This window comes from Kineococcus rhizosphaerae, assembly GCF_003002055.1.
Lineage (GTDB): Bacteria > Actinomycetota > Actinomycetes > Actinomycetales > Kineococcaceae > Kineococcus > Kineococcus rhizosphaerae.
Genome location: NZ_PVZF01000001.1, coordinates 574024 through 631406, shown reverse-complemented (window position 1 = coordinate 631406; position 57383 = coordinate 574024). Strand labels below are relative to the sequence as shown.

General features: G+C 75.1%; 55 protein-coding genes and 1 pseudogene (2 of these 56 only partly in view). 23 read left to right on the top strand and 33 right to left on the bottom strand.

Features of this window, described 5'->3' with window-relative positions; genetic code table 11:
* A protein-coding gene (locus CLV37_RS03075) for a family 1 glycosylhydrolase (protein WP_106206790.1) crosses the window boundary here: on the bottom strand, positions 1-737 show its 5' portion. 538 nt of this gene lie to the left of the window's left edge; only the first 737 of its 1275 coding nucleotides appear in the window; the start codon lies at positions 735-737; its stop codon lies beyond the left edge, outside the window.
* Between the two features lie 33 nt (positions 738-770).
* Positions 771-2090, bottom strand: coding sequence for an MFS transporter (locus tag CLV37_RS03070; protein ID WP_106206788.1), 1320 nt, complete (start codon positions 2088-2090; stop codon positions 771-773).
* A gap of 142 nt (positions 2091-2232) precedes the next feature.
* Here CLV37_RS03070 and CLV37_RS03065 point away from each other — a divergent pair, with 142 nt between their 5' ends.
* From CLV37_RS03065 to CLV37_RS03055, 3 genes are all read left to right on the top strand, one after another.
* On the top strand, positions 2233-2823 hold the full coding sequence (locus CLV37_RS03065; protein WP_170127023.1) for a TetR/AcrR family transcriptional regulator: 591 nt from the start codon (positions 2233-2235) through the stop codon (positions 2821-2823).
* 49 nt (positions 2824-2872) lie between these two features.
* On the top strand, positions 2873-5473 hold the full coding sequence (locus CLV37_RS03060; protein ID WP_170127022.1) for a glycoside hydrolase family 78 protein: 2601 nt from the start codon (positions 2873-2875) through the stop codon (positions 5471-5473).
* Between the two features lie 87 nt (positions 5474-5560).
* Positions 5561-6091, top strand: coding sequence for a CHAP domain-containing protein (locus CLV37_RS03055; protein ID WP_106206783.1), 531 nt, complete (start codon positions 5561-5563; stop codon positions 6089-6091).
* 77 nt (positions 6092-6168) lie between these two features.
* Here the strand turns inward: CLV37_RS03055 and CLV37_RS03050 are convergent, their stop codons facing one another.
* From CLV37_RS03050 to CLV37_RS03030, 5 genes are all read right to left on the bottom strand, one after another.
* The gene (locus tag CLV37_RS03050) at positions 6169-9543 is read right to left on the bottom strand and encodes an ATP-binding protein (RefSeq protein WP_106206781.1); all 3375 of its coding nucleotides are present in this window, start codon (positions 9541-9543) and stop codon (positions 6169-6171) included.
* Positions 9540-10193, bottom strand: coding sequence for a DUF4194 domain-containing protein (locus tag CLV37_RS03045; RefSeq protein WP_106206779.1), 654 nt, complete (start codon positions 10191-10193; stop codon positions 9540-9542). The genes CLV37_RS03050 and CLV37_RS03045 overlap by 4 nt, the downstream gene beginning before the upstream one ends.
* Positions 10190-11671, bottom strand: a complete 1482-nt coding sequence (locus tag CLV37_RS03040) for a DUF3375 domain-containing protein (protein ID WP_106206777.1) — start codon at positions 11669-11671, stop codon at positions 10190-10192. The genes CLV37_RS03045 and CLV37_RS03040 overlap by 4 nt, the downstream gene beginning before the upstream one ends.
* A 76-nt stretch (positions 11672-11747) precedes the next feature.
* Positions 11748-13109 carry a hypothetical protein gene (locus CLV37_RS03035; RefSeq protein ID WP_106206775.1) on the bottom strand — a complete coding sequence of 454 codons (1362 nt, stop codon included), beginning with the start codon at positions 13107-13109 and terminating at the stop codon, positions 11748-11750.
* On the bottom strand, positions 13079-14191 hold the full coding sequence (locus CLV37_RS03030) for an MFS transporter (RefSeq protein ID WP_106206773.1): 1113 nt from the start codon (positions 14189-14191) through the stop codon (positions 13079-13081). Before CLV37_RS03030 ends, CLV37_RS03035 begins: the two co-directional genes overlap by 31 nt.
* A 236-nt stretch (positions 14192-14427) precedes the next feature.
* Between CLV37_RS03030 and CLV37_RS03025 the strand changes: the two genes are divergently transcribed.
* The 4 genes from CLV37_RS03025 to CLV37_RS03010 are packed head-to-tail and all read left to right on the top strand — an operon-like array spanning position 14428 to position 18421.
* Positions 14428-16596, top strand: a complete 2169-nt coding sequence (locus CLV37_RS03025) for a putative bifunctional diguanylate cyclase/phosphodiesterase (RefSeq protein ID WP_170127021.1) — start codon at positions 14428-14430, stop codon at positions 16594-16596.
* Positions 16593-17477 (top strand): HDOD domain-containing protein, encoded by an 885-nt coding sequence (locus CLV37_RS03020; protein ID WP_146149277.1) that lies wholly within the window; start codon positions 16593-16595, stop codon positions 17475-17477. Before CLV37_RS03025 ends, CLV37_RS03020 begins: the two co-directional genes overlap by 4 nt.
* A gap of 21 nt (positions 17478-17498) precedes the next feature.
* Positions 17499-17882 (top strand): ATP-binding protein, encoded by a 384-nt coding sequence (locus tag CLV37_RS03015; protein ID WP_245885211.1) that lies wholly within the window; start codon positions 17499-17501, stop codon positions 17880-17882.
* A complete protein-coding gene (locus tag CLV37_RS03010) occupies positions 17879-18421 on the top strand; it encodes a GNAT family N-acetyltransferase (protein WP_245885210.1) in 543 nt (180 codons plus the stop codon). The genes CLV37_RS03015 and CLV37_RS03010 overlap by 4 nt, the downstream gene beginning before the upstream one ends.
* A 4-nt stretch (positions 18422-18425) precedes the next feature.
* Here the strand turns inward: CLV37_RS03010 and CLV37_RS28955 are convergent.
* A pseudogene (locus CLV37_RS28955) lies at positions 18426-19099 on the bottom strand (dihydrofolate reductase family protein).
* Positions 19096-19692, bottom strand: a complete 597-nt coding sequence (locus CLV37_RS03000) for a TetR/AcrR family transcriptional regulator (RefSeq protein WP_106207425.1) — start codon at positions 19690-19692, stop codon at positions 19096-19098. Before CLV37_RS03000 ends, CLV37_RS28955 begins: the two are co-directional and overlap by 4 nt.
* Positions 19693-19822: 130 nt before the next feature.
* On the opposite strand from CLV37_RS03000, the gene CLV37_RS02995 reads away from it, so the two are divergent.
* Positions 19823-20374 (top strand): NAD(P)H-dependent oxidoreductase, encoded by a 552-nt coding sequence (locus CLV37_RS02995; RefSeq protein ID WP_106206765.1) that lies wholly within the window; start codon positions 19823-19825, stop codon positions 20372-20374.
* 24 nt (positions 20375-20398) lie between these two features.
* Here CLV37_RS02995 and CLV37_RS02990 read toward each other — a convergent pair whose 3' ends face one another.
* Genes CLV37_RS02990 through CLV37_RS02980 form a run of 3 tightly spaced genes read right to left on the bottom strand, consistent with a single transcriptional unit; the run spans position 20399 to position 22022 of the window.
* Positions 20399-20869 (bottom strand): hypothetical protein, encoded by a 471-nt coding sequence (locus CLV37_RS02990; RefSeq protein WP_106206763.1) that lies wholly within the window; start codon positions 20867-20869, stop codon positions 20399-20401.
* Positions 20870-20879: 10 nt separating this feature from the next.
* Positions 20880-21275, bottom strand: a complete 396-nt coding sequence (locus CLV37_RS02985) for a hypothetical protein (RefSeq protein WP_106206761.1) — start codon at positions 21273-21275, stop codon at positions 20880-20882.
* A gap of 60 nt (positions 21276-21335) precedes the next feature.
* Positions 21336-22022, bottom strand: a complete 687-nt coding sequence (locus tag CLV37_RS02980) for a hypothetical protein (RefSeq protein WP_106206759.1) — start codon at positions 22020-22022, stop codon at positions 21336-21338.
* Positions 22023-22130: 108 nt separating this feature from the next.
* On the opposite strand from CLV37_RS02980, the gene CLV37_RS02975 reads away from it, so the two are divergent.
* A complete protein-coding gene (locus tag CLV37_RS02975) occupies positions 22131-22940 on the top strand; it encodes a transglutaminase-like domain-containing protein (RefSeq protein ID WP_211298322.1) in 810 nt (269 codons plus the stop codon).
* A 182-nt stretch (positions 22941-23122) separates the two neighbouring features.
* Here the strand turns inward: CLV37_RS02975 and CLV37_RS02970 are convergent, their stop codons facing one another.
* A complete protein-coding gene (locus CLV37_RS02970) occupies positions 23123-23917 on the bottom strand; it encodes a hypothetical protein (protein WP_106206755.1) in 795 nt (264 codons plus the stop codon).
* A 1394-nt stretch (positions 23918-25311) separates the two neighbouring features.
* Between CLV37_RS02970 and CLV37_RS02965 the strand changes: the two genes are divergently transcribed.
* From CLV37_RS02965 to CLV37_RS02955, 3 genes are all read left to right on the top strand, one after another.
* Positions 25312-27810 (top strand): putative bifunctional diguanylate cyclase/phosphodiesterase, encoded by a 2499-nt coding sequence (locus tag CLV37_RS02965; protein ID WP_106206752.1) that lies wholly within the window; start codon positions 25312-25314, stop codon positions 27808-27810.
* 215 nt (positions 27811-28025) lie between these two features.
* Positions 28026-28637 (top strand): helix-turn-helix domain-containing protein, encoded by a 612-nt coding sequence (locus tag CLV37_RS02960; protein ID WP_106206750.1) that lies wholly within the window; start codon positions 28026-28028, stop codon positions 28635-28637.
* On the top strand, positions 28630-29907 hold the full coding sequence (locus CLV37_RS02955) for an MFS transporter (protein ID WP_106206748.1): 1278 nt from the start codon (positions 28630-28632) through the stop codon (positions 29905-29907). Before CLV37_RS02960 ends, CLV37_RS02955 begins: the two co-directional genes overlap by 8 nt.
* Before the next feature lie 18 nt (positions 29908-29925).
* Here CLV37_RS02955 and CLV37_RS02950 read toward each other — a convergent pair whose 3' ends face one another.
* The 6 genes from CLV37_RS02950 to CLV37_RS02925 are packed head-to-tail and all read right to left on the bottom strand — an operon-like array spanning position 29926 to position 37499.
* Positions 29926-30591, bottom strand: a complete 666-nt coding sequence (locus CLV37_RS02950) for a GntR family transcriptional regulator (protein ID WP_106206746.1) — start codon at positions 30589-30591, stop codon at positions 29926-29928.
* A gap of 12 nt (positions 30592-30603) precedes the next feature.
* Positions 30604-32196 carry a dipeptide ABC transporter ATP-binding protein gene (locus tag CLV37_RS02945; RefSeq protein ID WP_106206744.1) on the bottom strand — a complete coding sequence of 531 codons (1593 nt, stop codon included), beginning with the start codon at positions 32194-32196 and terminating at the stop codon, positions 30604-30606.
* Positions 32193-33995: a gamma-glutamyltransferase family protein gene (locus CLV37_RS02940; RefSeq protein ID WP_106206742.1), complete on the bottom strand. Its 1803-nt coding sequence runs from the start codon at positions 33993-33995 to the stop codon at positions 32193-32195. Before CLV37_RS02940 ends, CLV37_RS02945 begins: the two co-directional genes overlap by 4 nt.
* Positions 33992-34879 (bottom strand): ABC transporter permease, encoded by an 888-nt coding sequence (locus CLV37_RS02935; RefSeq protein ID WP_106206740.1) that lies wholly within the window; start codon positions 34877-34879, stop codon positions 33992-33994. The genes CLV37_RS02940 and CLV37_RS02935 overlap by 4 nt, the downstream gene beginning before the upstream one ends.
* On the bottom strand, positions 34876-35832 hold the full coding sequence (locus tag CLV37_RS02930; protein WP_106207423.1) for an ABC transporter permease: 957 nt from the start codon (positions 35830-35832) through the stop codon (positions 34876-34878). Before CLV37_RS02930 ends, CLV37_RS02935 begins: the two co-directional genes overlap by 4 nt.
* The gene (locus CLV37_RS02925) at positions 35832-37499 is read right to left on the bottom strand and encodes an ABC transporter substrate-binding protein (protein ID WP_106206738.1); all 1668 of its coding nucleotides are present in this window, start codon (positions 37497-37499) and stop codon (positions 35832-35834) included. The genes CLV37_RS02930 and CLV37_RS02925 overlap by 1 nt, the downstream gene beginning before the upstream one ends.
* Before the next feature lie 145 nt (positions 37500-37644).
* Here CLV37_RS02925 and CLV37_RS02920 point away from each other — a divergent pair, with 145 nt between their 5' ends.
* Both CLV37_RS02920 and dxs read left to right on the top strand, forming a co-directional pair.
* Positions 37645-38034, top strand: a complete 390-nt coding sequence (locus CLV37_RS02920; RefSeq protein WP_245885209.1) for a hypothetical protein — start codon at positions 37645-37647, stop codon at positions 38032-38034.
* 116 nt (positions 38035-38150) lie between these two features.
* Positions 38151-40115, top strand: coding sequence for a 1-deoxy-D-xylulose-5-phosphate synthase (gene dxs, locus CLV37_RS02915; RefSeq protein WP_106206736.1), 1965 nt, complete (start codon positions 38151-38153; stop codon positions 40113-40115).
* A 22-nt stretch (positions 40116-40137) separates the two neighbouring features.
* Here the strand turns inward: dxs and CLV37_RS02910 are convergent, their stop codons facing one another.
* The 10 genes from CLV37_RS02910 to CLV37_RS02865 all read right to left on the bottom strand — a co-directional run bounded on the left by CLV37_RS02910 (position 40138) and on the right by CLV37_RS02865 (position 47625).
* The gene (locus tag CLV37_RS02910; RefSeq protein ID WP_106206734.1) at positions 40138-40536 is read right to left on the bottom strand and encodes a rhodanese-like domain-containing protein; all 399 of its coding nucleotides are present in this window, start codon (positions 40534-40536) and stop codon (positions 40138-40140) included.
* Positions 40533-41945, bottom strand: a complete 1413-nt coding sequence (locus CLV37_RS02905; RefSeq protein WP_106206732.1) for an alpha/beta fold hydrolase — start codon at positions 41943-41945, stop codon at positions 40533-40535. The genes CLV37_RS02910 and CLV37_RS02905 overlap by 4 nt, the downstream gene beginning before the upstream one ends.
* Positions 41942-42322 carry an OsmC family protein gene (locus tag CLV37_RS02900; RefSeq protein ID WP_106206730.1) on the bottom strand — a complete coding sequence of 127 codons (381 nt, stop codon included), beginning with the start codon at positions 42320-42322 and terminating at the stop codon, positions 41942-41944. Before CLV37_RS02900 ends, CLV37_RS02905 begins: the two co-directional genes overlap by 4 nt.
* Positions 42323-42341: 19 nt before the next feature.
* On the bottom strand, positions 42342-42806 hold the full coding sequence (locus CLV37_RS02895) for a hypothetical protein (RefSeq protein ID WP_146149276.1): 465 nt from the start codon (positions 42804-42806) through the stop codon (positions 42342-42344).
* Positions 42807-42913: 107 nt separating this feature from the next.
* Positions 42914-43243, bottom strand: coding sequence for a hypothetical protein (locus CLV37_RS02890; protein ID WP_106206726.1), 330 nt, complete (start codon positions 43241-43243; stop codon positions 42914-42916).
* Between the two features lie 159 nt (positions 43244-43402).
* Positions 43403-44218, bottom strand: a complete 816-nt coding sequence (locus tag CLV37_RS02885) for a hypothetical protein (RefSeq protein WP_146149275.1) — start codon at positions 44216-44218, stop codon at positions 43403-43405.
* 56 nt (positions 44219-44274) lie between these two features.
* A complete protein-coding gene (locus CLV37_RS02880; protein WP_146149274.1) occupies positions 44275-44703 on the bottom strand; it encodes an ATP-binding protein in 429 nt (142 codons plus the stop codon).
* A 100-nt stretch (positions 44704-44803) separates the two neighbouring features.
* Complete coding sequence (locus tag CLV37_RS02875; RefSeq protein WP_211298321.1) at positions 44804-46093, bottom strand: HRDC domain-containing protein; 1290 nt, start codon at positions 46091-46093, stop codon at positions 44804-44806.
* A gap of 189 nt (positions 46094-46282) precedes the next feature.
* The gene (locus tag CLV37_RS02870; RefSeq protein ID WP_106206718.1) at positions 46283-46885 is read right to left on the bottom strand and encodes a response regulator transcription factor; all 603 of its coding nucleotides are present in this window, start codon (positions 46883-46885) and stop codon (positions 46283-46285) included.
* Positions 46886-47031: 146 nt separating this feature from the next.
* Positions 47032-47625: a DUF3000 domain-containing protein gene (locus CLV37_RS02865; RefSeq protein WP_245885208.1), complete on the bottom strand. Its 594-nt coding sequence runs from the start codon at positions 47623-47625 to the stop codon at positions 47032-47034.
* 37 nt (positions 47626-47662) lie between these two features.
* Here CLV37_RS02865 and hemE point away from each other — a divergent pair, with 37 nt between their 5' ends.
* The 3 genes from hemE to hemQ are packed head-to-tail and all read left to right on the top strand — an operon-like array spanning position 47663 to position 50855.
* On the top strand, positions 47663-48733 hold the full coding sequence (hemE, locus tag CLV37_RS02860; RefSeq protein WP_170127052.1) for a uroporphyrinogen decarboxylase: 1071 nt from the start codon (positions 47663-47665) through the stop codon (positions 48731-48733).
* Positions 48730-50139 (top strand): protoporphyrinogen oxidase, encoded by a 1410-nt coding sequence (hemG, locus tag CLV37_RS02855; RefSeq protein ID WP_106207418.1) that lies wholly within the window; start codon positions 48730-48732, stop codon positions 50137-50139. The genes hemE and hemG overlap by 4 nt, the downstream gene beginning before the upstream one ends.
* Positions 50140-50153: 14 nt before the next feature.
* Positions 50154-50855 (top strand): hydrogen peroxide-dependent heme synthase, encoded by a 702-nt coding sequence (hemQ, locus tag CLV37_RS02850; protein ID WP_106206716.1) that lies wholly within the window; start codon positions 50154-50156, stop codon positions 50853-50855.
* 33 nt (positions 50856-50888) lie between these two features.
* Here hemQ and CLV37_RS02845 read toward each other — a convergent pair whose 3' ends face one another.
* From CLV37_RS02845 to CLV37_RS02835, 3 genes are read right to left on the bottom strand one after another with little or no spacing between them, the layout of a single operon-like run.
* Positions 50889-51206 carry a hypothetical protein gene (locus CLV37_RS02845; protein ID WP_106206714.1) on the bottom strand — a complete coding sequence of 106 codons (318 nt, stop codon included), beginning with the start codon at positions 51204-51206 and terminating at the stop codon, positions 50889-50891.
* A gap of 15 nt (positions 51207-51221) precedes the next feature.
* A complete protein-coding gene (msrB, locus tag CLV37_RS02840) occupies positions 51222-51659 on the bottom strand; it encodes a peptide-methionine (R)-S-oxide reductase MsrB (protein ID WP_106206712.1) in 438 nt (145 codons plus the stop codon).
* Positions 51660-51695: 36 nt separating this feature from the next.
* Positions 51696-52217: a hypothetical protein gene (locus tag CLV37_RS02835; RefSeq protein ID WP_106206710.1), complete on the bottom strand. Its 522-nt coding sequence runs from the start codon at positions 52215-52217 to the stop codon at positions 51696-51698.
* 60 nt (positions 52218-52277) lie between these two features.
* Here CLV37_RS02835 and CLV37_RS02830 point away from each other — a divergent pair, with 60 nt between their 5' ends.
* Genes CLV37_RS02830 through CLV37_RS02805 form a run of 6 tightly spaced genes read left to right on the top strand, consistent with a single transcriptional unit; the run spans position 52278 to position 56838 of the window.
* The gene (locus CLV37_RS02830; RefSeq protein WP_211298319.1) at positions 52278-52646 is read left to right on the top strand and encodes a hypothetical protein; all 369 of its coding nucleotides are present in this window, start codon (positions 52278-52280) and stop codon (positions 52644-52646) included.
* Positions 52643-53833 (top strand): alpha/beta hydrolase family protein, encoded by a 1191-nt coding sequence (locus CLV37_RS02825; RefSeq protein ID WP_106206707.1) that lies wholly within the window; start codon positions 52643-52645, stop codon positions 53831-53833. Before CLV37_RS02830 ends, CLV37_RS02825 begins: the two co-directional genes overlap by 4 nt.
* Positions 53830-54807, top strand: a complete 978-nt coding sequence (locus tag CLV37_RS02820) for a zinc-dependent alcohol dehydrogenase (RefSeq protein WP_106206705.1) — start codon at positions 53830-53832, stop codon at positions 54805-54807. The genes CLV37_RS02825 and CLV37_RS02820 overlap by 4 nt, the downstream gene beginning before the upstream one ends.
* A 36-nt stretch (positions 54808-54843) precedes the next feature.
* On the top strand, positions 54844-55221 hold the full coding sequence (locus tag CLV37_RS02815) for a 6-pyruvoyl trahydropterin synthase family protein (RefSeq protein ID WP_106206703.1): 378 nt from the start codon (positions 54844-54846) through the stop codon (positions 55219-55221).
* A gap of 13 nt (positions 55222-55234) precedes the next feature.
* Complete coding sequence (locus CLV37_RS02810) at positions 55235-56122, top strand: glycosyltransferase family 4 protein (protein ID WP_106206701.1); 888 nt, start codon at positions 55235-55237, stop codon at positions 56120-56122.
* Complete coding sequence (locus tag CLV37_RS02805) at positions 56119-56838, top strand: class I SAM-dependent methyltransferase (protein ID WP_106206699.1); 720 nt, start codon at positions 56119-56121, stop codon at positions 56836-56838. Before CLV37_RS02810 ends, CLV37_RS02805 begins: the two co-directional genes overlap by 4 nt.
* 71 nt (positions 56839-56909) lie before the next feature.
* Here the strand turns inward: CLV37_RS02805 and CLV37_RS02800 are convergent, their stop codons facing one another.
* Positions 56910-57383 carry the 3' portion of a flavin reductase family protein gene (locus tag CLV37_RS02800; protein ID WP_245885206.1) on the bottom strand. The gene runs 87 nt beyond the window's last position, so the window shows 474 of its 561 coding nt (coding positions 88-561); its start codon lies off the right edge, out of view; its stop codon occupies positions 56910-56912.

The window sequence follows — 57383 nt, the reverse complement described above, 5'->3', positions numbered from 1 at the left end:
CCGGGCAGGGCGACCTCGTGGGCCAGGGCGATGGACACCCCGACCGGCAGGTCGGCGCGGCGGGCCTTGGCCGCCGCCCGGGCGGCGCGGTGGGCGAGGGTGAACCGTTCCTGGAACTCGTCCTGGGCCGCGGCGGGGATGACGTTCCCCGTGACGTACCGGTCGGTGCCGGCGGCGCGGGCGGCGGCGGCGAGCATGTCCCGCTTGAGCAGTTCGGCCTCCGGGGGGAGTTTGCCGCCGGCCTGCAGGAGCTGCTCGAGGTTCGGCTCGTTGAGCGTGACGGCCGCTGCGATCCGGTCTCCGATCCGGGCCACGACCCGGTCCACCTGGTCGGCGAACACCTCCGGGGCGTCCGGGGCGGCCCAGGACCCGGCGGCGGAGAACCAGTGCGGGGCGGTGAAGTGGTTGAGGGTCACGACCGGGGCGAGCCCGCGGATCAGGGCCGCGTCGACCACGCGGTCGTAGTGGTCGAGGGCGGCGGGGGAGACCTCGCCGCGCGCGGGTTCCACGCGGGACCACTCCACGGAGAACCGGAAGGCGTTCAGCCCCATCCCGGCGGCCAGGTCCAGGTCCTCCTCGTACCGGGCGTAGCTGTCGCAGGCGGTCCCGGACCGCTCGCGGAACAGCGTGGGGTGGACGTTCTCCAGGAACCAGGTGTCGCTGGCGGTGTTGCCGCCCTCGACCTGGTGCCCGGCGGTGGCGACGCCCCACAGGAAACCCTCGGGGAACTCGGTCACGGTGCTTCTCCAGACTGTCGGTGGTCGGACGGGTCAGCGGGCGCCGCGGACCAGCGGGACGACGAGACCGCCGAGGACGGCCGCCCCGGCCCCGGCGACGAACAGGGCGGCGAAGTTCCCGCCGCCGCCGATCGCCAGCAGCGCCGGGGCGACGGCGGCCACGAGGGTCACCGGCAGGTTGTCGGCGATCTTCAGGATCCCGAGGTCCTTGGCCGGGTTCTCGGGGTCGGGCAGGACCTGGGTGGCCAGCACGAGTTCCACCGCGAAGTAGACGCCCTGGCCCAGGCCGACGACACCGCAGGCCAGCAGGTACCCGCCGAACGTCGAGGCCCGGGCGGCGAGCACCAGACCGGTGGCCAGGATGAGGGCGGCGGCGACGATGAAGGGCTTGCGGCGGCCGAGCCGGTCGCTGAGCCGGCCGACGGCCGGGGCGACGAGCAGGGTGACGCCGGCGTTGACGACGACGGTCAGCAGGATCGCCCGGCCCAGGCCGGCCGGTTCCAGGTGCAGGCGCTGCAGCAGGTAGATCGCCTGGTAGCCGTTGAGGGCGGCGACCCCGGAGAAGACGAGCATCCGGCTGGTGAAGACCCAGGTGAAGTTCGGGAACCGCAGCGGATTCACCCAGAAGACGGCCACGAACCCGCGCAGGTCGAAGGCCGGCGGGGCGTGCTGCGGGCGGGGGTCGCGGACGACGGCGGCCAGCAGGACGAGGAAGGCGACGGCGACGGCGGTGGGGATGCCGACGAGGGGGGCCAGGTCGTCCCCGAACGGCACGGCGACGGCCAGGCCCACGAGGGCGCCGAGGGGGGTGCCGATGCTGATCAGGGCGGCCGTCGGCCCGCGGCGTTCGGCGGGCAGCTGGTCGGTGACCAGGGCGATGCAGGTCACCGTGGCCGTCACGAAGCCGGTGGTGATGAGCAGGTGGGCCGCCACGAAGGCGGGCACGTTCGGCGCGGCCACGAGCAGGAAGCCACCGGCCACGAAGGCGGCGGCGGCCAGCAGCAGGAAGGGGCGCCGGCGGCCCAGCCGGGCCCGCGAGCGGTCGCTGAGGGCGCCGACCACGGGCAGGGCCACCAGGGTCAGGATCCCGGCGACGCCGCTGGACAGGGAGATGGTCGTGGTCGCGCTCGCGGCGTCGAGCTGGGTCGCCTTGAGGGTCAGCGTCAGCAGCGCCGCCGACATCTGCGCGGCACCGGCGCCGATGCAGGCGAGCAGGGCCAGCAGGGCGAAACCCCGCGGCGGTGCGGCGGTGGGCGGTGCGGCCAGGCCGGTCGCCGGGCCGGTCATCGGGTCGGTCGGGAGGGGGACCGGTGGGACGTCGGTGGGCAGGAGGGGCTGGGAGGGAACGGTCATGGGGGCTTCCTCGCCGTGTCGTGGCCGCGGGCAGCGGCCGTGTTCGTCGTCGAACGCACACCCCGTCGCCGGGGTGCGGCGACGCTAACACGAAAACATGAAAGGGTCTATGTTTTTGGTCGGTCCCTGCTACGGTTCGGGAGTGGCCGGACCCCGGGGCGAGTACCGCAAGAGCGCGGAACGTCGAGCGCAGATCCTCGACGCCGCGTTCACCGTGTTCTCCCGCGACGGCTACACCGCCGGCTCCGTCAACGAGATCGCCCGCGTCGTGGGCATCACCCAGACGGGGGTGCTGCACCACTTCGCCGGCGGCAAGCCGGCGCTGCTGCAGGCCGTGCTCGAACAGCGCGACGCCCGCGCCGAGCTCCTGCTGGCCGACCGCACCGGCCGCGAGTTCCTCACCGGCCTGGTCGAGATCTCCCGCAGCCAGGAGTCGCGCCGCGGGCTGGTCCAGCTCTACCGGCGGCTGGCGGCCGAGGCGGTCGACGCCACCCACCCCGCCCACGACTACTTCGCCACCCGCTTCCAGCGGATCGTCGACGCCGTGACCGACGCCTTCGCCGAGGTCGCCGGCCAGGGCGGTCTGCGACCGGGCCTGGACCCCCGCGACGCCGCGCTGCAGGCCGTCGCCATGACCGAGGGTCAGGAACTGCTCTGGCTGCACGGGTTCAAGATCGACCTCGCCGCGGCCACCGAGGCGTTCCTGGACACCCTGCTCGTCGAACCCCTCTGAACCTCCCCGAACCCCTCCGACCCCGTCCCCTCCGGGACCCAGGAGCGTCATGACCGCCACCGTGCGTCCCGTCACCGTCCGTCCCGTCACCGTCGAGCACCACCGCGACCCCCTGGGCATCGGGCAGGACCGCCCACGACTGTCCTGGGTCGTCGAGACCGGCGAACCCGGCTGGTGGCAGACCGGCTGCGAGATCGAGGTCACCTCCGCGACCGGCACGACGACCACCGGTCGCGTCGAGTCCACCGAGCAGGTGCTCGTCCCCTGGCCCGCGGGGCCCCTGGGCAGCCGCGAACGGCGCAGCGTGCGCGTCCGGGTCTGGGGACCGGACGCGGGCCCCTCGGCGTGGAGCGAGCCGACCGCGCTGGAGACCGGGCTGCTCGACCCGGCCCTGTGGCAGGCCCGCCTCGTGGCCCCGGTCCTGCCCCCGGCCGGGGAGGACGGGGAACCCGCCGCCCTGCTGCGCGGGGAGGTCGACGTCCCCGCCGGCGTCGTCCGCGCCCGGCTGCGGGCCACGGCGCACGGCGTGATGACGTTGCACCTCAACGGGTCTCCGGTCGGGGACGATGTGCTGCACCCCGGGTGGACGAGCTACGCGCACCGGCTGCGCTACCGCACGTGGGACGTCACGGCGTCGCTGCACCCCGGCCGCAACGCCCTGGGCGTCCACCTCGCCGACGGCTGGTTCCGCGGCTACCTCGGGTTCGGCGGCCGGCGGGCGCTGTACGGCGACACCACCGCGGTTCTCGTGCAGCTGGAACTGGACCACGCCGACGGCACCCGCACCGTCGTCGGCACCGACGCCGCGTGGCGCTGCACCCTCGGCCCGACCACCCGCGCGGACCTGCTCATGGGCGAGACCTTCGAGGCGGCCCGGGACGTGCCCGGCTGGGACCGGCCCGGGTTCGACGACTCCGGCTGGGACCCGGTCGTGGTGCAGGGGTTCGACCCCGCGCGGCTCGTCGCGCCCGACGGCCCGCCCGTGCGGCGCACGCAGGTCGTCGACCCCGTCGAGGTCCTCACGACCCCGTCGGGGCGCACCGTCGTGGACTTCGGGCAGAACCTCGTCGGCCGGCTGCGCGTGGACGTCCCCGACGGGCGGGGCACGATCACCTTCCGGCACGCCGAGGTCCTGGAGCACGGGGAACTGGGGACCCGGCCGCTGCGGCGGGCCCGGGCCACGGACGAGGTCGTCCTCGACGGACGGGCGTTCACCTGGGAACCGGAGTTCACCGTCCACGGGTTCCGCTACGCCGAGGTGACCGGCTGGCCGGGGGAGTTCGACCCCGCGGCCGTGCGGGCCGTCGTCCTGCACACCGACCTGCGGCGCACGGGCGGGTTCACGTGCTCCGACCCGCTGCTGGACCGCCTGCACGAGAACGTGGTCTGGAGCACGCGGGGGAACTTCCTCGACGTCCCCACCGACTGCCCGCAGCGCGACGAACGGCTCGGCTGGACCGGCGACCTCATGGCGTTCGCCCCCACCGCGGCGTCCCTGTACGACACCGGCGGCATGCTGACGGGGTGGCTGGCCGACCTGCGGGCCGACCAGTTCGCCGACGGCAACGTCCCCCTGTGGGTGCCGTACAAGGAACTGGACGACGCGTTCCCCGACGTCGGGGCCGAGGCCGGTTGGGGCGACGCCGCGACCGTCGTGCCCTGGACCCTGCACGAGCGCCACGCCGACGCCGGTCTGCTGGCCCGGCAGTGGGACTCCATGACCGGCTGGGTCGACGCTTTCACCGCCCGCGCCGGGGCCGACCTCGACTTCCCGGCCGGCGGGATCGGGCTGGGGGACTGGCTCGACGCCGCCGCGCCCGACGACCAGCCGTGGGCCGCGCGGCTGCCCTGGCAGGCGGTCGCGACGGCCTACCTGGCCCAGTCCGCTCGGATCCTGCGCGACGCCGCCGCCGTCCTGGGGCGCGAGCCGGACGGAGCGCGGTACGCCGACCTGTTCAACCGCGCCGCCGCCCGGTTCCGCTCCGAGTACGTCACCCCCACCGGCCGGTCGGCGTTCGCCTCCCAGACGGCCTGCGCGCTGGGTCTGCGCTTCGGCCTGCTCACCTCCGACCAGGTCGCGCACGCGGGTGACCTGCTCGCCGCGCAGGTCGCCGCCGACGGGTTCCGCATCGGCTCGGGGTTCCTGGGCACCCCGCACGTGTGCGACGCCCTCGCCGACTCCGGGCACGCCGGGACGGCGTGGAAGCTGCTGCTGCAGCGGGAGTGCCCGTCGTGGCTGTACGCCGTGACGATGGGTGCCACGACGGTGTGGGAGCGCTGGAACTCCATGCTGCCCGACGGGTCGATCAACCCCGGGGAGATGACGTCGTTCAACCACTACGCCCTCGGCGCCGTCGCCGACTTCCTGCACCGGCGCGTCGCGGGTCTGGCGGCCGCCGCCCCCGGGTACCGGGAACTGCGCGTCGCCCCGCTGCCGCACCCCGACCTGACCTGGGCGCGGGCCTGGCACGAGACCCCCTACGGCCGGGCGGAGGTGTCCTGGACGCTGGCGGGGGAGGAGTTCACCCTCGACGTGACGGTGCCCCCCTCGACGACCGCCGAGGTGCACCTGCCCGACGGGTCGGCCCCCACGGCCGTCGCCTCCGGCGGGCACCGGTTCACGTGCCGGTTCACGCCCCTGCCGGACTGACGGGCAGGGTTCGGCGGAGAACCGGGCGTCGTCACGGATGTGGCGATTCCCCGGTGGGGACGGCGCGTCGTGGCTACCGTCTCCGGCATGGAGCAACGATCGCTCGCACCGGGCGGGGCCGTCCAGGTCAGCCGCCGCACGATCCTCCTCGGGGCCGGCGGGCTGACCGCCGCGGCCCTCTGGACGGTGGCCGGGCCGGCGTCCCCGGCCCGCGCCGCCGCCCCCACCACCCCCGCCGACGTCATCACCCTGGCCAAGAGCTGCGAGGGCAACACGCTGGCGCAGATGAACGCCATCTGGTCCTCGACGTACGACACCTCCGCCGACTGGTGCGCCACCTTCGTCAGCTGGTGCCTGCGCGGCACCGGCACCGGGTTCAGCCGCAGTTCCAGCGCGTTCTACAAGCTGTGCACGCCGGTCTCGGCGGCCAACGTCCGCCAGGGGGACGTGGTCTGGTACTACGACGCGGGGCACATCGGCCTGGTCCGTTCCCACAGCGACGGTCACATCCGCACCGTGGAGGGCAACGCCGGGACCGGGACCGCCTCGACCAACCACGTCAAGCTCTACACCGACCCGTGGTCGTCGGCCGTGAAGTACGCCCGCCCCAAGTACTGACGGCCCGTCGCGCGGGGAGTTCCGGACGGTCCGGGACGTGGCGACCGCGTCGCCGCGTCCCCGGACGGTCCGGGACGTCAGGAGTCTTCGTCCGCGTCCACCAGGGTGATCGCCTTCGCGTACCCGGCGGGGGTCTTGGTCACCTCGATGACGCGCTGCATGAGCGGTTCGATCGCGGGCACCTTGTCCAGCGGCGCGGCGATGACCAGCTGGAAACCCAGCCCCCGCCACGCGTTGACCCCGCGGGCGGTGAACTCCCCGTCGGACTTCACGAAACCCTCGTCGAGGAACACGGGGGCGAACACCGGCAGCGCGTTGCGGCTCGTGCCGAGCTGGTAGCGCAAAGCGGCGCCCACGATGAAGGCGATGAGTTCCTGCACCTCCCCGCCGGACTTGCCGCCGAGGTGGTCGTAGATGCTCAGGGTGCGGCCGGTACCGGCCTCCATCCGCAGGGCGCGCACCGAGGTGTGCTTGCGGACGTCGAGCAGCAGTTCGCGCTCGGAGGCGTTCTGCGGCCCGCTGCGGATGCGGTCGATGAACGCGCGCAGCGCCAGGAACCGCGCCTCGACGGCGGCCGGGTCGTCGGCGCGGGTCGTCCCGGTCGCCAGCTCCCGCAGTTCCCGCGCGAACGCGGTCACCTCGGGGATGACCTGCGGCTGGACCTCGATGTGCAACCGGTCCCCGCCCGGGCCGAACGGCAGCCCGGCGAGGATCTCGTTGACGGGTGCCAGCCGGTTGACGATGTCGGTGCCGGCCTGCCGGATCTTGGCCTGCAGGGTCAGCAGGTCGTCGCCGGACCAGCTGACGACCTGCTGGCGGAACTCCTCGGCCCGTTCGGCCAGCCCCTGCTTCGTGAGGTCGTCCAGGATCCGGCGGTACCCCTCGTAGGAGGAGACGCCCTGGCCGAGGTTCGGCTGCGGCCAGCGGCTCTGGAACGCGCGGAAGGCGCGTTCGAGCCGGCCGGTGGTCTCGGACTCGCGGGTCAGGGCGGCCTGGCGCCCCTCGGCGGTGGCCTGCCGGATCTTCGGCAGGACCTTGCGGAAGTTCTCCACGGTGTCGTCGATGCCGTACTGCCGGTGCAGGGCCGCGAGGTGCCCGGCCTGGTCGGCGGTCACCTCGACCCCGGCCTCGTGCAGGGCCGCGAGCCGGTCACCCACCTCGTCCTGCAGCGCGACGAGGTCCCCCCACGTCGTCTCGGCCGCGTTCAGGGTGATCTGCGCCCGGGCCTCGTCCTGCCGGGCGGCGTCGGCGGCGGCGTCCAGGCGGTCGCGCTCGGCGCGCAGCACCGCGATCTGGTCGTTCGTGGCCAGCAGCGAGTCGATCTCCTCCTGCCGGGCCGTGACCGCGGCCGCCGTGGCCGCCACGTCGATCTCGCTCCAGCGCACCTCGCTGCGGCGCTGGTGGGCCTTCTCCTGCCGCAGCAGGTCGTCGCGCTGCCGGGTGAGCCCGTTCTGCCGCTGCTGGTGCCCGGCGAGGCGGGCGTCGACGGCGGCGACCTCCTCCTCGATGCGCTGCAGCAGCGCGGCGGGGGAGAACCCGAGGATGGCGCGCAGCCCCTCCTGGCCGCCGTGGGCGCCGCGGTCGCCGTTCTGCACCTGCCCCGCGAGGGTGATGCGGCGCACCCGGTCGTCGCGGAACGCGTCCGGGCCGGCCACGGCCAGGTGCGGGAAGTCCTGCGGCAGCACGGTGCTCAGCCAGCCGCGGTAGGCGGAGTCCTCCCGGATCCGCAGCTTGCCGACGAGCGTGGCGGGGTCCACCTCGGCGAGCGGCAGGTCGGTGTCGGCGAACTGGAACTTCACGCGGCGGTGCAGCGTCAGCGGGTCCACGCGGCGGCGGAAGGTCTCGCGCAGCGACCGGTCGACGACGAGCGTACGGGCGAAACCGCCCAGCAGGAGCTCGGCCGCGGTGCGCCACTCCTCGTCCCCGCGCCGCACGTCGAGGAGCTCGGCGACGAAGGGCAGGTCCTGGGGGTCGAGGCCGAGCTGGGCGGCGATGAGGGTGCGGGTCGCGTCCAGGTCGTGCGGGATCAGGTCGGTGCGCCGGGCGAACCAGCGCTTCTCGGCCCACAGCCGCTGCCGCTCGGCCAGGTCCGGTCCCGCGGACTCCGCGAGCGTGCGGCCCTGCTCCTCCAGGTCCGCCAGGGCCGCGGGCAGCTCGGCGAGGAACCGCCCCGAGGCGCGCTGCTGCTCCTCGAAACCCTCGCGGTCGGCGGGGACCTCGCCGAGGTCGGCCGTCTGCTCGGCGAACCGGCGCCGGGCCGCGGTGGTGTCGGCGTGCAGCTGTTCGGCGGCCTTGAGCGTGAGCCCCAGCGCCTCCAGGGCGCCACCGCCCTGGGTGTCGAGCAACTGCCGGTTGTCGTTGACCCGCACCTCGGCGGCGAGCCGTTCGGAGCGCTTCTCGCGCAGTTCCGCCTCGGCCTCGGCGCGCCGGGCCTTCGCGGTCTGCTCCTGCGCGTCGACGAGCCGGGCCTCGATGCGGGCCGCCCACAACGCGAAACCGCTGTTCTCCGACGACCCGAGCGCGTCGGCCAGCGCGATCGCCGTCCGGGCCTCGTCGAGCTCGGCGTGCAGCCGGGGGATCTCCCCGAGGATGGTGATCTGCTCCTCGGCCGTCTTCATCGTCTCGTACGTCGCCTCGAGGTCGGCGAAGTGCGCGACGGCCTGGTCGGCGGCCTCGAACGTGCGCGGGCGCTCCAGGACCATCGAGCGGTACAGCTGGTCGACGGAGGCGACCTCGCGCCCGGCCTGGATGCGGCCCAGCAGCTTCACGGCGGCGGTGCCGTCGCCGTCGGCCCCGATCCCCAGGACCGGGTGGACGAGCGCGGCGAACTTCGAGTACGAGTCGAAGAAGGCCAGTCCCTCGAACTCCTTGCGCATGGCCTTGTGGTCGAAGCGCCGTTCGGCGAAGGGCTCGACGAGGGAGAGGTCGAAGTCGCCGTGGAACACCGCGAGGTGGTCCTTGACCTCGCGCGGGTCCTTCGCCGAGGCCGGCGCGAAGTACAGCCGCAGCGTCGTCAGCGTCCGGCCGTCGGTGTGCCGGAACGTGAACGCCAGGCCCGACCAGGCGTTCGCGGGGTTTCCCGCCGCGTCGCGCCCGCGCAGGGTGGCGTCGCGGTTCTTGCCGGTGTCCTCGTCGAGGACCTCGTCGAGCTTGCCCCGCACGTACGACAACGGGTTGCGCTGGGTCGCCGAGCGGGCCCGGCCCGTCACGGCGTCGTTGGACGCGCCGTTGAACGCCGTCGCGGTGTTCATCATGACGGCGATGTACGCGTCCAGGGTCGTCGACTTGCCCGTCCCCGAGGCCCCCGTCACGAGGTTCGCGCGCGGGTCGAACTCGACGCGGTGGTAGCCGTCGAAACCGCCCCAGTTCACGAGCTGCGCGTGCGCGACGTGCCACTGCTGGCGTCCGGCCCCGGCCAGGGCCAGACCGGGGAGGGTGGGGCCGTCGTTCACGCGTTCTCCTCGACGGGGTTGCGGTGGGCGGCGTTGTGCGCGGTGAGCTCGGTGACCAGCCGCTGCACGACGTCGACGGGCAGCAGCACCTCGAGGATGGGCGAGACGCGGTAGCGGTTCTCGGTCCCGGTGCGCAGCAGCACCTCCTGGCGCAGCAGGCTGTCGACGCCGAGCGCGGCCTGCTGCTCGTCGCGGGCCTGGTTGGTGCTCGACAGGGGCCGGAAGTGGCCCACCTCGTCGATGAGCTCGGCGCGCTCGACGAACACCTCGGTGTCGCCGGCCGCCGACCGGGACCGGGCGAGGCGGCGCAGGCAGACCAGCAGCACGGTCTCCTCCCGGCTCCAGGGCTGGTCGAACAGCAGCGTCGGGAACCGGTCCGCCGTCGGCGCGGCGGCCTGCTGCTTGTAGGCGACCTGGTAGTCGTGGTTGACGACGAGGTCGAGGAACACGTCGTTGAGGCGGCTGCGCAGCGAGCGCTGGTTCTCCACCAGCAGGCGCCAGGACTGGGGGTGCTGGGCCGCGGAGACGTAGCGGCGCTTGAGCAGCTGCACCAGGACGGCGCGCACGGGTTCGCTGAGCGTTCCGGTGTCGCCGGGGAACAACCCGTCCTCGGCGAGTTCGGCGACCGCCTCGGTGGTCTCGTCGGTCACGCGTCTCCTCCGGCGGTCAGCGACAGGTCGGGGCCCAGGAACCGGTGGACGGTCCCGTCGGGGCGGGTGGTCGTGTAGACGGCCTGCCGCGTCGTGGTGTGCGGGTCGGCGCCCGTCACCGCGACCGCCAGGTGCAGCAGGCCCATCAGGTCCGCGGGACGGCGCAGGTCGTCGGGCAGGTCGTCGAAGACCTCCGCGGTGCCGGCCCCGGACGGGATCGCCGCGCGCAGCCGTTCGAAGTCGGGGCCGCCGAAGCGGCGCAGCTCCTCCAGGGAGGACACCTCGGCGGCGTCGTCGTCGTGCTCGCGCAGGGGCGGGGGGCTGGCGTCGTCGGCCGGGTCGTGCAGCCGCGTGCGCATCGTCGTGACCGCGATGCGGGCCGAGGGGATCGGGGCGTCCAGGTCGAGCGTGGCGCGCGGGCCCGTCGTGGCCATCCACTGCGTCAGCTGGTCGGCGGCCGCGCGCAGCGCCTCGTCGAGCTCGCGGTCGCGCAGCGGGTCGTGGCGCAGGATGTGCGAGCGCAACGACGCCGACAGCCGCCGGCGCTGCTCCAGGACCAGTTCGACGCCCTCGCCGATGGTCTCCAGCGTCCGGCGCAGCGCGCTGCGCTGCTCAGGGCTCAGCCCCGCCGCGAACCCGTGCTCGAGGATCGTCGTCAGGTCGGACTGCAACGCCTGCAGGGTGTCCTCGTCGCGGGCCAGGTCGACCGCCCCGGCGAACGCGCGCCCGGAGACGGACTCGGTGAGGATCCCGGCGGCGCGGCGCAGGTAGTCGTCGAGGACCTCCCCGGACGGGCGCTGCTCGGCGCGGAAGTCGCCGACGATCTCGCGGTGGATGCGCCGGACCTCCTCGGAGACGCGCAGGAAGTCGCCGGGCAGCGCCGAGAGCAGGTCCTCGAGGTCGAGGTACTGGCCCAGCACGCGCTCGTCGCTGGCCGGTGGGGACTCCCCACCGGCCAGCAGCCGGTCGCGTTCGGCGCTCAGCTGCGCGATCTGCTCCTCCAGCCGCTGCACGCGACGGTCCCGGTCCGGGGTCGCCTCCAGGGCGCAGCGGCGGGCCGCGTCCAGGATCGTGCGGATGCGCGACTCCCCGAGCAGCACGCGCTCGCCGGAGACCCGGCTGACGTGGTCCATGGCGTCGCGGGCGTGGGAGGTCAGCGCGTACTCCTCGCCGTCCTCGCCCTCGTCGGGGTCGGGGACCGGCGTCAGCGACAGCCACTGCTCGCGCACCCAGCCGCGCACGAGCTCGCGCGCCGGTGCGTCGGGGACCTCGTGCCCGTGCAGGGCCAGTTCGGCCAGCAGGCCCTGGACCTGGGCGTGGAAGCGTTCGGCCGGGATCCGCCGCGCGGCGCCGGGACCGCCGAACGCGCAGGTCAGGAGGGCCACGACGAGCGGACCCGACGGGCGGCGCAGGAGGGTGAGCGTGGGCCGCGTGAACGCCTGGTGGGCGCGCGCCAGGTCGTCGCGGATGCTGCTCACAGAAGGTCCTCCGGGTGCTGTCGTGCTCGGGGAACGGTAGACGACGAACGGCGGCCCCGAGGACCGCGCGCGGCGCTCAGAAGTCGAGGAACCCGCCGACGGCCGCCTCCACCGCCGGGACCTGGCCGGTCTGGAAGTCCTCCACCGCCTCCACCGCCGCGGTGTCCGGCGGGGTGATCCGCCCCAGCTCGTCGAACAGCCGGGTGCGTCGGCGCAACCGGACCCCCGGCCGGTCGGGGTGCTCGAACGTCCACTCCAGCACCGTGTCCGGCCAGTCGCCCACGAGCCGGGCGCGGGCCGCCGACATGCCCTCGATCAACGGGGAGAACCCCTCGTCGGTCCGCCAGAACTCCCCGAGCCTCCCGTTCGCCGCCAGCACCTGACGCACGTAGGACCCCGCCTCCAGCGGCCGCGGCGCGAGCGGGCGCACGTGCTCGGCGACGTCGACCGAGCCGCCCCGCAGCAGCGGCGTCACGTCCCCGCTGCGCTGGACGGTCAGCAGGTCGACCGGCGGGCGCAGCAGACCGGGTTCGTCGCGGCGCACCGCGACGACGAGGCGCTCGGAGCCGCCCCGGCCCACCAGCGCCGCCGACGTCGTGGTCCCGCGGCCGAGGTCGACGCGCCGCGACGGCTCGCCGTCGGAGGTGTGGGTCAGCACCACGAGGCGACCGGCGGCGGCGGCCGCCGCGTCGGCGCGCCAGCCGAAGCCCCAGCGGGCCCCTTCGAGCCGCACGCCGTGCCGGTCGGCGCCCGCGTTCCACGGGTCGAGCCAGGAGTGGGTCCCGCGGCCGTCCTCGGTGCGCGGTTCGGGGCCGTGGGCGACGGGTTCGGCGACGTCGCGCAGCTCGTCGCCGATCGGCGCGTGCCAGGGCACCCGGAACCACCGCGTGCTCCACACGACCTCGTGCAGGTCGGCGCCGAGCGGTTCGAGGTGCCAGGGTTCGGCGTCGAGGGCGAGGAAGAACCCCGACTCCTCGGCCTGCGCGGCCCGGACGGGGGCGTCGACGGTCGTGCGGCGCGGCTGCCCGCCGGGGGCGACGTGCAGCAGCTGCGCCGGGTGCAGCCCCCAGCTCGGACGGCCGTCGGCGGAGCGGACGACGTCCTGCGGCGGCGGGGGCGGGACGCACCACACCCCGTCGGGGCCGACGGCGGCCAGCCGCAGGCCGTGCGTCCAGACCGCCAGCTCCACCCCACCGGGACCGATCCGCACCAGGGGGGCCTCGCCGTGCGGGTGCGTCCAGAACGCCGGGCCGTCCGGCAGCAGCCGCGGTGGCGGCCACGGGGCCGGGACGGGCTCGGCGGGCACCTCGGGCCAGCTGACGACCCGTTCCACGCGGCCCGTGCGCCGGTCCAGGACGGCCGCCACGGGCTGGGTCTCGTCCAGCGCCCACAGCCCCGAGTCCAGGCTCAGCAGTCGGGTCGGGCGCAGCGCTCGCACCGGGTGATCCTCCCGCACACCAGCACCGTCAGCGGGACGGCCGCGAGCGCCGCCGCCGCGAGCGCGAACACCGCGGCCGGGCCGAGGCGCTCGGCGCCCTGCCCCGCGAGCGCGGACCCGGCCGCCGAACCCGCCGCGGACGCCGAGGCGAGCCAGGCGAAGGCGCTCGTGAGCCGGTGCGCGGCGGCGTCGCGGCGGGTGCGCACCGCCGCAGCGACCACGACGGGCGGGACCGCCGCCCCGACGGCGAACAGCACGGCGCCCAGGGCCGGCGTCGGCCACGGGAGGGCGAGCAGGGCCCCCGCGCCGCCCAGCACCCAGGCCGCGCGGTGCAGCGCGACCCCCGGCCGGCGGGTCATCACCAGGCCCGCCACGAGGCCACCGGCGCTCGAGACCGCGAACAGCGTCGGGGCGGCCGCCGCCGCGCCCGCCGCCACGGCCACCGGCAGCGCCCCGAAGTGCACCCCGAGCCAGGCGTTCACGAGCAACGGCACCCGGATCCCGCGGGGCGGGCTCCGCCGCGCGCGGCCCGCCGTGGGCGCCGGCGGCGGCGCGGACCCGCGCAGCGCGGCCAGCACCAGCGTCCCGGAGCCGACGAGCGCCAGGGCCGTCGGGACCCCGGCCGCGGGGTGCCCCGCGGCCGCGAGCGCCGAGACCAGCACGGGGCCGAGCAGGAACGCCGTGGAGTTCACCACGGCCTCCCAGCCGAAGGCGCGCGACAACCCCGTCGCGGGGCCGAGCCGGTGCGACCAGCGCGCCGCCGAGAACGCGCCCAGCTGCGGCAGGGTCGCGCCGACGGCGACGCCCCACGCGAACGGGGGCACCTCCACGACGGTCCCGGCGACGACGGCGACGACGTGGGCCGCCGCGAGGGGCGGCAGCACCCGCGTCTGACCGGACCGGTCGACGAGCCGGGCCGTCTGCGGTCCGGCCAGGCCCTCGGCGAGGGCGAGCCCGGCGCCCGCCAGCCCGGCCTGCGCCCAGGAACCGGTCCGCTCGTGCACGGACCACAGCAGCGCGAGGGGGGTCATGGCCAGTCCGACCCGCCCCCACGCGGCCGCGGCGAAGAACGCCGTCAGCACGGCGCGTCCTGTCTGCAGGGGCGGACCGGTCTGGGGACCGGACGTTTGTCCCGACCCTAGCCCCCCGCGCAGCGCGGGGGTGGTGGTGACCCGCAGTGGTCGCAGGTACCCCCGGGCGCCGTCCCGTCCGGGCGCCCGCCTCACCCGGGGAGATCAGTTCGTGGCGCGACGTGCCGATGTACTCACCGATGCGGTCCCACGGAGGGGACGGCCGGGAACCACCGTGGACGGAACCAGTGCTGAACGAGGCGTGGCGCAGCCACCACCCCGGGGGGAGTGAAACCCCCGCGGGAGTCGACGCTGCCCTGCTGCACTACGCGGCAGCGGCGGACCAGCCCGTGCTGGTGATCTCGCGCCCCAAGGCCCCGGCCGGGTTCGAGGTCCCCCGGGTCCGGTGGGCCAACCACGCCTCCTCGGACCTGTTCGGGATCGAGGCCGACCACCTCGTCGACCTCGCCGTGACCCGTCTGCTGCGCACCGACGGCGACATCGAGCGGCTGGCCCGCGAGCGCCGCACCCGCTACGCCGTCGACGCCGTCACCGCCGGCGGCGGGCTGCGGCACGTCGAGGTCGTCGCCTGGCCCGTCCCCGAGCGCGACCCCCGCGAGCACTTCTGGGTCCTGGCGGTGGTGCTGCCCGAGGACGAGCGCGCCCAGGCCGCCCTGCGCGCCGCCGAGGAGCGCTTCGCGACCCTGGCCCAGAGCTCACCGGTCCCCACGATCGTCTCCGACGTGGGCGCGCGGTTGTCCCGGGTCAACGACGCCTTCGCCGAGCTCGTCGGGCTGCCCGCCGAGGAGCTGTGCGGCACCGGCTGGCTGACCCACGTCGTCGACGACGAGCGCGCCGGCGTCGTCGAGGCCATCGCCGGGGTGCTCGCCGGCGAACGGGTCGTGCTCGACACCCGGCTGCGCAACGCGGCCGGTCAGGTCCGGTGGGTGACGGTGCGCCTGAACCCCAGCCGCACCCCCGGGTACGGCGCGGGGTTCATCGGCACCGTCGAGGACGTCACCGACCGCCTCGCCCGCGAGCACCGTCTGGCCTACCAGGCCCAGCACGACCTGCTGACGGGTCTGCCCAACCGGCTGGCGCTGCTGGAACGGCTCGCCGACCTCATCGGGCCCAGCCGCGGCGTCGGCGTCCTCATGGTCGACCTCGACGACTTCAAGACCGTCAACGACGGGCTCGGTCCCGAGGCCGGCGACGCCGTCCTCGTCGAGGTCGCGCGCCGGCTGGCCCGCACGGTGCGCTCCGGGGACATGGTCGCCCGCCCCGGCGGGGACGAGTTCGTGCTCGTGTGCCACGACGTCGACGACCTGGACGCCGTGCGCGCCACCGCCCGCCGCGTCCTGGACGCGGTCCTGGTCCCGGTGGAGGTCAACGGGCTGCGGCTGCGGCTGGTGGCCAGCATCGGCGTCGTCCTGCTCGACGGGCTGACCTGCAGCGCCGAGGAGGTCGTGCGCGACGCCGGCATCGCCGTGCACGAGGCCAAGGCCGCCGGCGGGGGCCGCTGGACCCTGCTCGACGAGGGCGTGCGCACCCGTGCCCGGCGCGCGCTGCGCCTGGTGGCCGACCTGCGCGAGGCCATCGCCCGCGGCGGCGTCGACGTCCACTACCAGCCGATCGTGCGTCCGGGCCGGCCCGCGCAGCTGCGCGGCCTGGAGGCGCTGTGCCGCTGGACGCACCCCGAGCTCGGGCCGGTCTCGCCGCAGACGTTCGTCGAACTGGCCGAACGCGCGAACCTCGTGCCCGCGCTGGACCACCACGTCCTGACGGTCGCGCTGCGCGACCTCGCGTCCTGGCGCGCCGCGCACGCGGCGGGGGAGCTGGCGACCAGCCCCGACCACGTCGCCGTCAACGTCTCGGCCGTCAGCCTCGCCGCCGACGGGTTCTCCGACGGGGTGCGCCGCGCGGTCGCGAGCGCCGGCCTGGAACTGCGCGACGTGTGCCTGGAGGTCACCGAGACCGCGCTGGCCAGCGACCTGCGCGCCTGCCGGCAGGTCCTGGAGGAACTGCGCCGCGACGGCGCCCGGGTCGCCATCGACGACTTCGGGACCGGCTACTCCTCGCTGGCCTACCTCAAGGACCTGCCCGTCGACCACCTCAAGGTCGACCGGTCCTTCGTCCGCGACCTGCACGGCCGCGACGAGGGCGTCGCCGGGGGACCCGCGCGCGCGGTCGCCGCGGCCGTCGTCTCGCTGGCCCGGACCCTCGGGCTGGGCGTCGTGGCCGAGGGCGTGGAGACGTTCGAGCAGGACGAGGTCATCACCGACCTCGGCTGCGAGGCCGTCCAGGGGTACCTGTACTCCCGCCCCCTGACCCGCGAGGCCCTCATCGAGGTCCTGCGCGGCGGCGGCGAACTCGTGCCCCGGCCGGCCGTCCCGACCCCCCGGGAGGTGCCGGCGTGAGCGAGAACGTCACCGTGGCCGTCTCCACCCCCGTCTCCACCGCCGTCTCCACCGCCCCCGTCTCCACCGCCCCGCCGGGTGCCGTGGAGGTGCTCGGCCGGATCTCGGCCGCCCTGGACGACCTGCCGGCCCACCGGCCCGTCGCGGCGAAGGTCATCGCCACGGCCGACGACGACCGCTCGGACGCCAGGTCCCTGGGGCAGACCCTCAGCTGCGACCCCGCGCTCGTCGCGAAGGTGCTGCGGCTGGCCAACTCGGCCTACTTCGGGCTGTCCGGGCGCGTGTCCGCCCCCGCGTTCGCCGTCACCGTCGTGGGGTTCGCCACCGTGCGCAGCCTGGCGGTCGCGGCCATGGCCGGGCTCGAGGACGTCCCCGAGGCCCTCGCGGACTTCTGGGACCGCAGCGTCCTGACGGCCGTCGCGGCCGCCGAGTTCGCCCCGCGCCTGGGCGCCGAGGCCCCCGACGCGTTCTCCGTGGGTCTGCTCGCCCGGCTGGGACAGGCGCTGCTCGTGCGCTGCGACCCCGTGGAGTACCCCGCGATGATCGCCGGGTCCGCCGACCGCGAGGAGCTCCTGGCCGCCGAGAGCCGTCGCTACGGCGCGCACCACACGCGGGTCTCGGCCGAGGCGCTCGCGGCCTGGTCGTTCCCGGACGAGCTGGCCGAGGCCCTCGCGCAGGTCGACCGTCCCGGCTGGGCGACGCCGCTGGCCACGGCCGTGCGCCTGGGCGTGGAGCTGTCCGAGCGGATCCTCGACCCCACCCGCCGGCCCGCCCCGGCCGAGCAGCTGTCGGCCGGTCACGTGCGCGACGCCGAGGTCGACGCGGTGCGGGCCGCCGTGACGCGGACGGCGGCGGAGCTGGTCCAGCTGCTGACCAGCTGAGCCATGGTGTTGGATGGCCTGGTGTGCGAGGCGACCCCGGCGGCCGAGATCACGCTGCCGGACGAGGAGCACTCCGCACGACGCGCCCGGGCGTTCCTGACGGAGGCGTACTGCGCGAAGCACCACGCCCGGGTCCTGGACGAGGCCCAGCTGCTGGTGTCCGAGCTCGTGACCAACGCCGTGCGCCACGGCGGTCCGCCGGTCCTGGTCCGCGTCTCGTGCGACGGCGAGGGTCCGGCGCTGCACGTCGCCGTCCGCGACGGCAACCCGCACCCGCCCGTGCGCCGCGACGTGGCGCCGGAGGCGGAGGGCGGCCGGGGGGTCGCGCTGGTCGACATCATCTCCGACCGGTGGGGCGTCGAGCACGACGAGAACGGCAAGACGGTCTGGTTCGTGATCTCGTGACGGGACCCGCCGGACCCGCCACCACGCTGCGGCTGGCCCGGCCCGAGGACGCCGCGGCGGTCGCGGCCCTGCTGCGCGAGAACTGGCCCTTCCTCCAGCCGTACGAGCCCGAACGGGACGAGGCGTACTTCACCACCGACGGCCAGGCCGAGGTCCTGACGCGCCTGCTCGCCGAGCACGCGGCCGGGCGGGCGGTGCCCTACGTCATCGAGTTCGGCGGGGAGCTGGTGGGCCGGCTGACGCTGTCGGGCGTCGTGCGCGGGCCGTTCCAGTCCGCCGACGTCGGCTACTTCGTCGCCGAGGCCGTCAACGGCCGCGGAGTGGCGACGGCCGCCGTCGCCGCGGTCGCCGAGACGGCCTTCGACCCGGCCGGGCTGGGGTTGCACCGCCTGCAGGCGGGCACCCTGCTGTCGAACTCGGCGTCGCAGGCCGTCCTGCAGCGCAACGGTTTCGAGCGGATCGGAGTGGCCCGGCGGTACCTGCGGATCGCCGGCCGCTGGCAGGACCACGTGCTCTACCAGCTCGTCGCCGCGCTCTGAGGGCTCAGAGCCCGCGGCCGGGGGCCGTCACGCCCCCGGCGGCGGGGACCCCCTCGGCCAGCGCGTACCGCAGGAACACCGTCCCCGTCGGCGAGGCCGCCGGGGGTTCGAGCAGTCTCAGGTTCGCGGGGACCGCCCCGCCGTCGAACACCTTGTCGGCCGTCCCCGGCACGATCGGGTGCAGTCACAGGTCGAGCCGGTCGAACAGCCTGTCCCGCGGCAGGGTCTGCACCAGGTCCAGGCTGCCCACCACCTCCACGTGCTCGTGCCGGTCGCGGACCGCGCGCACGGCGGCGGCCAGGTCCGGCCCCAGCTGCGTGGACCCCGCCCGGGGCAGGTCGGGGTGCCGCGCGAGGCGACGTGCTCGGGGACGCGGTTGAAGAGGGCGGCGATCGAGTCGTCCGGACCGCCCTCCTGGTGCGGCCGGTGCGCGGCGAAGACGTCGCAGGTGCGCCGGCCCAGCAGGAGGGCGTCGGTGCCCTCGTGGGCGGCCGCCACCTGCGCTCCGGCGACGTCGTCCAGCAGCGGTGCCTGCCGGCCGCCGTGGGCGAGGCCGTCGGGGTCCTCCTCGGGCCCGCCGGGGGCCTGGGCGACGAGGTCGAGGGTGGCGAACAGTTCCAGGTGGACGAGTCCCGCGCCCCTTCGACCCGGGCGGGCCGGTGGACTCGTCGGGGTCAGCGGCGGGCGACGCGCAGGACCAGGTCGGTCCACCCGGCGGCGAACCGCTCAGCCGTCAGGGGCGCGACGCCGTCGAGGTGGCCGTCGAGGTGGAAGTGCAGGGGGACCTCCAGGGCGGCGTGGAGCTGGTACGCCAGCACCTCCGCGTCACCGCCCGCGTCCAGGGCCTGCAGCAGGACGCGCAGGTGCAACCGGCTGAACCCGGACGCGGGGTTCACGGTCGTCGGACGGGCGTTGGCCTCGCGCAGGAGGTGACCGCGCTCGGCGGTGAACCGCAGGCGTTCGTGGCCGAAGGCGATGAGCCGGTCCACGGGGTCGGCGCCGGGGCCCAGGGGCGCCGGACCGCTCAGGCAGGCGGCCTGGAAGTCGCGTTCGTACTCGTCGAGCAGGGCGGTGAACAACCCTGCGCGAGAACCGAAGCGGCGGAAGACGGTGCCCTTGCCCAGGCCCGCCTCGGCGGCCAGGACGTCCATGCTCAGGGCCGCGACCCCGAGCTCGTCGACGAGCCGGCGGGCGGTGCGCAGCAGCAGTTCGCGGTTGCGGGAGGCGTCCGAGCGCTCGGGCGCCCCCGCGGTGCCCGAGCGGGTCAGCATCCGTGCCACGGGAGGCACCTTAGGCCCTCGCGGACCGGGAAGTGCTTGAAGCCGACAGGAGAAGCGGACTACAGTCCGGTTGAAGGGCGCGCGGACCGCGGGCCCGACCCGTCACCCGAGGAGTTCCCCGATGACCACCGTCCTGGTCCTGGTCGGCAGCCTGCGCGCCGGCTCCACCAACCGCCAGATCGCCGAGACCGCCGTCGCGCACGCGCCCGAGGGCGTCGAGCTCAGCATCTACGAGGGTCTGGCCGACCTGCCCTTCTACAACGAGGACGTCGACGTCGAGGGTTCGGTCCCGCAGGCCGCGCTCGACTTCCGCGCCGCCATCACCGCCGCCGACGCGATCCTCGTGGTCACCCCCGAGCACAACGGCACCGTCCCCGCCGTCCTGAAGAACGCCATCGACTGGGCCTCGCGCCCCTACGGCGCCAGCCCGCTGACCGGCAAGCCGCTCGTCGTCGCCGGGTCCGCCTTCGGCCAGTACGGCGGCGTCTGGGCCCAGGACGACGCCCGCAAGGCCCTCGGCATCGCCGGCGCGAACGTCCTGACCGAGGTCACGTTCTCGATCCCCGGCTCGGTCGTGCGCTTCGCCGACGTCCACCCCAAGGACGACGCCGAGGTCGTGGAGAAGATCCAGGTCGTGCTCGGGGGCCTCGTGGCCGCCGTCGAGGCCGCCTGAGCCGGCCGTCGCGCCGGCCGCCCGTCACCCCTCGGGGGTGACGGGCACCATCGCGGACACGCTCCTGTCCCAGATCCGGGGGTTCCGGTCGGCGTGCTCGGCCGCGAGCTCGCGGCGGACCTCGGCGAAGCTGCGGCCCGGTTCGGCGAGGCGGTGCCCGCCGGACTCCTCGAACCGGTCCCCGTCGAAGCAGTAGGCGACCTGGTCCAGGGAGTTCAGCTGCCGGATCGTGATGAGCTGCTCGACCAGGACGTCCGCCGGGTGCTCGGCGTCCGGCAGCAGACCGGCTGCGGCGGTGAGGAACTCCTGGCCGTGCGTGGAGTCTGTGAAGGTCCAGTCCACGGGCCCGCCGCGACCGTGGTCGGTCGCCATCCCGAAGCTCTGCCCGTAGCGCAGCAGGCCGACCGACCAGGCGACGGCGCCGTCGGGCAGTTCGGTCTCCTGGTACCCGCTGACGCTGTACCGCTGGTGGGGGTGGGAGATCGGCAGGGCCACCCGGGGGAGACTACGCGTCCGCCCGGCAGGCCAGTTCGAGACGGTTGCGCGCCGACTCCAGGACGATCCGCTCGGCGACGGTCGCCGGGGCCAGCGTCTCCAGCACCGCGAGCAGGTGCGCGCACAACGGGCCGTCCTCGGCCACGAAGGCCGCGTGCACGGAGGCCAGGTCCATGACGAACGCCGCGTGCCGGCGCGCCTCGATGGCCAGCAGGTCGTTGGCCGTCAGCGCGACCCCCAGCAGCGCGCGGGCGCAGGCCGGGCCGAAGTGGCGCACCGTTCCGACGTGGTCGCGGACGAGGGCGGCACCGTCCGGCAGCGGGTGGTGGCACCCCGGGGCCTGGCACCAGCCTCCCTCGCGGGAGAACCCGACGACGCGGGCCGCGGTGAGCGCGGACGTGAACATGCTGATGAGGTCGGGTGCGCGCGGCTCCGGCTGGATCGCCCGCTCGGGCGACGCACCGTCCTAGAGGTCCCGGCGGTACCGCTGCACCTCGGCCGCCGACGGGGTGGGGAAACCCCGGGCGGACACCGTCACCAGGGGTTCGGGTTCGGGTTCGGGGTCCACCACGGGTCCCGGTTCGGGGTCCGCCTCGGGTTCCGGTTCGGGTTCCGGTTCGGCGGTCTCCTCGAGGTCCGCGCGGGGCCACAGCACGCCGGTGGCGACCCCGCCGAGGACGGCCGCGACGAGGCTGGCGACGGCCGGGGGAGCGAAGACGTCCAGCTGCGAGCTGGTGAACCCGCTCCACTGCGTCACCGTCAGCAGACCGGACGCCTGGGCGAGGAAGCCGACGATCCCGCCCAGCCCCAGGAGCGCGGTCGCCGCGGCGACGACCGTGGCCAGCACCCGGCCGCGGCCGGCGGGGACGACGGCGCGCGGGCGCCCGGCCAGGACGAGGCCGGCCAGCACCACGACCGGCAGCACCGTGGCGCTCAGCAGGGACGGCGTCGCGGACTGCGTCCACATCACCGACCACCGGTTGCCCAGGAGCGCGCCGTCGGGGTACGTGCTCTGGTCCAGCCCGAAGACCTGGTCCAGGGAACCGCCCATGACCGTCCACGCCGACCGTGCGGTGGCGGCCGTGGGGGCGGCGGCGGCGGCGACCAGGAACCACGCGCCCCAGCCCGGGGGGAGCGTGCGACGGCGACTCACGACGGTGACGCTAGCGGGACGGCCGGGCGCGCGAGGTCGTCTCCGGGAACCGGCCGTGGCGCCCGCCCCGCTCGACGTCCCCCCTCGGCGTCGACGATGATCGCGCTCGTGCCCTCCACCTCCGTGCGCGCCGACCTGCTCCTGGACGCCGAGCGTCCGACCTCCGCCGCGCTGCTCGTGAGCGTCGCCGCCCGCCCGGGGGTCGAGGTCCACGCCGAACGGCTGACCCTCACCGGCCCCGGCGGGCCGCTCCCCGTTCAGGAGGTCCGCCTGCCCGACGGGACGCGGCTGCACGAGTTCGAGGTCCCGGCCGGGTCGACGGCCGTGGAGTACGAGGCCGACGTGCGGGTGGACGGCGCCGCCGCGAGCGCGGACCTGACGGCCGCCGAGCGGTGGGAGTTCGCCCGGCCGAGCCGGTTCTGCCCCTCGGACCGGTTCTCCCACCTCGCCGCGCGCGAGTTCGCCCGCTTCCCGCGCGCCGAGCAGCCGCGGGCCGTGGCCGCGTGGGTGCGCATGCACACCGACTACGTCAGCGGCTCCAGCGGGCCGAGCGACTCCGCGCTGGAGACGCTCGTCGGCGGGCAGGGCGTCTGCCGCGACTTCGCCCACCTGGTGGTCGCGCTGCTGCGGGCCCTGGACGTCCCCGCGCGCGTCGCCGCGGTCTACGCGCCGGGCCTGTCGCCCATGGACTTCCACGCCGTCGCCGAGGCCGCCCCGGACGGCCGCTGGCAGGTCGTGGACGCCACCGGGCTGGCCCCGCGCCAGAGCCTGGTGCGGATCGCGAGCGGTCGCGACACGGCCGACACGGCCTTCCTCACGACGGCAGGTCCGGTGACCCTGACCCGGTTGTCGGTGCTGGCCGTGACGGACGGTGCGCTGCCGTCCGACGACGGCAGCGGCCTCGTCCGGCTCGCCTAGGGTTGTCCCGCGGATCGTGGGGCGACTCCACGGTCACGGCGATGACCGCTCGGAGGAGGACCGAGTGGCTTGTGTGCTCACGTCACAGCTGAGCCGTGACCGCGCCCCGCCGATGGCGGCTGATGGGCGACTTCACCACGGGCAGTGCCTCGCCTCGCCGCCCGCGGTGTAGACACGGCTGCTCAACCCGGCAGGGGCCTCACCGCCGACGCCCACGCTTCTTCCAGTGGTGCCTCTCGTCCTACGAACTCCCCAGCCGCGATCTCCGCCGCCCACGGCAAGAGCGTCACCTCGAACTCAGCCCGAGCCCGGTGGATCAGCGGAAACGGCATGACCTCCGTGGTGCAGAGGACACGCAGCGAACCGGTGCCGTCGTCCAAGGTCAGAACTTCCACACCAGGTGAGTACTTGCCCGCTCGCACGCGGGCATGCACCGTTCCCGCGGCGATCCGCCCCTCCTCACGCCAGGCGCGGAGCTGGGCGATGGTGACGTCGGCCCCTCGGATGGCCCGCGCGTCAGGGTCGATGCCCTGAGAGATCAACCACTGGTCCGGCCAGTACTCCCCGGAAGCGTCAACCCGTCTCTTGCGCCCCTGCAGGACTTCCTCGTCCGCCTGATCCAGTGCGGCGTCAGCCCGCTCGACCCATGCCTTCTGGTCGATGTCGCAGGTCGGTTGCCCGTCCCACCCCCTGATCCTGCGATCGACCCGGTCCTGCTCGTACGCCTCGGCGAGCTGCTCGACGTAGTCGATCAGGCTGAGGTGGGTGAGGCGGTACTCCGGGTCGCTGAAGCCCCACGTCCACAGGGCCCCGTTCGTCGAGCCCGGCTGGGCGTCGTCGACCAGCTCGATGAACCACATCACGTGGCTCTCGTACCCGATCTCCCACAGCGCCCGGGGTGGGAACCCGGGCTCGGTACGGGGACCGGTGGAGTACCTCTCACCGTCGAACAGGCTGAGCAGATCTTCAGGGTCCACCAGAGGAGGCGAGGGGACGGGGTCGAGTGAGGACGGGCGTACGAGCCGCCAGAAGTCCACGAGTTGCTGAGGCAGACGCAGGGGCGCGATCCGTGCCTGCAACTCTTCAAGGACGGGGTCGAGAGACCCCGAGGGTGGAACTGGGACCGCGTGGCCCCCCGTGCGGGCTGCGGCTCGCAAGCGGTCGACCGCGTCAGCCATCGTCGATGTCTCGTGGACTTCTCCAGAGGCGCCCGCTTCCAGCTGCCGTGAGAAACCAGGCGGCAGGGGTTCATGATCGTTGGAGGACACCCGGGCATCGTCCCCCTCGCCTACGACACGTGGAGCAGGCGGCGGCGCGGGCGTTGGTCACCTAGTCACGGCGTAGTCCGGGCGCGGTCGTGACGCCCGGCGCGACGTCACGCTCATCCCCGCACTCAGTGCATGATCACGGTGGGTCGGGGACGTCGTGCTCACGATGACGTTGTGACGTCGACCGTGTTCACCCCCCGACGGTCCTCAGCTCTCGCGCTGTGCAGCCTCCGTGCACACCTCGGCCGGCATCCGGATCGTCCGGAGCTCAGTGAGAGATCAGGGCGAGTCGGAGACGTCGCGCTCATCCCGATGACCGCTGTCGCGGTCCTGTCGAGGGGCGGATCGCCTTGACTTCGGCCGAGCCTGGGAGGCATCGGAGATGGGCGCGCGGGAAGGCAGCCCCGTCGCGTTCCAGGTCACGGGCGCTACCGGCGGCGCGCACCTCTCAACGCCGTCAAGAGCCCACCAGCTCCTACGGCCGCGAGGACGGCGAAGACCCACAGGAGGATCGCCGACGTCCGATCCCGCCTCAGCAGAGCCGATACCGCGAAGCCGATCGTTGCCACCAGGAAGATGGCTGCCGCGCGTCGCAGGTGACGTCCAGCACCCGACATCGTCGCTCCGTCCAGTCGACGGCGAGCCCGTGGACGAGCTGGTCCAGTTCCGTCGACCCACCGTGCTCACTGCTGCAGAAGCGTAAGTCGGATGCGTGGAGGCGCGCGGTCATCCTGCGGTGCGCGCGGCTGAGGATCGAACGGTGTGGGATCGAACGGCGTGGGATCGGCGGTGCCGTCGGAGTACCCACCACGAGCTCCCGTACAGCAGGGCGACAAGAGCCAGGCTCGCGATGGGCTACCACCATCTGCCCGTCTCGGCAGTGACAGCTGTCGCCCCTGATGCACAGGACACCCGCCACCCGGTCGTAGCGACGGCCACGCGGCCGCTCCGTCCCGGGTCCGGAGCGGCGTGCTGCCCGCAGGGCACGGATCCACGGCGACGCGTGCGACCACCAGCCCCGGGTCTCAGATCCGGGGACCACGGTGGAGACAGACCCCTACGCTGTCGTACAGGTTGATCACAGGCGGTGAAGGAGGCGGGCAGTGGGTCCCTGGTCGCTCTTCGTCGCGCAGATCCTGCTGTACTCCGTGTTCCCCTTCGCCTTCGCGCTCTTCCGCAAGCCCCTGCGCCTCCTGCTGTCGTACACCTACATCGCCGTGGTGCTCGTCTTCGGGGGCTTCATGGGCTCGATCTACGCCCTCCCGCTCGCCGACGGCCTGGTCGTGTCAGCCGGCAGCGTCCTGTACGGGGCACTGGTGCTCGCCAGTCTGCTCGCCGTCGTCACCGCCCGCGACAGCCACGTGGTGCGCAACATCATCAAGATCGTGATCGCGGTCAACGTCATCAAGGTCGGGGTCCTCTCGGTCACCGCGGCCGCGCTGCGCGACACCGCCGTGGTCAACCGCTTCGGCACCTCACCCCGCGTCTTCGACGTGTCCCTGCTCGTCGTGGCTCTCGGTGGCGTCCTCATCGTCACCGAGCTGGTCCTGCTGCTCATGACGTTCGAGGCCCTCAAGACGCGCGTGCGCAGCGGTCTCGCGCTGGCCCTCGCGTGCGTCGTCTTCTACATCGCGGTGCTGTGCCTCGACGGTGTCCTGTTCCCGCTGCTGGCAGCGCCGACCTCACCCGACCTCTCACCGGCGATCAGCGCGGGCCTGACGTCCAAGCTCGTGATCTCCGCGGCGTTCAGCGGGCCGCTCCTGCTCTACCTGCTCGTCTTCCGGCGCGACCTGGCCGCCTACCGCGAGGTTCCGCTGCGGCTGCAGGAGCTGTTCCTCGCGCCGCGGACCGACCTGGTGGAAGAGCTCGAGAGGCAGAGCCAGGTCATCGCTCAGAGCGCCGAGCGCTACCGCCAGCTCGTCGAGTCCACCGCCGACGCGGTGACGTCCTTGACCGTCGACGGCGTGATCACCGGTTGGAACCGGGCCGCGGCAGAGCTGCACGGCTACCCCGCCGAGGGCGCCACGGGCCGCCGGATCACCGAGCTCGTGCCGTCGGACCGCGCCGAGGAGGTCCTGGGCACCATCACCGCCGTCGCCCGCGACGGGGTCGTGCTGTCGCTGGAGTCGACGGCGGCACGACCGGACGGGTCCACCGTCGACGTCGCCTGGACCGTCTCACCCGTGCTCGACCCCCGGGGGCGGGTGGTCGCCGTGTCGACGATCGGTCGCGACGTCAGCGAGCGACGCCGGTTCCAGCAGAGGCTCGAGCACCAGGCGCTGCACGACTCCCTGACGGGGCTGCCCAACCGGGCGCTGCTGCTGGAGCGCCTCCAGCGGCTCGAACGCACCCGGCAGGAGGGGCCGTCGCCCGACCACGCCGTCGCCGTGCTGTTCGTCGACCTCGACCGGTTCAAGATGGTGAACGACGCCTCGGGGCACCACTCCGGCGACGTGCTGCTCGTGCAGGTTGCGCAGCGGTTGTCGCAGGTGGTGCGCTCCGGTGACACCGTCGCCCGCTTCGGTAGCGACGAGTACGTGGTCCTGTGCACCGACACCGGCACCGACCAGGCGCTCGCGCTCGCCCGCGACGTGCTCGCCGTGCTGTCCGAGCCGTTCGAGGTCGTGGGTCGCCGGGCGTACGTGTCCGCCTCGGTGGGGGTGGTGGTGTCGGCGCCGGGCCTCAGCGGCGACCTCCTGCGGCAGGCCGACCTGGCGATGCACGAGGCCAAGGCGCGCGGCCGCGGGCGCGTGCAGCTCTTCGACGACAGCTTGGACGCCCACGCGCGGGGGCGGCTCGCGCTGGCGGCCGACCTCCAGGACGCCCTCACCGCCGGTGACCTCGCCCTGCACTACCAGCCCGTCGTCGACCTGCGCACCGGAGCGGTCAGGGGCGTCGAAGCCCTCATCCGCTGGACGCACCGCGAGCGCGGCGCGGTCCCGCCCAACGTCTTCATCCCCCTGGCCGAGGACACCGGCCTCATCACCGCGGTGGACCGGTGGGCGCTCGCGCGCGGCTGCCGGGACGGCGCACGTCTGCTGTCGGCGGGCGTCCTGCCCGCTGACGCCCACATCGCCGTCAACCTCTCGGCGCACGACATCGCCGACTCCGGGGTGGAGCAGACGATCGACGCGGCCATCCGCGCCGCCGGCCCCGCGATGACGCACCGCAACCTCATGGTGGAGGTCACCGAGACGGTCGTGATCCGCGATCTCGCGCACTCCGAGCGCGTCCTGAACGCCATCCGCGCGCTGGGGTCGGACATCGCCATCGACGACTTCGGGACCGGGCACTCGTCCCTGACCTACCTGCGTCTCCTCCCCGCTCAGCACGTGAAGATCGACCGCAGCTTCATCCGGGGCATCGCCGAGAACCCCGAGGACCTGGCCATCGTGACGTCCGTGGTGCAGCTCGCCCACGCCATCGGCCTGAAGACCATCGCCGAAGGGGCCGAGACCCTGGAGCAGTGCACCCTGCTGACGAGCCTGGGGTGCGATGCGGCGCAGGGCTACCTGTGGAGCCCGGCCCTGCCCGTCGACCAGCTCTGCGCTCTGGTGGCGGACCTCCCGGGCGGTCGCTTCGACACGACCGTCCCGCAGTGACGTCACCGTCCCGCTGAGGTGCCCGGTCGGGGCGTGGCGCACGGCCTGCCCCCGCTCGACGGCCAGGTCAGACGGCCGGGTCACCTGCCCCCTGCCGGTGCAGCGCTCCTGGGACCGCGTCCCCGGTGCCGCCCTGCTCGGCGACGCCGCCCACCCCCGGCGACGTCGAGCGGCGACCTCTTGAAAAGAGACCTTGCGAAAGATATCTTTCGACCGTGGTGACCCGAGATGACCAACCCGTCGTCAGCGACGAACGGGGACTGCCGCTGCGGCAGCTGCGCCGCCCCGAGCACCTCAAGGCCCTGGCCCACCCCCGCCGGATGCAGCTGCTCGACCTGCTGGTGGCCGAGGGCCCGCTGACCGCCAGCCAGTGCGCCGAACGGCTCGGCGACTCCGCCGCGTCGTGCTCCTACCACCTGCGTCAGCTGGCCCGCTTCGGGTTCGTCGTCGAGGCCGAGGGGGGTGCGGGCAGGAACCGGCCGTGGCGGTGGGCGCCCATCGGCAACCACATCAGCGCCGGCGGGTCGCCGGCCGAACGCGCCGCGGCCGAGGCCCTCGGCGCGGTGCTGGACGCCCGCAACCTCGAGCGCATCCGCGGCTGGTCCCAGCGCCGCGCGAACGACCCGTGGCGCGAGGCCGCCGACGCCTCGGACTGGACGCTGCGGCTCACCGAGCAGGAGCTGGCCGACCTCGTGCAGGCCATCACCGCGCTGATCGTCCCGCTGCAGAAGCGCACCTTCGACGGGGTCGTGCCGGACGGCTCGCGCCTCGTCGACGTCCTGACCTACCTGCTGCCGCGCCCCGACGCCCCCGCCGCCGATGCGTGACCTGCTGCGGCACCGCGACTTCCGGCTGCTGCTGGCCGCTCAGACCCTGTCGATGTTCGGGGACTGGACGCTGCTGCTGGTCCTGGGCATCTGGGCCAAGACCCTGACCGGCAGCGACGCCGTGGCCGGGCTGACGGTGTTCGCGATGGCCGCTCCCGGTGTCCTGGCCCCGGTGGCGGGGGTGCTGGTGGACCGGCTGCCCCGGCGCACGGTGCTGCTGGGGCTCAACCTGGCCAGCACCGTCGTCGTGTCCTCGCTGTGGCTGGTGCACGACCGCGGGCAGCTGTGGCTGCTGTTCGCCGTCGCGGCCTGGTACGGCATCGCGAGCGTCACCACCAACGCCGCCACGTCCGGGCTGGTCCAGGTGCTGCTGCCGGCGGAACTGCTCGGGGTGGCCAACGGGGCGCTGAACACGGTCCGGCAGGGACTGCGCCTGCTCGGCCCGCTCGTCGGCGCGGGACTGTTCGCCGCCGTCGGCGGGCGGTGGGTCGCCACCGTGGACGCCGCCGCCTTCGTGCTGGCCACCGCCGTCCTGGTGAGGGTGCGGTTCCGGGAACCCGCACCCCGTGCAGGACGACGCACGGGACGACGCGCGGGACGACGCGGGGGAGCAGTCGCCGCGCGGTGGCGGACCGAGGTGGCCGCCGGCCTGGTCCACCTGTGGCGGGTCGCGCCGCTGCGCCGGCTGGCCCGGTCCACGCTCGTCTTCTCCGCCTCCGTCGGGCTGGCCGAAGCCACCGTCTACGCCCTGGTCGGGGACGGGCTGCACCGGCCGCCGGAGTTCGTCGGCGTCCTGGTCAGCGTCCAGGGCGCGGGGGCGCTCGCGGGCGGGGTGAGCGTCAGCCTGCTCGTCGCCCGGGTGCGCGAGACCCCCCTGATCGGGTCGGGGATGGCGCTGGTCGCGCTCGGCGCCGCGCTGAGCGCCACCGCGGTCCTGCCGGTGGTGCTGGCCGGTTTCCTCGTCCTCGGAGCGGGGTTGCCGGTGCTGGCGGTGGCGGCGGCCACGTCCTTGCAGCGCCGGACCCCGAACGACGTGATGGGCCGGGTCGCGGCCGGGTACGAGATGGTCAGCTCCGTGCCCACCACGGCCTCGATCGCGGTGGGCGCCCTGCTGGTGGGTGTCCTGCCGTTCGCGGTGGTGCTGCTGCTGATGGCGGCCGGCTGCGCGACGGCGGCCCTGCTCGTCGTCGTCGGAGGTGAGCGCGGGGACGGTCCGGCGGTGCGAGGCGGCGCTCACCCGGCGACCGCGGACCCGTCGCGGGGACGGTGACCGGTACGCGGCCCCGGCCTACCCCTGCGCCACCCCCTGCGCCACCCCCTGACCCACGCTGCGCGTGAACCCCCGCCGCGACGCCTCGACGTGCTCGACCATCGCCCGCCCGGCGCTCGCCTCCTCGCCCGTCGCGATCGCGGCGACGATCCGGCGGTGCTCGGTCCACGCGCGGTGGCCCTGCTGGGGGACGGTCGTGGCGTAGGCCCACTGGATCTGCTCGCTGACCCGGCGCAGGACGAGGGTCATGCTGTGCGCTCCGGAGAGGCGGGCGACGGTTCCGTGGAACTGCGAGTTCAGCTCCGCCCCCAGCACGGCGTCGCCGGCGTCCAGGGCGGCGAAACCCGCGTCGACGATGCCGGTGAGCTCGGCGACGACCGCGGCCTCGCCCGCCGCCACGCGCCGCGCGCACCGGCTCGCGGTGATCTCCTCGACGACGCAGCGCACCGCGTACAGGTCGGCGAGGTCGTCGACGGGGACCTGCGCGACGCGGGCGCCGGCGTTGGGGCGCAGCTCGACGAACCCCTCACCGGCCAGCGCCCGCAGCGCCTCGCGCACCGGCACCCGGGAGGTGCCGTACCGCTGCACGAGCACCGTCTCGGTCAGCCGCGCCCCCGGCGGGAAGAACCCGCCGAGGACGTCGCGCCGCAACTGCGCGACGACGCGTTCGGCCGACGCCCCCACCGCGCCGGCCCCTCAGGCCGCGGCGCGGCCGGGGATGGCCGACAGCAGCTGGGCGGTGTACTCCTCGCGCGGGTGGTCGAACACGTCCCCGATCATGCCCTGTTCCACGACCCGGCCGGAGCGCATGACGAGGACCTGGTGGGCCAGGTGCCGGGCGACGGCGAGGTCGTGCGTGATGAACAGGTACGTCAGGCCCAGGTCCTCCTGCAGCCGCTCCAGCAGCCCGAGCACCTGCTGCTGCACGAGCACGTCGAGCGCGGACGTCGCCTCGTCCAGCACGACGACCTTCGGGTTCAGCGCCAGCGCCCGGGCGATCGCGACGCGCTGGCGCTGCCCGCCGGACAGTTCCGCCGGACGCCGCTGGGCCAGCGACCGGCTCAGCGACACCTGGTCGAGCAGTTCCCCGACGCGGGCCCGGCGGCTGCGGGCGTCACCGGCGCGGGCGATGCGCAGGGGTTCGTCGATGAGGCGTTCCAGGGTCTTGGTCGGGTCCAGCGAGCCGAACGGGTCCTGGAACACCGGCTGCACGTCGCGCCGGCCGCCGTCGACGACGACCGTCCCGCTCGTGGCGTCCTCGAGCCCGAGGACGAGCCGGGCCGTCGTCGTCTTGCCCGACCCGGACTCGCCCACGACGGCGGTCGTCGTCCCCGCGGGCACGCTGAACGACACCCCGTCGACGGCGCGCAGCCGCTCCCGCTGGCCCCGGACCCGGTACTCCTTCACGAGGTCCTGCACGACGAGGACGTCCTCGCGCGTCCGCTGGGGCAGTTCGCGCGGCGCGGTCCGCCCGGCCGTGGCGGGGGCGGCGGCGACGAGCGCCCGGGAGTACTCCGCCGCGGGCGCGCGCAGCACCCGCGCCGCCGGCCCGGTCTCGACGACCCGGCCCTCCGACATGACCACGACGTCGTCGCACCGGTCGGCGGCCAGGGCCAGGTCGTGGGTCACGAGCAGCAGCGACGCCCCGCGCGCGGCGGTGAGCCGGTCGAGGTGGTCGAGGATCTGCCGCTGCACCGTCACGTCGAGCGCCGAGGTGGGTTCGTCGGCGATGAGGAGTTCCGGCTCGGCGGCCAGCGCCATCGCGATGAGGACGCGCTGGCGCATCCCGCCGGAGAACTCGTGCGGGTACTGCCGGGCGCGGCGGCCGGCGTCGGGGATGCCGGCCTCCTCCAGCAGTTCCACGGCCCGGGCCCGCGCGGTGGACCCCTTCGCCAGCCCGTGCATCGCCAGCGTCTCCGCGACCTGCCGGCCCACGCGCGCCGAGGGGTTGAGGTTCGACATCGGGTCCTGCGGCACGAGCCCGATCCGCCGTCCGCGCAACCGTCGCAACCGGTTCTCGTCCCGGCCGACCAGGGCGGCGGTGATGTCGTCGCCGGCCACGACGACCCGGCCACCGGTGACGCGCCCGGCCCCCTGGAGCAGGCCCAGGACCGCGGCCGCCGTCGTCGACTTGCCCGACCCCGAGGCCCCCACGACGGCGACGCGGTGCCCGCGCCGGACCGTCACGTCGACGCCGTGCAGCACGGTCGTGGCGCCGTAGGCGACCTGCAGGCCCTCGACCCGCAGCAGGTCGGTGCCCTCCGCCGGGTTCGGGTCCACCGCGCTCACCGCCCCACCGCGTAGCCCTGGGCGCCGCGGGAGTTCGCGGCGGCGTGCAGCACACCCGTCCCGGGATCGCGCCCGGCGCAGGACAACCGGCCCAGCGACCAGTCGCCCGCGCGGGTCACGACGTGCCCGCGCTCCTCCAGCCCGGCGATGACGTCGTCCCCGATCCGGCCCTCGACGACGGCCCCGCCGGGCGTCCACGTCCGCGGCCAGAACGAGCCGGGCATCGACGTCGTGTGCAGGGCGGGCGCGTCGATCGCCTGCTGCGGTTCGTACCCGCCCACGAGCGTGCGCAGCAGGTAGAGCAGCTGCCACTGGTCCTGCTGGTCGCCGCCGGGGGTTCCCAGCGCCTCGACGGGTTCGCCGTCGCGCAGCAGCAGCGTCGGGGTCAGCGTCGTGCGGGGCCGTTCCCCCGGGCGCAGCGCGGACGGGGAGTCCTCGTCCAGCCAGGTCATCTGCAGGCGCGAGCCGAGGCAGAACCCGAGTTCGGGCACGGCGGGGGACGACTGCAGCCAGCCGCCGGACGGTGTGGCGGACACGACGTTGCCCCAGCGGTCGACGACGTCGACGTGGCAGGTGTCACCGCGCGTGGTGCCGGTGCTCTCCACGGTGGGTTCGCCGACGGTGGGTTCCCCGACGCCCACCGCGGAGGGCGCCTCGGTGCGCAGCGGCGGGACGTGCGGTGCCCGGCCGCCCACGGTGCCGGGGCGGAACTCGTGCGAGGCGCGGTCGGTGATGAGCGCGCGGCGGCCGGCGGCGTACTCCTCGGAGAGGAGTTCGCGCAGGACGTCGGGGTCGGCCCCCGAGCCGTACCAGGCGTCGCGGTCGGCCAGCGCGAGCTTGAGGGCCTCCAGGACGGTGTGCGCACCGCGCACGGTCGAGGGGTCGAGGTCGGCGTCGTCGAACCCGTCGAGGATCCGCAACGCCTGCAGCAGCACGGGTCCCTGGCCGAACGGGCCGGTCTTGGCGACCGTCGTCCCGCGGAACCCGATCGTCGTCGCCTCCTCGTACCCGGCGGAGAACGCGGCCCAGTCCGAGACCTCCAGGACGGCGGCGTGGTCGGTGCCGGAGGAGTGCCGGTGCGGGGTGCGCAGGAACTCCACGGCCTCGCGGGCGACGAAACCCTCGCGCCACTCGCGGCGGAACGCCTCGATCCGCTCGACGCGCGACCCGGCGTCCTTGCCCGCGTCGAGGAGGCGCTGCAGCGTCCGCGCCCAGGCCGGGTTCGTGATGACGTCCCCGTGCCGCGGGATGCGGTCCTGCGGCATCCACAGCGCCGCCGAACTCGGCCAGTGCTCGCGGAACAGGTCGGCCACCGACGCGATCGTCGTGCCGACCCGACCCACGACCGGGTGCCCGTCGCGGGCGTACCCGAGGGCGGGTTCGAGGACGTCGGCGAGTTCCCACGTGCCGTGGTCGCGCAGCAGCACCATCCACGCGTCGACGGCGCCGGGGACGGCCGCCGCGAGGCCGCCGGCGCCGGGGACGGTGTCGAGACCCTCGGCGCGGTAGTGCGCGATCGTCGCGGCCGCCGGTGCCGGGCCCTGGCCGTTGAGCACGACGGGCGTCGGGTCGGCCGCGGTGGCGAACACACCCGTCATGTCCCCGCCGGGCCCGTTGAGGTGGGGTTCGACGACGTGCAGGACGAACGCGGCGGCGACGGCGGCGTCGAAGGCGTTCCCGCCGCGTTCGAGCACCGACTGCCCCGTGGCCGAGGCGAGCCAGTGCGTGGAGGCCGTCATGCCGAACGTGCCCCGCAGCGTGGGGCGGGTGGTGTGGTCGGTCGGGGGCGTGAAGCTCACCGGTGGTCTCCGCTCGGGTCGAGGGCGTCGCGCAGCGCGTCGCCGAAGAGGTTGAAGGCCAGGCACACCAGGACGATCGCCAGGCCCGGGAACAGCGCCGCCGTCGGCGCCCGGAAGATGTACTGCTGCGCGTCGGACAGCATGATGCCCAGGCTCGGCGTGGGCGGCTGGATGCCGAGGCCGAGGAAGGACAGCAGCGCCTCGCCGATGACGACCGCCGGCACGATCACCGTGGCCTGCACCACGATCGAGGGCACCGCGTTGGGCAGCACGTGGGTGGCCAGGACCCGGACCCCGGAGGCGTCCATCGTCCGCGCGGCCAGCACGTACTCCGCGCCGCGCAACCGCAGGGTCTCGGCCCGCACGACGCGGATCACCTGCGGCACGTGCGCGACGCCCAGCGCGATCGCCGCGTTGCCCAGGCTCGCGCCGCGGACGGCGGCCAGCCCGACGGCCAGCACGAGGAACGGGAACGCCAGGACCACGTCGGTGACGCGGGACACCACGACGTCCAGCCCGCGCCAGTACCCCGCGGCCAGGCCCAGGGGCGTGCCGACGACGACGGACAGCGCGACGGCCAGCAGCGCCACCTGCAGGGAGGCGCGCAGGCCGAAGAGGATGCGGGACAGCACGTCGCGGCCGAGGTCGTCGGTCCCGAGCCAGAACCCCACGGTGCGCGGGACCTGGAACGGGGTCTCGAAGTGGACCTGCGTCGGCGGGTACGGCGCGAGGACGGGGGCCAGCGCGGCGGCGAGCACCACGAGCAGCACGAGCACCGTGCCGACGACGCCGGCGGGGTCGCGCAGCACGCGCCGCAGGACGACCCCGCGGCTGGACCCGAGGTCGACCTCGAGCCGGTCGGCGGCCTGGACGGTCTGGCTCACCGGGCACCTCCGGCGACGCGGATGCGGGGATCGAGGACGGTGTACAACAGGTCCACCACCAGGTTGATGACGACGTAGGCGAGCGTCACGACGAGCACGACGCCCTCGATGACGGGGTAGTCGCGGCTGAACACCGAGTCCAGCGTCAGCTTGCCGAACCCGGGCAGCCCGAAGATCCGCTCGGTGACGACGGCGCCGGAGATGAGCCCGCCGAGCTGCAGGCCCACGAGGGTCACGACGACGACGAGGGAGTTGCGCAGCGCGAACCGCAGGACGACGGCCGAGCGCGAGGCGCCCTTGGCGCGGGCCGTGCGGACGTAGTCGGCGGACAGGTTCTGCAGCATCGACGCGCGGGTCTGACGCATGACGACGGCGGCGATCCCGGCACCGAGGATGACCGCGGGCAGCGTCAGGTGGTGCAGCGCGCGCAGCGGGTCCTCACCGGGCGAGACGTACCCGGAGGCGGGGAACCAGCCGAGGCCGACGGCGAGGTACAGGATCGCCAGCAGCCCCAGCCAGAAGCTCGGGACCGACAACCCCAGCAGCGACAGGCCGTTGACCCCGGCCTCGGCCCAGGTGCCGCGGCGGACCGCCGCGACGACCCCCGTGGCCAGGCCGAACACGACGGCGAAGAGCATGGCGAACACGGACAGCCAGATCGTGACCGGCAGCGTGGCCCCGATGAGTTCGGTGACCGGGGTCCCCGTCCGCACCGAGGTCCCCAGGTCGCCCGTGAGGGCGTTCGTGAGGAACTTCCAGTACTGCACCCAGACCGGCTGGTCCAGGCCGAGGTCGGCGCGCACGGCGGCCAGCGCCTCGGGCGTCGCCTCCTCGCCGGCGACGGCGAGGGCGGGGTCACCGGGCAGGGCGCGCACCCCGGCGAAGACGACCATCGAGGCGAGCACGAGCGTCACGACGCTCTGGCCCAGCCGGGACAGCAGGAAACGTCCCATCACTCACTCTCCTGGAGGAAGGCGGCGCGTCCGAGGCGGACGACACCGTCGGCGAAGGTCTCGACCCCGGCGACGGCGTCCTCGCCGGAACTCACGTACCCGGTGATGCTGCGCACGCGGTAGAGGTAGACGATCGGGTTGTCCCGCTGCACGGTCGTGACGACCTGCCCGTAGAGGTCGGCGCGCGTGGCGGGGTCGGTGCTCTGCGCGGCCCGCTTGAGCAGCGCGTCCACCTCGGGGTTCGAGTAGCCGGAGTAGTTGTTCCCGGCCCCCGTGGTGAGGAAGGTCGAGGAGTTCCCGTGCGGGTCGACGCGCCCGGACCAGCCGAGCTGGACGGCCTCGAAGTCCCCGGAGGACTGCTGGTCGAGCAGCGTGGAGTACTCCACGGGTTCGATCTCCAGCTGGAACCCGGCCTCCAGGACGCTGGCCTGCAGCGCCTGCGAGAGCCGGAGCGTGTCCGCGGTGTTCGACGCCGACACCTTGATCCGGTACGGCAGTTCCACCCCGGCCTCGGTGAGCAGCTGCCTGGCGCGCGCCGGGTCGTGCGGCGGGCAGGCGTCGGAGGCCTGCGTGGCGTAGACGCTGTCGGGGGAGACGAACGAGCAGGCTGGTTCGTACCAGTCGTTGAACACCGAGTTCACCAGCGCCTGCCGGTCGACGGCGAGGGAGAACGCCTCGCGGATGCGGGGGTCGGTCGCCAGCGGGGTGTCGATGCGGCCCGGCGGTTTGCCGACCCCGTCGGTGTTGCCGAGGTTGAACGTGACCCCCTGGTACCCGAACGAGCCGGTCTGCAGCAGGCCGATGCCCTTCTCCCGCTGCAGCGCGTCGACGTCCTGCGGGGACAGGCTGTCGGCGACCTGGACGTCGCCGGAGCGCAGGTTCGCGGCCCGGATGGTGGCGTCCGTCATGATCCGGTAGGTGATGCGGTCGAGGTGGACCTCCTCGGCCGCGTAGTACTCCGGGTCCCGTTCGACGGTGATCGAGGTCTGCGGGACGCGCTCGACGAACTTGAACGGCCCGACGCAGGTCGGGTGGTCGCCGAAGTCCTTCCCGCGCTCGGCCAGCGCCGTCGGGGACATGACCATCCCGGCGCGGTCGGCGAGGGCGGCGGTGAGCGGGGCGAACGGGGTCTTGTAGCGGACCACGACGGTCGCCGGGTCGGCGGCCTCGACGCTGTCCACGGGCCCGAGCTCGCTCTTGCGGCTGCTCGTCTCCAGGGTGAGGTTGCGCTCCAGCGTCGTGACGACGGCCGCGGCGTCCAGCGGGGTGCCGTCGGCGAACCGGACGCCGGAGCGCACGGGGATCGTCACGGTGAGGCCGTCGGGGGAGGTCGTCGGCAGGGCCGCGGCGAGCTGCGGGACGAGGTTCCCCCCGGCGTCGATGTCGTAGAGCTTCTCGCAGATCGCGTTCATGACGTACCGCGTGTAGAGCGAGGACGACGTCGTGGGGTCGAGCCGGTCCGGTTCGGCCGACAGGGCCATGACGAGGTCGCCGCCGTCGCGGACGGGCCGGTCGCCGACGGCGACGCCGGTGACGTCCTCGCGCTCGGGGGCCTCGCCGACGGGCTGGACGGGCACGCAGGCCGCCAGGCCCAGGAGCGGTGCGAGCGCGGCGGCGGGCAGCAGGGGGCGGGCCAGGAGCCGGAGCAGTGCTGGTCGGGCGGTCATCGCGAACCTCTCGCAGGTCGAACTCGAGCACCGAACGTATACAATTCGGGCACCGTACTCTTCTCGTGTTTCCCCGGTGTTTCAAGAGGCCGGGGACCCGGGGACCGCCGGGTGGCGTCCCTCGGGTGGACGTACTCTCGAACACGTGTTCGAACGCCCGCGCCGCCACGGCCCGCCCGGCTGGCCCCGCGAGGTGCCGCCCCCGGACGCCGAGGACGTCGAGGACTGGCGCGTCGACGCCGTCGCCTGGTTGCTGGACCAGGCCCCGCCGGAGTTCCGCGGCTACCCCGCCGTGCGGCACCACCCGGTCCTGCTCGCCTGGCTCGTCGGGCACCACGTCGCCGCCCAGCAGGAGGCCGTCCGGCGGGCCCTCGGCACCGCCCGGCGCGACCTCGCCCACCGGTTGCCGCCCGAGGTCGCACCGGCGGTCTTCGACGTCCTCGAGCGCGAGGACCTGCGCCTGCGCCGGCTCGCCCGCGCGGTGGACCTGCTGCAGCAGGCGCTGGACGGCCGGAAGTTCGTGCCGCGACTGTGAACCACCGGTGCACGCTTGGCCCGCCCGGGCGGGTTCGGGGCGCTACCGTCCGGGCGGGCTCCTACACTCGCCCGAGTCAGACTGCCCGACCCCGGCGACACAGGAGGCCACCCCGCATGGGGCTGCTCGAGACGATCCAGGGGCCCGAGGACCTCAAGGCGCTCCCCGCCGAGCGCCTGCCGGCCCTGGCCGCGGAGGTCCGCGACTTCCTCGTCGCGGCCGTCAGCCGCACGGGCGGCCACCTGGGCCCCAACCTCGGCGTCGTGGAACTGACCATCGGTCTGCACCGCGTCTTCGACTCCCCGCGCGACCGGCTCGTCTTCGACACCGGTCACCAGAGCTACGTCCACAAGCTCCTGACGGGCCGGCAGGACTTCAGCCGGCTGCGCGAGGCCGGGGGCCTGTCCGGCTACCCCGCGCGCGCCGAGAGCGAGCACGACGTCGTGGAGAACTCGCACGCCTCGACGTCGCTGTCGTGGGCCGACGGGCTGGCCAAGGCGTTCGAGCTGCGCGGGGAGACCGACCGCCGGGTCGTGGCCGTCATCGGCGACGGGGCCCTGACGGGCGGGATGGCCTGGGAGGCCCTGAACAACATCGCCGCCGCCAACCGGCCGGTCATCGTCGTCGTCAACGACAACGAACGCTCCTACGCCCCCACCATCGGCGGGATGGCCTCGCACCTGGCGACCCTGCGCACGACCCGCGAGTACGAGAAGCTCATGGACTGGGGCAAGCGGTCCCTGGGGCGCGGCGGGGTCCCGGGCCGGCTGGCCTACGAGACGCTGCACGGCATGAAGCGCGGGATCAAGGACATCGTCGCCCCGCAGGGGCTGTTCGAGGACCTGGGCCTGAAGTACGTCGGGCCCGTCGACGGGCACGACACCGACGCCGTCGAGCACGCGCTGCGGCGGGCGCGGTCCTTCGGCGGCCCCGTCATCGTCCACGTCATCACCCAGAAGGGCCGCGGCTACCAGCCGGCCCTGGCCGACGACGCCGACCACTTCCACGCCGTCGGGGTCATCGACCCCGAGACGGGCGAGGCCCAGGCCACCTCCGGGGCGTCGTGGACCAGCGTCTTCGCCGACGAGGTGGTCGAGATCGCCGCCACGCGCCGCGACGTCGTGGGCATCACCGCGGCCATGCGGATCCCGGTGGGGCTGGAGAAGTTCGCCCAGGCCTTCCCCGAGCGCGTCTTCGACGTCGGCATCGCCGAGCAGCACGCCCTGACGTCGGCGGCCGGGATGGCCGCCGGGGGCCTGCACCCCGTCGTCGCCGTCTACGCCACCTTCCTCAACCGCGCCTTCGACCAGCTGCTGCTCGACGTGGCGCTGCACCGGGCCGGCGTCACCCTCGTCCTGGACCGCGCCGGGGTCACCGGCCCCGACGGCCCGAGCCACCACGGCGTCTGGGACCTCGCGATGTGCCGGCTCGTCCCCGGGTTGCGGCTGGCCGCCCCCCGCGACGCGCCGACGCTGCGCGAGGAGCTGCGCGAGGCCGTCGCCGTCGAGGACGCGCCCACGGTCGTGCGCTACAGCAAGGGCAAGGTCCCCGCGCCGATCCCGGCGATCGCCCGCGTCGGGCACGCCGACGTCCTGGAGGGCCCGGCCTGGGCCACCGGCGACGACGTCCTGCTCGTCGCGGTGGGCTCCCTCGTGCCGCGGGCCCTGGACGTCGCGGCGCGCCTGCGCGCCCACGGCGTCGGCGTCACCGTCGTCGACCCGCGCTGGGTCGTGCCCGTCGACGAGGCCCTCGTCGACCTCGCCCTCGGGCACCGCCACGTCGCGGTCCTGGAGGACGGCTGCGAGGTCGGCGGGTTCGGCTGGGCGCTGGCCGCCCGGCTGCGCGAACGCCACTGCCTCACGCCCGTGCACGTGTTCGCCCTGCCGCAGGAGTTCCTCGACGTCGGTGAGCGCGGCGCGATCCTCGACGAGGCCGGGCTCGCCCCGCAGGACGTCGCCCGCGCGATCGTCGAGGCCGTCGCCCAGGGCTCGGGTCAGCAGGTCCGCTCGAGCGAGGACCCCGAGGACGCCGCGTCCCCGACCTCGGGCGTCCCGCGCTCGGAGGAGTTCCCCTCCCGGTAGGCGTCGCGGCTCCCGGGCCGCCTCACTCCCGCAGGTCGACCGGTCCGTCGTGCACGGGGTACCCCGCCGCGACCCACGCCTCGACGCCGCCGATGAGGTCCGTCGTGCGGTGCAACCCGATGTCCCGCAACGACTTCGCCGCCAGTGACGAGCTGAACCCGTGCCGGCAGACCACGACCACCCGCAGGTCCGGCCCCGTCGCCTCCGGGATGCGCCAGGGCCACGCCGGGTCCAGCCGCCACTCCAGCACCGTCCGGTCGATGACGAGCGCGCCGGGGAACTCGCCCTGCTCCGCGCGGTGGGCGGGCGTGCGGGTGTCGACGACGAGGACGTCCCCGCCCGCCAGTTCGGCCGCCAGCCCGGCCGGCGTCAGCCGGTCCAGCCCGGCCCGGACCCGTTCCAGGTGCTCCTCGACGCTCACAGCAGGTCCCCCAGCCCGGCGGCCGCCCGGTCGAACTCCTCCGCCACCCCTTCGGCGACCAGGTCCACCGCCGGCCCCCACCCGTCGGCCGCCGCCCGCCGCAGCCCGTCGGCGTGCTCCTGCGCGCGCACGCGCACGGCCGCGACCACCTCGTCCTGCGCACCGGTCCACCTGTAGGCGGCGAGCAGGATCCCCAGCCGGCGGCGGTGCTCGGCCCGGTCCCGACCGTCCGGGCCCATCAGGGGGACCCAGCGCAGCGCGACGAACGCGAGGTCGCGCAGCGGCGGGGACGGGGCGAGCAGGTCCCAGTCGACGAAGCCGACGAGCTCACGGCGCGCGCGGTCCACCACGGCGTTGTACGGCGCCAGGTCCTGGTGGCCCAGGACCTGCCCGTCCTGCTCCCAGAACTCCCGCGAACCGTCGTGGAACGCCCGCAGCCACCGGCCGACGTCGGCGAGGAGCGCGTCGTCGAACACCCAGTCCGGCCAGGGGTCGGCCCCGCCGATCGTGCTGCCCGGCAGGTGCTCCCAGACCTCCCGGCCCGCCTCGTCCAGGCCGAGGGGGCGGGGGACCCGGTCGAAGCCGTGGTCGCGCAGGTGCTGCAGGAGCGCCTGGGCGGTGGGCGTCTGCGCCCCCGCCGCCTTGCGGACGGTGCGCCCGACCCGCACCGCACCGAGGTTCCTGCCCCCCGGCAGCGCGACCTCGGGTTCGGGGGCGAGGAACTCCTCGAGCAGGGTCCGGAAACTCCGCGGGTCGTCGCGCCAGGGGAAGTGGCGGGCCCCGGGCACCTGCACGAGCCGCCCGTGCGGGAAGAGGTCCGCGACCTGGCGCGCGACGTCCGGGGGACTGGCGACGTCGAGCTCCCCGGCGACCACCAGCGTCCGGCCCGGGAACCGGGCGAGCGCCGCGCGGGTGGCAGCGGGGTCGAACGCGCCGTCGGCCGCGAACTCCGCCGCCAGCGCCGGATCGGGGTCCTCGCCGGGGCGCCGGCCCGTGAACGGCCCGATCGCCTCGGCGTCGCCGGGTTCGGCCCGGCCGGAGGTGAGGCGCTGCAGCGCGGCCCAGGCGTCGCCGAACCAGGGTTCGGCGCGGCTCAGCCCGGCGGTGCGCAGCCGTGAGACCGCCGGGACGTCGATCCCCACCGCGAACACGCTCGGCGTGACGAGCACGAGGCGGTGCACCCGGTGGGCGAACCGCTCGAGGTAGCGCTGCACGACGTTCACGCCCGCCGAGTGCGCGACGAGGTCCACGACGGGCGGCCCGTGCACGGCCCGGACCTCCTCCAGCGCGTCGACGAGCTGGTCGCAGCGGCGGGCCGGGGCCCGGCGCAGGTCGGCGACGAGCGCCCCGTCGAGGGGGAAGTACGACGGGTCGAGCAGCGGGCCGCCCGGGACGAGCAGGACCGTCACGCGCCGTCCACCGCGAACCCGGTCCGCAGGGCGGCCAGCACCGTCGAACGCCGCACGGCGGCGGCCACGACGTCCGGGTCCGCCTCGCCCCCGAACCGCACCCGGGCGCCGGTGACCGTGCCGTCCTCGACCTCCACGTCGACGTGGACCTCGACGGTGTCCAGCCGCGGGTCGTGCGGGTCGTCGGCCACGTAGCGCAGGTCGTTGGCCAGGCAGCCCGCCAGGGCAAGCGCCAGGAGCTGGCCGCCGTTGAACCCCGTGCCGGTGCCGCCGGCGGCTCCCTCGGGACGGTCCACCACGAGCGAGTGCCCGCCGCAGCTGCCGATCGCGGTGGCGGTGCCGGCCACCGGCCGGGTGGTCGCGCTGATCGTCGTCATCCCCGCAGGATGGCGCGGGTCAGCGCTGCCCGGCCAGTGCGCGCAGCCGGCGACGGCGGCCCCGACCGGGCACCACGACCAGCAGGGCCCACGCCACGGCTCCGGCGACGCTCACCACCAGGGCGCTCGTGCGCGTGGTCGCGCTGTCCGGCCACCGGTGCACGAACCAGACCGTCAGCGCAGCGGTCAAGGTGCACCAGGCGAGGGCCCCGCCGCCGACGGCGGCCAGGGCCCGGCGCGATTGACGCACCCAACCGGCCGCGTACTCCACGGCCACGGGGGCCAGGGCGGGTTCGTCGGGCAGCCGACCCGCGGTCACGGCGCGGTGCACCGCCTCCTGCGTCGCCGCGTCGGGGGGCGTGCCGAAGCGGGCGACCACGGGTGGGTCGGTGTCCTCGGCGCGGTACAGCGACCCGACGGCCCCGCCGAGCACGGCGCCCACACCCACCAGCGCCCGTCCCCACTCGCCGAACAGGACGGCCACCAGCCCCACGACGGCGACGACGCGGCACAGCAGCTCCAGCAGTCCCCAGCGGGTCGGGCGGTGCCAGCGGCGCGGGGGCTGGTCCCAACGCCCCGGTGTCCCACCGCTCAGGCGGCGGCCTCGCGCTCGCGCACGGCGTGCTCGAGCATCTCGGCCAGCCGCCACGCCTCGGCCCGGGTGAGGTGGAAACCCATCTCGCGGTGCGTGCCGAGGCCGGAGTAGATCGCGATCCCGGACAGGTTCGGCTCGTGGCCGTCGTCCTCGATCACGCTCAGGCAGATCCACGGTTTGATGCCCGGGCGGAAGTGCGCCATCCGCATCGGCGGGACGTGCTTCTCACCCAGCAGGTAGGGCACGAGCATCCGTGCGTAGGCCAGGTCGTAGACCTCGGTGCGCCCCTCGGCGCGCAGGAAGACGTCGTTGCCGACGATGGACACCGACTCAGCGGCTGTGGCTCCGAGCTGCACCCGTCCATTTCAGCGGACGAACGGCCCCGTGTCACATTCGTTACCAAACCCCCACGAGCGCCGGGCGTGTCGCCGGGTCGTCGTCGCCGGTGGCGCGAGCGCACACCCGGCGCGGGCGGGTGAGCCGGGCTACTGGTTCTCCGCCAGCACGTCCTCCACGAGCCGGGGACTCGTCGGCGCGAGCGCCACCTCCTCGCGCGTCACGAGCACCGGCCGCCGGAAACCCCGCTCGGCGGGATTGCTCGCCATCCACGCCGCCCCCACGTAGGCGGGGTCGATGCGGGCCAGGTCGAACCAGCCGCGCGTCCGGTCCGGGACCGCGACCGCGCGCAGGACGTTGCCCGGGGTCCGGTCCGGCCCGGCGACGAGGTGCTCGCGCAGGGTCCGCGAGGCCAGCAGGGTGGGGACGTCGCAGCCGCCGACGGGCCGCAGGAGCCCGTCGGTCCGGCCACCGGCGTCGCGCAGCAGCCGCTGCACGACGAGCGCGCCGATCTCCTCCAGCCGCGCCAGGTCGGGCGCGGTCACGGCGCTGGCGTGCCCCGTGACGCGGGCCGAGACCACGGGGACCGGCAGGACCCGCTCGGACAGCCCCCGGGGGACGACGACCCCCATCCCCAGCCGCATCGCCCCGCCGAGGAAGACGGTGTGCGTCCACCCGGACTCCGGGTGGCGGTCGGCGCCGGCCGGGACCGCCAGCGGGACGAGACGGGCACCGTCGCGGTGCAGCTCCACGTGGGCGTGCAGGAGCTCGGAGACCCGCAGGCGGGCGACCTCCTCGGGGCTCTCACCCGCCGCCCGGGCGAGGTCGGCCCACTCCAGGGGCGTGCACCCGGGCAGGCGGACACCGTCGTCGTCCAGGTCCACGTCGAGGTCGTCCAGGACGCTCGTGGCGAGCACGCAGCGTCGCAGGAGAGCCCGGACGGGTGGCGACTGATCGGTGCTCACCCCACCGACCGTAGGCGACACCGCCTCCCGGGCCCCGGCATCGTCGCCCGGACGGCTCAGCGTGTCGCGAGGTGGAACCAGACCGTCTTCGCCGCGGGGGCGTCGTCGCGCGGCTGCGGCCACCCGTGCGACCCGTCGGTCCCCTCGACCCCGTCGTCGCTGCCGTAGACGCCCCACGCCGTCGCGAGCGCGTCGACCAGGGCGATCCCACGTCCGTCCACGGCCTGCGGCGTCTGCGGCAGCAGGCGCGGCCCGCTGCCCTCGCCGTCGGTGATGCCCACGAGGATGCCCTCGTCGTCGTGCGTCAACGACAGCGTCACCGGGGCGCGGCCGTGGTCGAGGGCGTTCTGGACGAGTTCGCTCGTGAGCAGCTCGGCGATCCACCGGCGCGCAGCGGGCAGGTGCTCGTCGGGGCAGTGGTCGCAGACCCAGTGCCGCGCCATCGCCGCGGCCGACAGGTGCGCGTCAAGGGTGAGACGTTCCACGTCCACCTCCGTCGACTCCTCGTCACCGCGTCGTGACCTGACGACGATGACGCACGACGCGCGCCCCGGCAAGGTGGAACGTGTCCCTGTCCGGAACTGTCTAGAACTCCTGGGCGACCTGGGGATCGGTGCCGGCCTCGACGGGGGTCTCGACGGTGGCCTCGGCCATGGCCCGCGCCACGGGAGCGCTCACGAGGTCCAGCTGCCACGCGCGGGCGCCGCGCGCCGCCAGCGCAGCCCGCACCCCGTCGGCGTCCAACGGCGACGGCGGGGCCCACACCACCCGCCGCAGCGCGTCCGGCTGCAGGAGGTTCTCCACCGGCAGCCCGTGCCCGGCGGCCAGGTCCGTCACCACCGCGCGCGCCGCGCTCAGCCGCGCCGCGGCCAGCGGGTCCTTGGCCGCCCAGGCCCGCGGCGGTGGCGGTCCGTCGCTGCGCGGGGTGTGGGCCGGCAGGTCGGCCTCGGGCAGCGCCGCCCCCCGGGCCACGGCCTCGAACCACACGTCCAGCCGCGAGCGCGACGCCCGGCCGGTGAAGCCCGGCGTCGCGGCCAGCGCCTGCGGCGTGCGCGGCACCGCCCGCGCCGCCGCCACGATCGCCGAGTCCGGCAGCAACCGGCCCGGGGAGGTGTCCTTCTGCCGGGCCTCGGCGTCCCGGGCCGACCACAGCTCCCGCACGACCGCCAGCTGCCGGCGCGAGCGCACCGCGTGCAGCCCCGAGACGCGCCGCCAGGGTTCGGCCGGCGGGGTCGGCGGGGGAGCGGCCGCGACGGCCGCGAACTCCTCCAGCGCCCACTGCAGCTTGCCCTGCGCCGCGAGGCGCTCGGCGAGCACGTCGCGCAGGCGCACGAGCACCTCGACGTCGAGGGCCGCGTACGTCAGCCACGGTTCGGGCAACGGCCGCGTCGACCAGTCCACCGCCGAGTGCTCCTTGGCCAGCCGCAACCCCAGCAGCTCCTCGACGACCGCCCCCAGACCCACCCGCGGCAGGCCGGCGATGCGCGAGCCGAGTTCGGTGTCGAACAACGACGTCGGCCGCATCCCCAGCTCGGCCAGGCACGGCAGGTCCTGGTTGGCCGCGTGCAGCACCCACTCGACGCCCTCCAGCGCCGCGCCCAGCGCCGACAGGTCCGGCAGCGCCGCCGGGTCGATCAGCGCCGTCCCCGCGCCCTCGCGGCGCAGCTGGACCAGGAACGCGCGCTGCCCGTACCGGTACCCCGACGCCCGCTCGGCGTCCACGGCCACCGGCCCGGACCCGGCCGCGAACGCGGCGACCACCTGCGCCAGCGCGGCCTCGTCGGTCACGACCGGCGGCAGACCGCCGGAGGGTGCCGACAGCAGCGGGAGCTCAGGCTCGTCGACCTGGTCCGGCTCTGTCGGCGTCGAAGTCACCGCCCCACCGTACGGGACCCCCCAGGTGGGGCGGCGCAGGACCAGCGGTGTCGCTCCCGGCCGTCGCGGCCGACCACCTCGACCGCGGGCCCGCGGCATCCGGGCGCGAGGAGGGGAACGAGGACGGGAACGACGAACGCCGCCCACCGGGGGGGGTGGGCGGCGCGTCGGGCGACGGGGGTCGCGGACCTACTGGATCACTCCGGCGCGCAGCGTGATGGCCACCATCTCGGCGCGGTCACCGGTGCCGAGCTTGCGGGCGATGCGGGCCAGGTGGCTCTTGACCGTCAGCGCGGACAGCCCCAGCAGGGCGCCGGTGTCCTTGTTCGAGCGGCCGTCGGCCACGTGCTGCAGCACCTCGACCTCGCGCTCGGACAGCGAGTCCACGCCGTTCTCCCCGCCGCGGCCCTCGAACCCGACACCCTCGGGCCGGGTGGTCACCAGGTAGCAGCGCACCCCGGCCGCGACCGCGCCGCGCACCGCGAACGGGTCCGCGTTCGAGGACAGCACCACGCAGCGGTTCCAGCCCGCCGAGCGCAGCTCGGAGACCAGCTGGGCCCCCGAACCGTCGGGCAGACCCGCGTCGGCGATGAACAGCGCGCGCGGGCCGGTGCGGGCCATCGCCCGCGCCTGGGCCACGCTCGTGGCGTGCTCGACGTTCACGGCGCCGAGCATGCGCAGCGTGCGCGTCACGGATTCGCGCACCGCGGGGTCCGCGACGGCGACCAGGGCCGCGAAGCGGCCGAGACGGGAAGGTACGGCCATCCCGGGGCGTTCGACGAGCGCAGTCACCGTCGTCCTCCTGCAGGCGAAAGGGCGCGCCCCTCGCGGGCACGCCTCTGGTTGCTGAGGAGGTGATCGGCCACCCGGGGGGTGGTCTTGAACGATTCGCGCGTGTTGGTGTCCCAGCCGTTGCCCGCGCCGTCCGCCGGGAGCGGTCAGCGGGTGCGGCGACCGAGGGAGGCGACGCCGTCCGGCAGGGGCGGCAGACCCGCCACCGTGCACACCAGCTCGCCCCACGCGCGCAGGTGGGCGGGCAGCTGGTCGGGGTCCTGCGGCGTCCACGACGCCCGCAGCTCCACGTCCACCGACGCCTCCCGGTCGGCCAGCGCGCCGTAGCCCTCCGAGAGCACCCGCGTGACCGTCCCGCCGACCTCCGAGGCCAGGGCCCCGGCCCCGGCGAGCCCGTCCTCCAGCCACGACCAGCCCACCGCACCCAGCATCGGGTCCGCGCCCAGCTCGGCCTCCAGGTCGGCCCGGGCGTAGGTCACGACGCGGAACGGCCCACCCCACTCCTGCGGGGAGGAGGGGTCGTGCAGCAGGATGAAGCGCCCCGTCGCGAGCTCGTCGCCGTCGACCACGACGTCACCGGCCACCGCCCACGCGTGCGGGGCGATCCGCGCCGGGGCCGGCACCTCGGTCAGCACGACCTCCGAGCGCAGGCGGACCTCGCGCACCGCCGCCACCGCCGCCTCGAAGGCTGACGGGAGGACGGGCGCAGCCGGTCCCGGTCGTCCTCGGCGCACGCTCACGGCAGCGAGCGTAGGCACGCACGCCCCGGTCGAGGCGCTGCCACGCCGTGGGAGCATCGCTCGCGTGAACTCGCCCTACCTGCACGCCGCCCGTGGCGGGACCACCCCCTCCAGGACCCCCGTGTGGTTCATGCGCCAGGCCGGGCGCTCCCTGCCGGAGTACCGCCGGGTGCGGGCCGGGACGACCATGCTGGAGTCCTGCCGCCGCCCCGAGCTGGTCGCCGAGATCACCCTGCAGCCCGTGCGGCGCTACGACGTCGACGCCGCCGTCTTCTACTCCGACATCGTCGTGCCCCTGGAGGCCGCCGGCGTCGGCGTCGAGATCGTCCCCGGCACCGGCCCCGTGATCGCCGAGCCCGTGCGCACCCGCGCCGACCTCGACCGCATCCCCGAGCTGTCCCTGGAGCAGCTGCAGCACGTCACCGACGCCGTCCGGCTCACGACGGCCCAGTTGGGCGACGTCCCGCTCATCGGGTTCGCCGGGGCCCCCTTCACCCTCGCCAGCTACCTCGTCGAGGGCGGCCCGTCCCGGGACCTGCTGCGCACCAAGGCCCTCATGCACGCCGACCCGCAGCTGTGGCACGACCTCGCCGCCCGCCTGGCCCGGATCACCGGGACCTTCCTGCGCGCGCAGGTCCTGGCCGGCGCCTCGGCGGTGCAGCTGTTCGACTCCTGGGTGGGCTCGGTGCCGCTGACCACCTACACCGACCTCGTGGCCCCCCACTCGGCCGCCGCCCTCGCCCACGTCGCGGACCTCGACGTGCCCCGCACCCACTTCGGCACCGGCACCGGTGAGCTCCTGGGCGCCATGGCCGCCATCGACGGCGGCGTCGACGTCCTCGGCGTCGACTTCCGCGTGCCCCTCGACGTCGGCGCCGCCCGCGGCCGCGCGGGCGCCGGGCGCCCCGTCGCCGTGCAGGGCAACCTCGACCCGGCCCTGCTGTTCGCCCCCTGGGACGTCCTGCGCGCCGACCTGCACCGCATCCTCGCCGAGGGCGAGCGCGCCGGGGCCGGGCACGTCGTCAACCTCGGCCACGGCGTGCCGCCCACCGCCGACCCCGACGTCCTGCAGCGCGTCGTCGAGGAGGTCCACGCGTGGCGGGGATGACCCCCCGGGCCGTCCCGCGGGTCGTTCCCCGGGTCGTGGTCGTCGGCGGTGGCCTGTCCGGTCTCGTCGCCGCCTGGGAGCTGTCGGGCGGCCTCGACGACGGCCACGGCCTCGACGTCGCGGTCGACGTCGAGGTCCTGGAGGCCTCCCCGGTCCTCGGCGGGGTCCTGCAGCGCGCCGACGTCGGCGGCCTCACCGTCGACCTGGGCGCCGAGTCCATGCTCGCGCGCCGTCCCGAGGGCACCGACCTGGCCGGTGAGCTCGGCCTCGACCTCGTCCACCCCGCCACCACGCGCGCCGCCGTGGCCACCGGGACCGGTCTGCGCCCCCTGCCCGCCGGGACCGTCATGGGGGTGCCCCGCAGCGCGGAGTCGGTCCGCGACCTCCTGCCCGCCGCCGACGCCGACCGCGTCGCGGCCGAACCCGAGCACCCCGCCGAGCCCCTCGCGCACGACGTCAGCGTCGGGGACTACGTCGCCGACCGCGTCGGGGACGCCGTCGTGGACCGCCTCGTCGAGCCCCTGCTCGGCGGGGTCTACGCCGGCCACGCCCGGCGGCTGTCCCTGCAGGCCACCGTGCCGGCCCTGTGGGCCCACGCCCGCCGCGGCGGCTCGCTCCTGCGCGGGCTCGGACCGGCGCCGCAGGTCACCGGGCCCGTCTTCGCCGGCCTCGACGGCGGCCTGGCCCGCCTGCCGCTGGCCCTGGCCGACCGGCTGCGCGCGCGCGGCGTCACGCTCCGCACCGGCACCGGCGTCACCCGCCTGGAGCGCACCCCCACCGGCTGGCTCGTCGACGGCCGCCCGGCCGACGCCGTCGTCCTCGCGGTGCCCGCCCCCGCCGCCGCGCGGCTGCTGGGCACCGCCGTGCCCGCCGCGGCGGCCGAGCTGGGCGCCGTCGAGACCGCGAGCATGGTCATCACCGCGCTCGCCGTCCCCGCCGCCGACCTCGTCGGTCTGCAGGGCTCGGGGGTCCTCGTCCCGCCCGTCATCGCGGCCGCCGAGGGCTTGCGCGCCAAGGCGTTGACCCTGTCGGGCAACAAGTGGGACTGGGTGGGGCACCAGAGCCCGGACCTGGCCGTGCTGCGGGTCTCGCTGGGGCGGGCGGGGGAGACCGAGGCCCTGGAGGCCGACGACGCCGACGTGCTGCGCTGGGCCGCGGCCGACGCCGGCCAACTGCTGGGCCGCGACCTGCACCCCGTCGACCACGCCGTCGTCCGCTGGGTCGACGGCCTGCCCCAGTACGCCGTGGGGCACCTGGACCGGGTCGCGAGGATCCGCTCGGCCGTCGCGGCCGCCGGTCACCTGGCGCTGTGCGGGTCGGTCCTCGACGGCGTCGGCGTGCCCGCCTGCATCGGCGCGGCCCGTCGCGCCGCACGGGAGGTCGCCGCCGGGCTCGCGGGGCGCTGAGGGAGAATCGCCGCATGTCCGAGCACGCAGCACCCACCGCCGACCAGATCAACGACACCATCGCCTACACCATGTGGTCCGTCTTCGCCGTCGAGACCACCCTGGGCGAGGCCGACCGGGCCGCCTACGCCCAGGAGGTCCAGGACCTGCTCGACGAGCTCACCGGCAAGGGGCTGGTCGTCCGCGGCCTGTACGACGTCGCCGGTCTGCGCGCCGACGCCGACCTCATGTTCTGGTGGTACGCCCCGACCGTCGAACTGGTCCAGGAGGCCTACCGCCGCTTCCGGACCACCCGCCTCGGCAAGCACCTGACGCCCGTCTGGTCCGTCGTCGGGCTGCACCGCCCCGCCGAGTTCAACCGCGGCCACGTCCCGGCGTTCATGTCCGGGGAGGAGGCCCGCGACTACATGAGCGTCTACCCGTTCGTGCGCTCCTACGACTGGTACCTGCTGCCCGAGGACGAGCGCAGGAAGATGCTGCGCGACCACGGACTGGCGGCGCGTCCCTACGAGGACGTGCGGGCCAACACGGTCTCCGCGTTCGCCCTGGGCGACTACGAGTGGATCCTCGCCTTCGAGGCCGACGAGCTGCACCGCATCGTCGACCTCATGCGCGAGCTGCGGAACACCGAGGCCCGACGCCACGTCCGCGAGGAGGTCCCGTTCTTCACCGGGCCGCGGGTCGAGCTGGGGGAACTGGTCTCCACCCTGCCCTGACCCCGGCCCGGCCGCGGACCGAGCGGGGTCCGCTCAGACCTGGCGGTAGTCCTGCTCGGAGTCGAGCTCCGCGCCCGAGGAGGCGTCCACGTCGGGCTCCTCCTGGGCGAGGCGCTCCTCGAGCGTCTCGTCGTCCCGGTCGCCGTCGGCGATGATCTCGGCGGTGAAGCTGCTCAGGTGGTTCTCCGGCTCCCACCCCTGGTCGTCCTGGTCGTCGCGCATGAGCGTGTCGTTCGACAGGACCTCGGGGTCGTCGGCCGAGGGGGAGGCGTCCGAGTCGACCTGCTGGAGGTCGGGGTCCGCCAGCGGGTCGACGTCGGGGTCACGGGGTTCGTAGGGCTGCTCGCTCATGCAGCCCAGCCTGCCTCAGGCCTGCGTGGGCCGCAGGGTGAGGCTGATCGAGTTGATGCAGTACCGCTGGTCCGTGGGGGTCGGGAAACCCTCGCCCTCGAACACGTGCCCCAGGTGCGAACCGCACGTGGCGCAGCGCACCTCCACGCGGCGCATGCCCAGGGAGTCGTCCTCGAGCAGTTCCACGGCCGAGGAGTCCTTGGGGTCGTAGAACGCCGGCCACCCGCAGTGGGCGTTGAACTTCTCGTCGCTGGTGAACAGCTCGGCCCCGCACGCGCGGCACGCGTACACGCCCTCGGTCTCGGTGTCCTCGTACTCGCCGGTGAAGGGGCGCTCGGTGCCGGCCTGGCGCAGCACGTGGTACTCCATCGGGTCCAGCTGGGCGCGCCACTGCTCGTCGGTCTTCGTGACGTCGTAGGTCTTGCGGCTGGTCTCGGGCGTGTGCGCAGTCATGTCAGGTCCAACCTCTCCGGGGGGGCGGGTGTTCCGTCACCCCAGCCGCGTCGTGCCGGCGTAGACGTGCAGGACGGGCACGCCGAGGGTGTCGCGGGCCTTGGAGGCCCAGTCGGCGTGGAAGGTGTCCTCGACCGCGTGCGGGCGGGTCACGACGACGAGCTCGCGCGCGTCGGGCTCGTCGGCCAGGGCCCGGCGCACGGCCGGCAGCGGGTCGTCGTCGGTGGTGCGCCCCTCGGCCGTCAGGCCCTCGGCCCGCAACGCCTCCAGCGTCGCCCGCAGGGCCGCCTCGGCGTCGGCGCGGGCCGCGTCGGCGCTCGGCTGCCCGGCGCGCAGGTCCGCGACCGCCTCCCGGAACTCGCCCAGGCTCACGTGGTCCAGGACGTCGGCGAGCAGGTTGCGGCGGGAGTCGGCGGGCACCAGCACGAGGTGGCGCACGTCCTGGCCCTCGGCGCGCTCGGCGGCGTGCAGCGCGGCGACGTTGCGGGCGTCGACGTCCCCGAAGGCCTCCTCGGTCAGGACGACGACGGTCCAGGGCTGGGTGTCTGCGGTCGGCACCCTGGCGACGATATCGGGGGCGCTCGCGGGCGGGCGCGCGGTGTCGGGCAGGATCGGGGCGTGATCAGCACCGCGCCGCTGCGCTGGGCCGCCCCCGCGGCCCTCTTCGGCGCGGCCGGGCTCGCCCACCTGCTGCGGCCCGCCGGTTTCGACGCCATCGTCCCCCGGGCCCTGCCCGGGCGCGCGCGCACCTGGACGAACGTCTCCGGCGCCCTCGAACTGGCCCTGGCGCTGGGGTTCACCGTCCCCGCCGCCCGGCCCGCGACCGCGCGCGCCGCCGTCGCCCTCCTGCTCGCCGTCTGGCCCGCCAACGGGCAGATGGCGCTCGACGCCTGGCGCGGTGGGTCCGGGGTGCGCCGGGCCGTGACCACCGCGCGGCTGCCGCTGCAGGTCCCGCTGATCCGGCTCGTCGCGCGGGCCGGCCGGTGAACGGGCGCCGCGCCGCGCTCGTGGGGGCCGTGGCCACGACCGCCGCCGCGACCGTCACCGGCGCCGTGCTGACCGCGACGGCGGTCTCCTTCGCCCGGGCGGTCGTCACCCCGCGCCGGCACAAGCCCGACGACGTCGAGGTCCTGCAGGTCGGGCCCCGCCGCGTCGTCCTGTCGGCCACCGCCGACTCGGTCGTCCCGGGCCGCTACGGCGTGTGGACCGACGGCGGCCGGGGGCACTTCCGCGTCGGGCGGGTCCTGGAGGTCACGCCCGAGCGCGTCACCCGGGAACTGCTGGGCGTCGACGCGGGGACCCCGGCGCCGGGGCACGCGCGGTGGAACCAGTACTACTACGCCGGCGACCCCACCACGGCGCTCGGGCTCGAGCACGAGGACCTGACGATCACCAGCGCGGTGGGCGACCTGCCCTGCTGGTTCGTGCCGGCCCCCGCCGCGGGGGGCGCGGCGGAGCAGGAGGACCGGGACACCTGGGCGCTCCTCGTCCACGGTCGCGGCGCCACCCGCGAGGAGGCGCTGCGCGCGATCCCCGTCCTGCACGGCCTGGGCCTGCCGTGCCTGGTGCCGAGCTACCGCAACGACGCCGAGGCCCCCGAGGCGAGACCCGGCCGGTACGGGCTGGGCGACACCGAGTGGCGCGACGTCGAGGCCGCCGCGCGACACGCCCTGGACCACGGGGCCCGCCGGCTGCTGGTCGTCGGGTGGTCGATGGGCGGGGCGATCCTGCTGCAGTTCGTGGCCCGCTCGGACCTGGCCGGCACGGTCGTCGCCCTCGTGCTCGACGGCCCCGTCGTCGACTGGTACGACGTCCTGGACCACCAGGCGCGCCGGCGGGGGGTGCCGATCCGGCTGGGGCGCTACGGGTTGCAGCTCCTCGGGCACCCGCTCGGGCGGCGCCTGGTCGGCCTCGAGGGGCCGGTGGACCTGCGGACGATGGACTGGGTGACGCGCGCGGAGGAACTCCTCCTGCCGGTCCTGCTGCTGCACTCCGACGCCGACGACTACGTGCCGTCGGGTCCCTCGCAGCGGCTGGCGCAGGCCCGCCCCGACCTGGTGACGTACGTCGCGAGCAGCACGGCGCGGCACACCAAGGAGTGGAACGTCGACCCCGCGCGCTGGGAGTCGGAGGTCGCCGAGTTCGTCAGGTCGAAACTGGAGGTCGTCCCGTGAGCGTCGCGCAGGCCCTGTGGACCACCGGACCCGGCCGGGCCGAGCTCCGCGAGGAGTTCCTGCCCGTCATCGGCGCCGCCGACGTGGAGGTCCGCACCGAGTTCTCCGCCGTGAGCCGGGGGACCGAGGCGCTGGTGCTGTCCGGGGGTGTTCCCCCCAGCCAGCACGACGCCATGCGCGCCCCCTACCAGTCCGGGGAGTTCCCCTACCCGGTGAAGTACGGGTACCTGTCCGTCGGGGTCGTCGAGCAGGCCGGCCCGCGCGCGCAGGACCTCGTGGGGCGCAGGGTGTTCTGCCTGCACCCGCACCAGGACCGCTACGTCGTGCCCGCCTCGGCGGTGCTGCCCGTCCCGGCCGGTGTCCCCGCCGGGCGGGCCGTGCTGGCGGGGATGCTGGAGACCGCGGTCAACGGGGTGTGGGACGCGCAGCTGGGCATCGGCGACCGGGTCAGCGTCGTGGGCGCCGGGGTGCTGGGCCTGCTCGTGGCGACGCTGGCCGCCCGGGTGCCCGGCACCGACGTGGAGGCCGTCGACGTGCGCACCGAGCGCGCCGGGACCGCCGAGCGCCTCGGGTTCCGGCTGGTGGCCCCCGACGACGCCCGCCGCGAGCGCGACGTCGTGCTGCACACCAGCGGGACGGGGCCCGGGCTCACGACCGGGTTGCAGCTGCTGGGCGACGAGGGGCTGCTCACCGAGCTCAGCTGGTACGGCGACCGCACGGTCGAGGTCGGGCTGGGCGAGGGGTTCCACGCGCGCCGCCTGACCATCCGCGCCTCCCAGGTGGGGCGCGTCCCCCCGGCGCGGGCGCCGCGCTGGACCACCCGCCGCCGGCTGGCCCTCGCCCTGGACCTGCTCGCCGACGAGACGTTCGACGCGCTGCTCGACGGCGTCAGCCCGTTCGCGGAGGCCGCCGAGGTGCTGCCCCGGGTCGCGGCCGCCGGCGGGGACGCCCTGTGCCACCGCTTCAGCTACTGATCCCCTGGTGATCCCCGCCTCGAGAGGAGTCCGTCCGTGTACTCGCTGACCGTCCGGGACCGCGTCATGGTCGCCCACAGCTTCACGGGGGAGGTGTTCGGCCCGGCGCAGCGCCTGCACGGGGCGACGTTCGTCGTGGAGGCCACGTTCCGCCGTTCCGCGCTCGACGCCGACGGGCTCGTCGTCGACATCGGGGTGGCCTCGCGGGTGCTGCGCGAGGTGCTGGCGCAGCTGGACTACCGCAACCTCGACGACGTGCCGGAGCTCGCGGGCCGCAACACCACGACGGAGTTCCTCTGCGGCTGGATCGCGGGTCGGCTGGCCGAGGCGCTGCCCGCGACGGGGCTGGAGCAGATCTCGGTGCTGCTGCGCGAGTCCGACGTCGCGTGGGCCGCGTACGACGTGACGCTGTGACGTCCCCGACGCCGTGAGGTTCCTCCTGGCCCCGGACCTGTCCGCCCCGACGGGCGGCAACCGCTACGACCGGGAACTGCTCGACCGGGTCGAGGGCCTCACCCACGTCCGGGCGCAGGACCCGGACCGGTTGCCCGAGCTGCCCGCCGGGTCCACCGTGCTGCTCGACGGCCTGGTCGCCTCGGCGTTCCCCGACGCCCTGGCCGCCCACGCCCGGCGGTTGCGGCTCGTGCTGCTGGTGCACCTGCTGCGGGCCGACGACGACCGTCCCGGGCTGCTGGCCGACGAGGTGCGCTCGCTGCGCCTGGTGGACACCGTCGTGGTCACCAGCCGCAGCTCGGCGCGGCGGGTCCGCGAGGTCGCCGGCGTCGAGGCGGTCGTCGCCGAACCGGGGACGGACCCGGCGCCGCCCTCGGCCGCCCGGGGGGCCCACCGGCTCCTGTGCGTGGGGACGGTCGGTGAGCGCAAGGGCCAGCGGCTGGTCGCCGAGGCCGTGCAGCGGCTGGGGGCGCCGTGGAGCCTGCGGTGCGCGGGGCGGGTCGAGGAGGGTTTCACCGCCTCCGGCACGCGGTTGCTGGGGCCGGTCGAGGGAGTTGCGCTGCAGCGCGAGTGGGACCGAACCGACCTGCACGTCCTGCTGTCGGCGGCCGAACCGTACGGCATGGCCGTCGCCGAGGGGCTGCGCCGGGGAGTTCCCTCGCTCGTCTCGGCGGAAGGGGAACTCCCCTCCCTGGTCGCCGACGCCGGGCTCGTCGTGCCCCGCACGGTGGACGCCGTGGCCGACGCGTTGCGGGGGTGGTCCGCCGACGCGCGGGTGCGGCACCGGTTGCGGCGCGCGGCGCTCGCCAGGAACCTGCCGACGTGGGCGCAGACCGCGCAGACCGTGGAGAGGGTGCTGTGAACGAGCTGGAGAACTTCGACCCCGACTGGCTGGCGCTGCGCGAACCCGCCGACCACGCGGCCCGGTCGCGCCGGCTGGAGGAACTCCTCGCGGCGCGGTGCGCGGGGGCGGCCCGGCTGCGGATCGTCGACCTCGGCGCGGGGTCCGGGTCCACGTACCGGCACCTGGCGCCCCGGCTGGTCGAGCTCGGGGTGGACGCCGAGCAGGACTGGCTGTTCGTCGACCACGACGAGGCCCTGCTCGCGCGCGCCCCGGGAGGGGTGCGGACGGCGCGCCTGGACCTGGGCGACCGGGAGGCGTTGCGCACCGCGCTGTCCGGGGCCGACCTCGTGGTGGGCTCCGCGCTGCTCGACGTGCTGCCCGCCGAGGTCGCCACCGTCCTGGTGGAGGAACTGTCGGCCCTCGACCCCCGCCCGGTGGTGCTGTTCGCCCTGACGGTCTCCGGCGGTGCCGAGGTGGAACCTCCGGCGTCGGGGGTGGCGCAGGCGTTCGACGCCGACCAGCGCTCCCGCGGTCTGGGTCCGGACGCCACCGGGTTCGTCGCGGACCGGTTCGCCGAGCGGGGCTGGGCGGTCGAGCGGGAGGCGACCCCGTGGCGGTTGTCCGCCTCCCCGCTGCTGTCGGCCTGGGCCGCCGGCTGGTTCGGGGCCGCGGGGGTCCCCGTGCCGGACGTGGTGAGCGCCGTCGTCCCCCACGAGGACCTGCTGGCCCGGTAGTTCCCCGTCGGGGGCTCCGGGGTCGCAGGACCGCAGCGGTGACGTCGGGGTCCCGCAGGGCGGGGCCGGCGTCAGGCCCCGGCCTGGGGGGTCGGCTTGGGGGTCAGGGTGCGGAAGCCCGAGGAGTGCCAGACGAGGGGTTCGGTGTCCGGGGCGGTGCCGGAGGCGTGGACCTGCAGCAGGACCACGTCGTGGTCGCCGGCGGGGAACTGGGAGTGGATGGAGGTCTCGATCCAGACGGGGGCGCCGTGGATGAAGTTCGCGCCGGAGTCGGTCGTCGTGGTCTCGATGCCGGCGAAGCGGTCGGCGGCCTTGGAGGCGAGCTGGCGGGCGGCGAGGTCGTGGGCCTCGCCCAGGACCGAGACGCCGATGCGGCCGCCGGCCTCGGCGGCCTGCTTCAGCTTGGGCCAGCTGGTGGAGGTGTGCTGGACGGCGAACAGGACCAGCGGGGGGTCCAGGGAGATGCCGACCTGGAAGGAGGAGGCGACCAGGACGACCGGCTCGCCCCCGACGACGGCCGACAGCGCCGCGACACCGGTCGGGAA

Coding starts and splice junctions, on each gene's coding strand:
- CLV37_RS03060 (WP_170127022.1), top strand. CDS start 2,873: ATGACCGCCACCGTGCGTCCCGTCACCGTCCGTCCCGTCACCGTCGAG.
- CLV37_RS03055 (WP_106206783.1), top strand. CDS start 5,561: ATGGAGCAACGATCGCTCGCACCGGGCGGGGCCGTCCAGGTCAGCCGC.
- hemG (WP_106207418.1), top strand. CDS start 48,730: ATGACCCCCCGGGCCGTCCCGCGGGTCGTTCCCCGGGTCGTGGTCGTC.
- msrB (WP_106206712.1), bottom strand. CDS start 51,659: ATGACTGCGCACACGCCCGAGACCAGCCGCAAGACCTACGACGTCACG.
- CLV37_RS02995 (WP_106206765.1), top strand. CDS start 19,823: ATGACCACCGTCCTGGTCCTGGTCGGCAGCCTGCGCGCCGGCTCCACC.
- hemQ (WP_106206716.1), top strand. CDS start 50,154: ATGTCCGAGCACGCAGCACCCACCGCCGACCAGATCAACGACACCATC.
- CLV37_RS02930 (WP_106207423.1), bottom strand. CDS start 35,832: ATGGGACGTTTCCTGCTGTCCCGGCTGGGCCAGAGCGTCGTGACGCTC.
- CLV37_RS02985 (WP_106206761.1), bottom strand. CDS start 21,275: ATGTTCACGTCCGCGCTCACCGCGGCCCGCGTCGTCGGGTTCTCCCGC.
- CLV37_RS02845 (WP_106206714.1), bottom strand. CDS start 51,206: ATGAGCGAGCAGCCCTACGAACCCCGTGACCCCGACGTCGACCCGCTG.
- CLV37_RS02900 (WP_106206730.1), bottom strand. CDS start 42,322: ATGACGACGATCAGCGCGACCACCCGGCCGGTGGCCGGCACCGCCACC.
- CLV37_RS02955 (WP_106206748.1), top strand. CDS start 28,630: ATGCGTGACCTGCTGCGGCACCGCGACTTCCGGCTGCTGCTGGCCGCT.
- CLV37_RS03000 (WP_106207425.1), bottom strand. CDS start 19,692: ATGCTGACCCGCTCGGGCACCGCGGGGGCGCCCGAGCGCTCGGACGCC.
- dxs (WP_106206736.1), top strand. CDS start 38,151: ATGGGGCTGCTCGAGACGATCCAGGGGCCCGAGGACCTCAAGGCGCTC.
- CLV37_RS03070 (WP_106206788.1), bottom strand. CDS start 2,090: ATGACCGTTCCCTCCCAGCCCCTCCTGCCCACCGACGTCCCACCGGTC.
- CLV37_RS02925 (WP_106206738.1), bottom strand. CDS start 37,499: ATGACCGCCCGACCAGCACTGCTCCGGCTCCTGGCCCGCCCCCTGCTG.